Origin of the sequence: Dactylosporangium darangshiense (assembly GCF_039537565.1) — a bacterium.
Taxonomy (GTDB): domain Bacteria; phylum Actinomycetota; class Actinomycetes; order Mycobacteriales; family Micromonosporaceae; genus Dactylosporangium; species Dactylosporangium darangshiense.
This window is the reverse complement of sequence record NZ_BAABAT010000039.1, coordinates 1-56664: the sequence shown is the minus strand read 5'-3', so window position 1 is coordinate 56664 and position 56664 is coordinate 1. Positions and strand designations below refer to the sequence as shown.

Here is a 56664-nt window from a genome sequence, read left to right as displayed (position 1 = left end):
TCGGGGTCGACGTCGGCGAGGATGCGCAGCATCTGGACCGGGTCGCCGACGGTGATGTCGGCCACGGAGGCCAGCATCCGGTACGGCAGGGGGCGCGGCGTCACCGGCAGCGGCCCGGCGGCCGTGCCGATCGCGCGGTGGTAGGCGGCGGCGTCGGCCGGCGGCGCGGTGCCCTCGCCGACCTTGCGGCCCAGCGTGTCCCACTCGTCGTAGAGGCGCTGGTTCTCGTCGTCGAACGCGATCTTGAACGACTGGTTCGGCCGGCGGCGGCTGTAGAGCCAGCGCAGCAGCGGCGCCTCCATGATCTGCAGCGCGTCGGCCGGGGTCGGCACGCCGCCCCTGGAGCTGCTCATCTTGGCCATGCCGGCGATGCCGACGAACGCGTACATCGGGCCGATCGGCGGGCGCGAGCCGAAGACCTCGGCGACGAGCTGGCTGCCCACGACGTAGGACGAGCCGGGCGAGGAGTGGTCGACGCCGGAGGGCTCGAAGTGCACGCCCTCGAAGGCCCAGCGCATCGGCCAGTCGACCTTCCACACCAGCTTGCCGTCGCGGTGCTCGGACAGCAGCACGGTCCCGCCGTGGCCGTAGGAGCACGTGTAGGTCAGCTCGGTGGTGTCGTCGTCGTATGCGGTGACGGTGGTGGTGTCGCGGCCGCAGACGGAGCAGTAGGGCCGGTACGGGAAGTAGCCGGTCGCGCTGTCGCCGTCCTCGTCGTTCTCCTCGGGGGCGATCTTCGTGCGGTACTTCGCGAGCACCGAGTCGATGTGCTGCCGTTCGCGCATCGCGTGCAGGATCTGCTCGGTGTACGCCCCGGAGCGGTACATCTCGGTCTGGCTGATCCCGCGGTACTGCACGCCGAGCTGCTCCAGCGACTCCGCCATGGCGGCCTTGAAGTGCTCGGCCCAGCTGCCGTAGGGGCTGCCGGGCGGCGCGGGCACGGCGGTCAGCGGGCGGCCGATGTGCTCGCTCCACGACTCGTCGACGCCCGGCACGCCGGCCGGCACCTTGCGGAAGCGGTCGAAGTCGTCCCACGACAGGATGTGCACGACGTCCTCGCCCCGGCGGCGGATCTCGTCGGCGACGAGGTGCGGGGTCATGACCTCACGCAGGTTGCCCAGGTGGATCGGCCCGGAGGGGCTCAGCCCGGACGCGCAGACGATCGGCCGGCCCGGCGCGCGGTCCTGCGCGGATGCGATGACCTCGTCGGCGAAACGGGCTACCCAGTCGTCCTCGATGCTGTGCGTCACCGGACTAATTCTGCCGGACGCTACGTGACCCGCCGAAGCCAGGGGTTGGCCGTGATGAGCTCGCGCACCGGTGCGAGGCGGTCGTTCAGCTGCGGGGTGAGCACCACCATCGACAGCTCGACCCGGTCGCCGCCGCTGAGCTCGTAGACGCCGTTGGCCGGGTCCTGCATCAACGGGTCGGCGACGTCCTGCACCCGTTCCAGGTCGCGCTGCTGGTCGGCGAGGCTCTTGGCGCCAGGGCTGACGACGATGCAGATGTTGCCGGTGTAGCGCGAGCGCACCGCCCGCTCGGCCGCGTCGTGGTCGGCGGTGACGATCTCGACGACGAACACGGTCCGTGGCTGCGGCCCGTCGGTGCTGCTGCCCGGCTCGCCGTCGGGGTAGGTGACGCGCAGGTCGCGGTACCACTCCGGGTGCTCGTCGTAGACCAGCTCGTGCAGGCCGTTGTCGTCGGGGCGGTCGCCGTTCTTCCAGCCGCCGGCCGGCGCCGGGCAGGGCACCTGCCAGTCGAAGGTCGGCACCGGCTCGGGGCGGGCCGGACCCTGCGCGCTCACGTGCAGCACGCCGCCGCGCAGGGTGCCGCGCAGCAGCGCCCTGCCGTCCGGGCCGAGCTTCCGGGCGTCGAACCCGTCGAGGTCGACGCCCATGTCGCAGCGCTTGGGCGGCCCGCCGATGGTGCCCTCCAGGGTCGTGGGCGCCGGCGCACAGAACCGGGTCGGGCGCCCCGGCACGATCACGACCCGCCCGGACGCCTCGACCGTGTCGCCGTCGCGCACCACGAGGTCGCCGGCTTCGGCGGACCCGGCCGGCGAAGCAGACGAAGCCGACGAGGGTGAGGCGGGAGCCTCCGGCCGAGCCGGCGCGTCCGCGCACGCGGCGAGGGGGAATGCCGCGAGGGCGAGGGCGAGCACGATCGGCCGGAGGCGTCCCATGCCCACTAGGATGCGGCAGGCGGCCCGGCGGTTCCCGGCCGCTCCAGCAGTGTCTCGATCCGCGACATCAGCTCGCTCGGCTCGAACGGCTTGACCAGGCAGTCGTCGGCGCCGGCGGCGAAGCCGGTGCTCACGTCGAGCCATTGGCCGTGCGAGGTCAGCATGAGCACCGGCATGGGCCTGGTGTCGGCGGTCCCGCGCAGCGCCCGGCACACCTCGATGCCGTCGATGCCGGGCATGTTCACGTCGAGGATGGCCAGGTCGGGGTGCTCGCGTCGCGCCGTGGCCAGCGCGCTGCCGCCGTCGGCGCAGGCCAGGACGTGGTGGCCGGACGTATCGAGCAGGAACGTCAGCAGATCGCGGATCGCAAGATCGTCCTCGGCGATCAGAACCGTCGACATCGCGGCCTCCAATCCCCTCGCACCCAGTATACGTACAAATCGGGTCAAACATGGTCGAGACGTGTCCTGCGGGGTGCGAACCATAACGCGACATGAAGGAAGTTTTAGGGGGCTTGACATCGAGGTCATCCGATCCGAATATCTGTCAGGCAAGTTGCCTAACAGTTAAACTTTGGAGGCGCCTCGTGAACCACCCCCTCAGGCTGGCCGGCCTGGGCGCCGCGGCCATGCTCGTCACCGGCACCGTGACGACCGTCCTGGTCATGCACGGCGCGGACGCGGCCACGGAGACCCTGTTGTCGCAGGGCAAGCCGGCCACCTCGTCGTCGGTTGAGTCGTCGTCCCTCGGCGCCGCACTGGCGTTCGACGGCAACACCAGCACGCGGTGGGCCAGCGCGGAAGGGTCGGACCCGCAGTGGATCCGCGTCGACCTCGGCGCGACCCGCACCATCACGCACGTGAACCTCAAGTGGGAGGCCGCATACGGCAAGGCGTACCGGATCGAGACGTCCGCCGACGGCGCAACGTGGAGCAGCATCTACAGCACGAGCAGCGGCGACGGCGGCACCGACGACCTGACCGGGCTGTCGGGCTCCGGGCGCTACGTGCGGCTGTACGGCACGGCCCGCGGCACGCAGTGGGGCTACTCGCTGTACGAGTTCAAGGTGTACGGCAACGGCACCGACTCGACGCCGACCGCCAGCCCCTCGGCGTCGCGCACCGCCTCGCCGTCCGCGTCGGCCTCCCCGTCGCGCAGCGCGTCCGCCAGCGCCTCGCCGACGAAGAGCCCGACGTCCTCGCCCTCGGGCAAGGACCTGTTCGACCCCCGGAAGAAGGACATCGCGATGCAGCTGGTGTCCTCGGCGGAGAACTCCTCGCTGGACTGGAAGGCCCAGTACAAGTACATCGAGGACATCGGCGACGGCCGCGGCTACACCGCCGGCATCATCGGCTTCTGCTCCGGCACCGGCGACATGCTCGACCTCGTCGAGCTCTACACCCAGCGGGTGCCCGGCAACGTCCTGGCGAAGTACCTGCCGGCGCTGCGCAACGTCAACGGCAGCGACTCGCACTCCGGGCTCGACCCGAACTTCACCAGGGACTGGAAGACGGCGGCGGCCGACACGCAGTTCCAGAAGGCGCAGGACGACGAGCGGGACCGGGTGTACTTCAACCCCGCCGTCAACCAGGCCAAGGCCGACGGCCTGCGGGCCCTGGGCCAGTTCATCTACTACGACGCCATCGTCATGCACGGCCCCGGCACCGACCCGGTCAGCTTCGGCGGCATCCGCAAGGCCGCCATGGCCAAGGCGAAGACGCCGGCGCAGGGCGGCGACGAGGCGACGTACCTCAACGCCTTCCTCGACGCGCGCGTCGCGGCGATGAAGACCGAGGAGGCGCACAGCGACACCAGCCGGGTCGACACCGAGCAGCGGGTGTTCCTCAACAACCGCAACTTCGACCTCGACCCGCCGCTGAGCTGGAAGGTGTACGGCGACCCGTACAACATCCCGGCCTAGCGCCACACGCTCGACCCGGGCGCCGCCTCGTAGTGATCTTTCGAGGCGGCGCCCGGCCGCTCCCAGGTGTCTATGAGGTTCGGTGGGCACACTACGGGTCGGGGATCAATCGGGCATACTGCGTGGAGAGGTCGTTGTGCGCACTTTTCGCGTCCCGTCTCGGCTCGTGTTCTGGCGCTCGCCCGAGGCCCAGCCGGGGTGGGCCCGCCCCGCGCTGCTGGCCGTGGCCGCCGTCGCCGCCGTCCTCTACGCCTGGCGCATCCGCGACAGCGGCTTCGCGTTGTTCTACTCGGTCGCGGCCAAGAGCATGTCGGTGAGCTGGAAGGCGTTCTTCTACGGCGCGCTCGACCCGGGCGCGACGATCACCATCGACAAGCTGGCCGGCTCGTTCGCGCCCCAGGCGATCGCCGCGCGCGTGTTCGGCTACCACGCCTGGTCGCTGACCCTGCCACAGGTGGTCGAGGGGGTCGTGGCGGTGCTCGTGATGTACCGCATCGGGCGCCGCTTCGCCGGCCCGGCCGCCGGGCTGCTCGGGGCCGGGCTGTTCGGGCTCACCCCCGTCGTCGCCTCGATGTTCGGCCATCCGATGGAGGACGGGCTGCTCACCATGTGCCTGGTCCTGGCGGCCGACGCCTTCCAGCGGGCGATGCTCGAGGGGCGGCTGCGTTCGCTGATGCTCGCCGGGGTGTGGGTCGGCGTCGGCTTCCAGGCCAAGATGCTGCAGGCGTGGATGGTGCTGCCGGCGATGGCGGTGACCTACCTCGTGGCCGCACCCGGCCCGTGGCGGCGCCGGCTGGGACACCTGGGCGCCGCGGGCGCGGTGATGCTCGCGGTGTCGCTGTCCTGGGTCGCGCTGTACGAGCTCACCCCGGACGCCGACCGCCCGTACGTGGACGGCAGCACGAACAACAGCGCGATCGCGATGGTGTTCGGGTACAACGGCCTCGACCGCTTCGGCGTCCACGTCCCCGGCGCCGTGGAGTCGATGTTCACCGGCGGCCCGGCTCGCATCGAGGCGCCGGTGGGTGTGCCGGCCGGGCCGGCAGCGGGCGCGGACCTGCCCGGCGGTGCCCGTGTCGGCGGCGGTTCCGGCGGCGAGGGCGCGGCGAAGCTGGTCGGGCCCCGCTACGGCTCGCAGGTCGGGTGGCTGTATCCGGTCGCCCTGCTGGGCCTGCTCTTCGGCATGGCCGCGCGGGGCCGGGCGCCGCGCACCGACCCGGTGCGGGCCAACCACCTGTTCTGGGGCTTGTGGCTGGTGACCGTGGCCGTGGTGTTCAGCGCCATCAGGATCCCGCACACGGCCTACCTCGCCTCGCTCGCGCCGCCGGTCGCCGCACTGTCCGCCGCGGCCGTGGTGCAGGCGTGGCGCGGCCTGCGCGACCGCGACGCGCCGTGGCTGCTGCCCGCGCTCGTCGTGGCCGAGGCGGCGTGGACGGTGTACCTCGCCCGGCAGTTCCCCGCCTTCCTGCCCTGGCTGCCGTGGGCGGCGGCGGCCGCCGCGCTCGTCGCGCTGCCGGTGCTGGTCGCCGCCGCCCTGCCGCGCGCGCCCGAGCCGCGCCGGGCCGTGCTGCGCTCGGCGATGGGGCTCGCCGTCGCGGCCATGGTGGCGGCGCCGAGCGCCTGGGCCGGGTCGGTGCTGCATTCGCGGTACGGCGGCAGCGCCTTCGACGCCTCGGCCGGCCCGACGGCGATGGAAGGCCCCGGCGGCGGCCGCTTCCCGGCACAGGGCGGATTCCTGCCCCCGGGCGGTCAGTTCCCGGCCCGTCAGTTCCCGGGTGGTCAGGCGCCGGGCGGCCCGGGTGGCGGGGCGCCGGTGCCCATGGCGCAGCAGTTCGGCGGGCCCGGCGGCGGCCCGTTCGCCGAGGCGACCGGCACGCTCACCGCCGAGCGGCGCCGGATCGATGACTACCTGGTCGCGCACCGCGGCAGCGCCCGGTTCGTGGCCGCGACGACCTCGTGGAGCACCGCAGCGCCGTACATCATGGCGACCGGCCGGCCGTACCTGCCGATGGGCGGGTTCAGCGGCGACGTGCCGCAGCCCACGCTCGCCGCCGTGCGGGGCCTGGTCGCGCGCGGTGAGCTGCGCTACTTCCTGCTGCCCGTCTCCGGCGCCGGGCCCGACCGGACGTCCGGCCGCCCGGGTGGCACGGCGGCCGTGACCGAGATCGCCGACTGGGTGCGCGCCTCCTGCGCCGAGACCGGCGTGGGTGCGGCAACCGAGTCCGTGTACCGCTGCGGGGGGTGAGGGCGCTACGGTTCCCGGGACAGCCGGGGGCCGTTCGTGCCCTCCTCGATGCGCAGGCCGATGGAGCGCGTGTGCGCGTTGTCGGTGAACAGCGCGACGGTGAGCACGTGCCGCTGGTCGGCCGGTAGGCGGATCGGGAAGCCCGGTTCGAAGTCGTCGTCGTCGAAGGTGTCGATGACCCAGTGCCCGCCGGACGGGCGGTAGGCGACGTTGAGGTACTCCCGCTGGCCGGGCCGGATGTCGACCGGCTCGAACGACCGGGACCTCGGCACGCCGGCCCACCGCAGCTGCACAGGGTCGATGTCCGAGCGCAGCGCTTCGTCGGTGTTCAGCCCGACCAGCCGCCCGATGCACCCGTACGCGGGGCTCTTGCCGTGGTTCTCCACCGCGATGCGCACCCAGAGCGCGTCCGGCACGCCCGTATCGCCGTCGTGGCGCCCGACGCGCCGGCACCAGGGCTGCTCCGGCTCGAAGGTCAGGCTCAGGATCGGCTGCCGCCGGCGCGCGAACCACCCCATGCCGCCCAGCAGAGCGACGATCACGGCCAGGGACGAGATCAGCGCGCCCACCCACACCGCCACCGGACCCCACTCGACGTGCGCCGCGGCTGCCGGCCTCATGCGATCAACGATGTGGGCGGGCGGGTGACCGCGCGTTCACCCGGACCGGGCGAACGGCTCACCCACTGCCGGTCGCCAGGGGCTCAGTGGTGGGCGCCGGCGCCGTGGTCTCCTGCGCCGGCGGGGTGTCGGTCGGTTGCGGTCCGGTCGTCTGCGTTGCGCCGCCACCGCCCGGTGGGGTGGCGCCGCCGCCGTTCCCGGTGGTCGCCTGCCCGGAGCCGCCAGGCTGCCCGGACGATCCGGGCGTGGCGGGACGCCCGGTGTTGTTGCCGCCGCCGGCCGGTGCGGTGCCGACGCCGGTGTCGCCCGTGACGTCGGCGGTGGGCGTTGGCGTGGTATCCGGCCCGCGGAAGATGGTCCCCGACGCGAGGGTGATAGCGACGGCGAGCGCCGCGAGCGCGAGCAGGCCGAGCACCCAGAGCAGCACCGTCCGGCGCGGCGCACGGCGCGGCGGCTCGTCGCCGAACCCGGCGGCGGTGCGGGCGTCCAACTGCGCGGTTGCCGCAGTTGGACGCCCGCCCGCGGCCCGGGAGGCGATACCAATCGGCGCGGCGGCCCCGGGAGTGGCGACCCCGCGAGCGGCGGTTCCGGGAGCGGCGGTTCCGGGAGCGGCGGTTCCGGGAGCAGCGACCGTCGCGGCCTCCGTGGAGGCGAGGGCGGCGGCCGTTGCGGACCCGGCGGCACTGGCTGCCGCGGCCTCGGCGGCGATCGCGAAGGCGGCGGCCGACGGGTAGCGGCGCGACGGCTGCTTGTCCATGGCCGTGGTGATGACGTCCCGGACCGGCGCGGGCACGTCGGCGGGCAGCGGCGGGGGCTCGTCGTTGAGGTGGTGCACCGCGATCGCGACCGGGTTGTCGCCCATGAACGGCGGGTGGCCGGCCACGCAGTGGTAGGCGACGGCGCCGAGGGCGTAGACGTCGGTCGCCGGGCCGGTCGGGCGCTTGGAGACCTGCTCGGGCGCGATGTACAGGGCGGTGCCGACCACGTCGTTGGTGGCGGTGACGGAGGCCAGGGCCGCGTAGCGGGCCACGCCGAAGTCGACCAGCACGACGGTGCCGTCGGGCTGGACGATCAGGTTGCCGGGCTTCACGTCGCGGTGGACGATCCCGGCCTCGTGCGCGGCCTCCAGCGCCCGGGCGGCCTGCGCCACGACCGACATCGTCGTCGGCGCGTCCAGGCGGCCCTCCTCGGCGATGCGACGGTCGAGCGCGACGCCGTCGATGAAGGCCATGACGATGAAGGCGCCGGAGCCGTCGCCGCCGTAGTCGTAGACGGCGGCGATGCCGGGGTGGCGCAGCGCTGCCATCGAGCGGGCCTCGTGGTGGAAGCGGGTCTGGAACTCCCGCTCGCCGGACCGATCGTCGTGCAGCAGCTTCACCGCCACCGACCGGCCCAGCAGTGTGTCCGTGGCGCGCCACACCTCGCCCATGCCGCCGGCGGCGATGCGGGCGTCCAGGCGGTAGCGCTCGTTGATCAGGTCACCTTCGCTGGGCACGTCGGTTGCAGTACCCATCCGGGACCGTCACTAAGCGCCGACCACGTCGACCTCGCCGGTGCGGCGCAGCTTCTGCCAGCGCAGGCGCCGGCCGGTGACCGCGGTGATCGCCGAGTGCAACAGCACCAGATACATCACCTGGCGGTACACCAGCTGCTGCAACGGCAGTGTCCACAGGGGACGCAGCGGCTCGCGGTCCAGGCGGAAGGCCAGGATCGCCGTCACCGTGTGCACGACCAGCATCGCCGCCCAGCCGATCGCGGTCTCGGTGCGGTCGAGGGTCGGTGTCCTCGGCGATCGTGTCGACGGTGAGCCCGCCGGCGTCGGTCAGGGCCTGGCGCCGGAACGCGCCGAGCGCGCCCGGGATGGTGGGAATGCAGCCGAAGGTGTCGTAGAGGCGGCGGTCGAGGTTGAAGCCCATGACGTACTCGATGTGCTGCCACCGGCCGAGCAGCCCGCGGCGGTTGCCGACCTTGACGTTGCCGGCCACGGCGCCGACGGACGGGTCGGCGAACGGCTGCACCAGGCGGTGCACCGCGTCGGGCTCGACGACGGTGTCGGCGTCGACCATGACGATCAGGTCGTTGCGCGACAGGGCCACGCCGGTGTTGAGGGCGGTCGCCTTCCCGCCGGGCGGCACCCGCACGACGCGCACGTTGCCCAGGCCGAGCGCCTCCACCGCGTCGGCGGTGCCGTCGGACGAGGCGTCGTCGACCAGGATGACCTCGACGCCGGGGTGCGCCGACAGTGCCAGGGAGCGCACCGCCGGCTCGATCGTGGTCCGCTCGTTGTAGGCGGGCACGACGATGGTCACCGGTTCGGTGACCGGTGGGCCCCACGACCAGGTGACCGAGCGGCGCCGGCGGGAGTGGCGCACCGCGAAGAGGAACAGCAGCAGCGCCCGGGCCATGGTCAGCGCGCCGACGGCGATGAGCAGGCCCCACAGCACCCACCAGGTGATGTCGGCGATGTTGATCGCCCAGGCCAGGCCCCGGCCGCGCCAGACGTCCGCGGCGCGGGCGGGCGGGTTGGCCGGGCCGAGCGCGCCGCCCATGGCGTCGGCGACGGTCGTGAAGCGGTACCCGCGCTGCTGCAGCCGCGGTATGAGCCGGTCCAGCGCGGCGACGGTCTGCGCGCGGTCGCCGCCGGCGTCGTGGAAGAGCACGATCGCGCCGTTCTGGCCCTCCGGGGTCGCGTTGCGCACGATCGCGTCCACGCCCGGCCGCGCCCAGTCCCGGCTGTCGAGGTCGTTGAGGACGGTCACGTAGCCCTGGCCCGCGGCCTCGCGCACCGTCGCCCACTCGGGGTCGCGCAGCGCGTCGGGGAACGACGAGTACGGCGGGCGCAGCATCGACGTGGAGCGGCCGGTGGCGTACGCGATGAGCATCTGCGTCTGCGAGTACTCCAGCGTGCGCCGCCACGCCGGCAGCTCGGGCAGCTGCGGATGGCTGAACGTGTGCGTGCCGACCTGGTGTCCCTCGGCGACGAGCCGGCGGGTCAGGTCCGGGTGGCGGGCGACCTCCGAGCCGATGACGAAGAACGTGGCGTGCACGCCGTAGCGGCGCAGGACCTCCAGCACCTTCGGCGTCCAGGTGGGGTCGGGCCCGTCGTCGAAGGTCAGCGCGACGGTGCGCTCCGGCACCCCGTGCGAGACCATCCGCCCGCGGGTCGCGTCGATCACCGGCCCGCCGTCCCGGACCGCGGCGGGCACGGCGGCGTCGGGCTGTGGCGCCTTGCCCTCGTGGTCCGGGGCGAAGCCGCTGTTGGTGTACGCCTCGACGAGCAGCAGGTTGGCCAGCAGCGCGAGGGCGAGCAGGGCCAGCAGCACCCGCAGCGTCGTGCGCCGGCGCCGGACGGCCGGCAGGTGGCTGGAGGAGGCCGGGTCGGCGCCGATCGGGCCGGCGCGGTAGACGGCCATCAGGCGACGGGCGGGCGCGCGGCCCCGAGGAACTGGCTCAGCCACAGGCCGAGCAGGGCGAGCAGAAGCAGGACGCCGACGAGGTACACCTTCCGGCGGATCCGGCGGCGCCGCGCGCCGCTGGGGTCGACGAACACCGGCGTCGGGTCCTGCCGGCCGTTGCGGATCACGGCGGTGGCCGCCCGTTCGGGCGTCTGCGCCTTGCCGACGGCCCGGCCGATCCGGGCACGACCGATCGGACGGTTTGGCTCGGGTTGCTCGGTCACGTCCTCGAACATAGAAGGGTCGCCGGGGTCCCGCATGATCCACTGGCGCGGCGGGTAAGGAGAGAGTCGATGCGACGTGCGGGAATGTGGCTGGCGGTGCTCGCGCTGGCGGCGACGGCAGCCGCGTGCGGCGGCGAGCCGTGGCCGGAGGCGGGGCACGGGCCGTCGGCGGTCGAGCTGAGCGAGCCGCAGCGCCGGGTGGCCGATCGCCTGGTCTCCGTCTTCGAGCACGGCGACCCGGGGCCGCACTACGAGGCGGTCGAGGCGCTCGGCGACGGGCGCGGGTACACCTGCGGCACGATCGGCTTCACGACGAGCAGCACCGAGGTCCGCACGATTGTGGAGGACTACGCCGCCGAGGTCCCCGACGCCCGGCTGGCCCGGTATCTGCCCCGGCTGCGCGAGCTGGCCGACGGCGGCAGCGGCGACACCGCGGGCCTGCCCGGCTTCGCCGATGACTGGGCCGCGGCGGCCGCCGACCCGCGCTTCCGGGCCCAGCAGGACGCCCTCGCCGACCGGCTCGCGTTCACCCCGGGCCGGCAGGCCGCGCGCCGGCTGGGCATCCGCACGCCGCTCGGCGTCGCCGTGCTCTACGACACCGCGGTGCAGCACGGCACCGGCGACGACCCCGACGGCCTGCCCGCGCTGGTGGAGCGGGCGACGGCCAAGGCCGGCGGGGACCCGGCCGGCGGGGTGGACGAGCGGGACTGGCTGGAGGCGTTCCTCGACGTGCGGGAGGCGGACCTGCGCCACCCGCACGACGAGGACACCCGCGCCGTGTGGTCCGAGTCGGCGGACCGCGTCGACGCGCTGCGCGAGCTCGTCGACGACGACCGGTACCGGCTGGATCCGCCGGTGCGGGTCACCGTCGACGGCGACGACTTCGAGCTTCGATGAGCCGTCAGTTGAACAGCTTGTAGACCGAGTCCGGTGCGGCGACCGCGTTGGTCGGCGCGGTGACCGGCGGGATCGCGCCGAAGCCGGAGAAGGTCAGCTCCATCGCCAGGTCGGCGGCGATCGAGCCGCCGTCGATGACGAACTTCGTCAGCCGGCCCTCCTCGTCGACGGTCGCGGTGAACGGCACGGCCTTGGCGCGGGCGCCGGCCTTCGTCACCACGTCGTCGGACGGCGCGAGCACGCTGTTGGCGACGGTCACGTCGACGGTGCCGGTGAAGTGGGTGGCGTCGGTGCGCTGCACCTCGCCGAGGCCGTCCTTGAACAGCTCGGTGACGCCCAGCTCCGGCGCGCCGGAGTCGTCGACGGGCAGGGCGGCGGTGGAGTCGACCTTCGACTTGTCCACGAGCAGCCACGTCGTCGGGTCGAGCCCCCATTCCTTGTTGAGATCGTCGCCGAAGTCGGCCTTGATCCACAGGTCGGGCGCGATGATGGTGTAGGCGACCGAGATGTGCAGGCTCGTCGAGACGTCGCCGCCCATTTGCATCATCGCCTTCTTGGAGGCGCGGTCGATGCGCCCGCCGCCGGTCAGTTCGCCCTGCTTGATCGCGAAGGTGTACGCGGTGTTGTCGAGTTCCTGGACGGCCTTCTTGAGCGCGTCGGCGGGCGGCAGCGCGCTCTTGCTGGGCTTGGCCGAGGCCGAGGACGAGGTGGACAGGGCCCGGCCCGCCGCCGGCGTGCCGCTGGTCGAGAACTCGGTCTCGCAGCCGGACAGGCCGACGACGGTGCCCGTGGCCAGGGCGATGGTGAGCAGAACCTTTATGTGCTTCATGAGTGATGTCCTCCGAATGAAAATGCTGTTCGGAGGGTAGGGGCGCGCCGGCGCCGAAACTGTCGGCCACCGGGCGCCCACGGTGTGGTGGGACACACGTGTCGGGGATCAGCGCGCCGGCGCGACTCCCGTCGATTCGCGCACGACCAGGCGACCCGGCTGGCGTACGACGCCGGAGTGCTGCTCGCCGTCGAGGACCGCGAACAGGTGCTGCACCGCCGTGGCGCCCAGCTGCTCGAGGTTGAGGTCGACCGTGGTCAGCGGCGGGCGGCACTCGGTCGCGAAGACCTCCCAGTTGTCGTAGCCGACCAGCGCCACGTCGTCGGGGACCGAACGGCCGAGCTCGCGCAGTGCCTCGGCGGCACCGGAAGCGATCTGGTCGTTGCCGCAGAAGATGGCGTCGACGTCGGGGTGCGCGGCCAGCAGCCGGGCCGTGGCGTGCCGGCCCCAGCGCTGCGACCACTGGCCGAACAGCGGATCGCCGGCCAGGGGCAGGCCCGCGGCGTCGAGGACCTCGCGCAGCGCCGCGGCGCGGTCGCGGGCGGCGCGGTAGCCGGGGTCGCCGGTGATGTGTGCGATGCGCCGCCGGCCCAGCGACACCAGGTGCTCGGCGGCCAGCCGGGCGCCGCCGGCGTCGTCGGCGATGACCGACAGGTCGGAGGGGTCGTCGGACTCGCAGTAGGCGTAGACGACCGGCACCGGGATGTCGCGGGTCAGCGACGGGCGCAGGTCGTTGGCGTCGCCGAGGATGATGAAGCCGTCGACCTGGCGGGCCAGCAGGGTGCGGATGTAGTGGCGGCGGCGGATCGCGTCGCCGCGCGCGTCGCACAGCAGCACGCTCATCTGCTCGTTGCCCAGCGCGTTCTCGGCGCCGAGCAGCACCGGGATGGCGAACCGGGCCGCGGACAGCTCGTCGGTGAGCAGCCCGATCGTGCGCGTGTTGCCGGAGATCAGGCCGCGGGCCAGTACGTTGGGCTGGAACGACAGCTCCTCCGCGGCCTGCTGCACGCGCCGGCGGGTCGCCGGGGCCACCTCGTCACGCGAGTTGAGCGCCTTCGACGCCGTCGCGATCGAGACCCCGGCCCGCTTGGCGACATCGGTCAGGGTGACCTGTGCGCGCTTTCTTCCCACGTCAGACGGTCCTCTCGAAAACTTTTCGGAGAGCATAGTACACGCGCGTCAATCGTCACAACTGTCACACGGTTCGGAGGAGCGGAAATAGACCGTTGACACGACCGTAACCTGCTGCCACCATTCCCGAAAAGGTTTTCGAAGGTCCAACGACTTGTCGATGTAGGTAATTGGAAAGGTGGTGGCCGCGTGACGGCCAACCCGGGACCTGTCGCGCCCTCGCGCGGGGCGCTGCGGCCCGTCGGACTGCACCAGGTGCAGCTCACCGGCGGGTTCTGGGGACAGCGCCAGGCGGTCAACGGCACCGCCACCATCGAGCACTGCCGCGAGTGGCTGGACCGGCTCGGCTGGACGGGCAACTTCCGCGACCCGGACGCCGCACTGCGCCGCCGCGGCCGCGAGTTCTCCGACTCCGAGGTGTACAAGCTGACCGAGGCCGCCTGCTGGGAGACGGCACGGCCCGGCGGGCACCCGCACGGCGAGCTGCTGGCCGAGTTCACCGCCCTCGCCGCCAGCGCACAGGCCGCGGACGGCTACCTGCACACCGGCTACGGCCGGGCCGGCCAGCCGGCCCGCTACAGCGACCTCAACTTCGGGCACGAGCTCTACTGCGCCGGCCACTTGCTGCAGGCGTCGGTCGCGGCGGCCCGCACCGGCGCGGCGCCCGGCCTGCTCGACGTCGCCCGCCGCGCCGCCGATCACGCCTGCACCCAGTTCGCGCAGAGCGGCTTCTGCGGCCACCCGGAGATCGAGCCGGGCCTGGTCGAGCTCTACCGCGTGACCGGCGAGGAGCGTTACCTCGCCCAGGCGGCGGCGTTCATCGAGCGCCGCGGCCACCGCAGCCTGCCCGAGCACGAGTTCGGCTGGCGGTACTTCCAGGACGAGACCCCGCTGCGCACGGCCGACGTCTTCGGCGGCCACGCGGTGCGCGCCCTCTACCTCGCCAACGGCGCCGTCGACGTCGCCGTTGAGACCGGCGACGAGGACCTGCTCGCCGCCGTGATCCGCCAGTTCGACCGCACCCTGGCCCGGCGCACCTACATCACCGGCGGCGTCGGCTCCCGCCACCTCGACGAGGCCTTCGGCGACGACTTCGCGCTCCCGCCGGACCGGGCCTACTCCGAGACCTGCGCCGGCGTCGCCACGATCATGCTCGCCCACCGGCTGCTGCTGGCCACCGGCGACACCCGCTACGGCGACGTCGTCGACCGCGTGCTGCACAACGTCATCGCCGCCGCGGTCGCCGACGACGGCCGCTCCTTCTTCTACGCGCACACCCTGCACCAGCGCACCCCCGCCGAGGTGCCGCCGGCCGAGCACGAGCAGCTGCGCTTCGGCGGCGGCCAGCGCGCACCCTGGTTCGAGGTCTCCTGCTGCCTGACCAACGTCTCGCGGCTGCTGGCCTCGCTCGGCACCTACCTGGCCACCGAGGACGACAACGGCGTGCAGATCCACCAGTACGCCCCGATGCGCATCGAGGCCGCCGGGATGAGCCTGGAGGTCGCCACCGCCTACCCCGACGCCGGCGACGTCACCGTCACCGTCCTTGCCGCACCCGCCGACGAGCGCACGCTGACCCTGCGGGTGCCGCAGTGGGCCGGCGGCGGCACCCACGTCGAGCGGCGCGTCTTCACTCCCGGCGAGCAGGTGCGCCTCGACCTGGCCATGCGCCCTCGCTGGACCTTCCCCGACCCCCGCGTCGACGCGGTGCGCGGCTGCGCCGCCGTCGAGGTGGGCCCGATCGTCATGTGCGCCGAGTCCATCGACCAGGAGGACGGCGTACGCCTCGACGAGCTCCAGGTCGACACCGCCGTCGCCCCGGAGGTCAACGCGGTGAAGGGCCGATCGATCCGGCCGGTCGACGAGCCCTGGCCGTACCGCAACGACCGCACCACCGCCGAGGGGCCCGAACCGATCGTCGTGCCGCTCGTGGCGTACCACCGCTGGGCCCGCCGTGGCCCGTCCACCATGCGCGTCTGGCTGCCCACCACCACGTCCTGAATGGAGGTGACGCGATGCCACACCCCCGCTGGAAGTCCAGGCTGGCAATCGCGTTGACGACCGCCCTGACCGCTTCTGTCGCCGCCGTGGCGACGTCCGCCAGCCCCGCCGCGGCCGCACAGACCATCGGCTACCCGACGTTCACCGGCCCGGCGATCCCGGCCGCTCCCGTCGGCTACACCACCGGCAACATGATGCAGACCATCTACAACGCGGAGAGCGGCGGCACCGACTTCTGGATCGACCGGCTGCTCGCCCGCAGCGGCGGCAGCGACCCGGCCGACGCCGACGGTGCGATCCTCATGACCCGCGGCCGCGCGCTGTTCATGAAGACGTACGACCCGTCCGTGCTCGGCTTCGCCGGCCACGTGGCGTACTGGGAGAGCATCAGCGACGCCAACGCCTACTCGATCGCGGCCAGCCCGGGCACCTTCACCGAGCAGACCTCGCAGCGCCTGCAGACGCCGAGCTACGCCAAGAGCGTCTTCAACAGCGGCTCGGTCTCCATCACGCAGCAGAAGTTCATCACCAACAACAACGTTGCCGTCACCAACCTGTCGATCACCAACAACGGCTCCGCCTCGACCACGCTGACGCTGCGGGCCACCTCGCCCTACGCGACCAGCGGCAGCGGCAGCGAGCTGACCGGCTCGACCGGCGTCAAGAACAGCCTCACGACGCTCACCACCCGGCTCACCGGCGACGGGTTCGCCGTCTCCTCCGGCGGGCTGAACCGTTCGATCACCATCGCGGCCGGGGCCACCGCCACGGCGAAGGTCGTGATGGGCTTCATCGCCAGCGAGATCCCCGAGTCCTCGACCGAGTACACGGCGTACGCCGGATACTCCAACGCCACCGCGTTCGCCACGCACGTGCGGGCCTACAACAAGTGGTGGGCGGACAACATCCCGTTCTTCGACTCGCCCGAGCCGGCGCTGACCAAGAACTACTACTATCGCTGGTGGTTGATGCGCTTCAACAACCTCGACGCGAACATCCCGGGGCAGACCTACCAGTTCCCGACCTCCGTCGAGGGCGCGCTGGGCTACAACAACGCCATCGCGCTCACCCAGCCCATGCACATCGACGACCTCAAGTACCTGCGCACGCCGTTGTACGCGTACGGCGACTGGCTCTCCGTCGGGCAGGTGTCGAAGAACGGCCGGTTCGTCGACAACCCCGGCGACCCCGAGAACTGGTCCAACAGCTACACCCAGTACATCGCCGAGGCGGCGTGGAAGAGCTACCAGATCCACGGCGGACAGCCGGCGATCGCGGCCAACCTCGCCAAGTACGCCGAGGGCGACGTCAAGGGGCAGCTGGCCACCTACGACAGCAACAACAACAAGCTCATCGAGTACGACTGGGGCGCGCTCACCGGCAACGACGCCGACGCCGTGTCGTTCAACTGGCGCGCCGGCAAGATGGACCGCGGCGAGTCCGCGTACCAGTACAGCGGCGCCCGCGCGGCGGCACAGGCCTACGCGGCCGTCGGCAACACCGCCAAGGCGAACGAGATGAACACCCTGGCCGACCAGATCGGCGCGGCGATCGTCAACGTGCTGTGGAACCCGTCGCACAACCTGTTCGAGAACCGGATGGCCTCCGACGGGGCGTTCAACCCCTGGAAAGAGATCAACATCTACTACCCGTTCGCGGTCGGGGCCGTGCCGAACACCACGCAGTACAAGCAGGCGCTGCGCCTGTTCGACGACCCGGCGCAGTACCCGATCTTCCCGTTCTACACCGCCAACCAGGCGGACAAGGCGGCCTCGGGCACCGGCAGCAACAACTTCTCGACCATCAACTCCACCGTGCAGTTCCGGCTGCTGAGCTCGGCGCTGCGCAACTACCCGACCACCTACCTCACCAACGACTGGTACAAGAAGCTGCTGTACTGGAACGCCTGGGCGCAGTACGTGGGCGGCAACACCGCCTACCCCGACGCCAACGAGTTCTGGGCGAACTGGAACGGCTCCTCGATCACCTACCGCTCGTGGATCCACCACAACATCCTCGGCAGCAGCAACTGGACCGTCATCGAGGACGTCGCCGGCCTGCGGCCGCGCAACGACGCCAAGGTCGAGCTGTCGCCGATCAACATCGGGTGGGACCACTTCACCGTCAACAACCTGCGGTACCGCAACGCCGACCTGACCATCGTGTGGGACGACCCCGCCGACGGCGTGACCCGCTACCCGGGCGTGCCGCAGGGGTACTCCATCTTCATCAACGGCACCCGCGTGGCCACCGTCGGCTCGCTCGTGCCCTTCACCTGGGACCCGGCCACCGGCACGGTCACCACGACCGGCTCGGTCACCTACAGCCAGGCCTACTCCGGGCTGCAGGCGCCCACCGACGTCGTGCAGACCGACTCCCGGGTGCTCGACATCCTGGCCAAGGCCGGCGTCGACACCAGCACCCCGGCGCTGACCAACCTCGCCAGCGGCGCGACGGTCTCCGCCTCCTACACCGGCTCGGGCACCTCCACCGGCGGCGCCGTGGACGGCTTCCCGACCAACGAGCCCTACTGGGGCGCCGGCGGCTCGCCGAACAGCCAGGACTGGTACGAGGTCAACTTCGGACAGGCCCGCACGTTCAACGAGGTCCGGCTGTACTTCAAGGACAGCCGCCCGGCCTCGGCCACCTACCGGCCGCCGTCGTCGTACGACATCCAGTACTACAACGGCAGCGCGTGGGTGAGCGTCGGCAGCCAGGCCAAGAACCCGAGCGCGCCGCGTGGCAACTACAACCTGGTCACCTTCCCGGCGGTCAGCGCGCAGCGGGTGCGGGTCCTGGCGACCAACGCCTCCGGCGCGAAGACCGGCCTCACCGAGGTCAAGATCTACAACCGGGGCGGCACCCAGCCCCCGCCGGTGACCAACCTCGCGCTGTCGGCGACCGCCGCCTGCTCCTACACGTCCGCGTGGGAGAGCTGCGCCGCGATCAACAACGGCGACGAGCCCGCCAGCTCGAACATCGGCGCCGCGAACGACGGCACCCGGTGGGGCACCTGGCCGCAGACCGGCACCCAGTGGGCCGAGCTGCAGTGGTCCTCGGCGCAGTCGGTGAGCAAGGCCCAGGTGTACTTCTTCGACGACGAGGGCGGCATCGACATGCCGTCGGCGTGGAAGCTGCAGTACTGGAACGGCTCGGCGTACGTCGACGTGCCGGGGGCCAGCGCGTACACCCTCACCAAGAACGCCTACAACACCGTCACCTTCACCGCGACCTCGACGACCCGGCTGCGCGTGCAGCTGACCGCGACCGGCACCTCCTCGCTGGGGCTGCTCGAGGTCAAGGCGTACAGCTGATCATGCAACACGTGCGGAGACCGCCGGCGATGCGGGACGTCGCCCACCTCGCCGGGGTCTCCCACCAGACCGTCTCGCGGGTGGTCAACGACCATCCGAACGTCCGGTCGGAGACGCGGGCCAGGGTGCTGGCGGCGATGCGGGCGCTGGACTACCAGCCCAACGTCGCCGCCCGGACCCTCGCCACGAACCGCTCGCAGACGGTCGGCCTCGTCACGTTCGACACGACCCTCTTCGGGCCCTCGTTCATGGTCCACGCCATCGAACGAGCGGCCCGGGAGGCCGGCTACTTCGTCAGCATCGCCAGCGCCCGGGAGCCCGACGTGCCACAGGTCCGCGACGCCGTACGGCGCCTGCGCGAGCAGGCCGTCGAAGGCATCGTCACGCTCGCCCCGGTCGCCGCGGCCTGGACGGCGCTGCGCCAGGAGCCGCTGGACATACCGATCGTGGTGCTGGGCATCGGCGCCGGCGCAGGGGAGGAGGCGGAGGTGCCGATGGTCTCCGTCGACAACTACGCCGGCGCGGCCCTGGCGACCCGGCACCTGCTGGAGCTCGGCCACCGCACCGTGCACCACGTCGCCGGCCCGGTCAACTGGCCCGAGGCCCGCGAGCGGCTCGCCGGGTGGCGGGCCGCGCTCGAGGAGGCCGGGGCGGTCGCGCCGGCGCCGTTGCCGGGCGACTGGAGCGCCGCGGCCGGCTACGACGCGGGCCGCGACCTCGCCGGCCGTGCGGAGGTGACCGCCGTGTTCTGCGCCAACGACCAGATGGCGATGGGTGCGCTGCGGGCGCTGCACGAGGCCGGCCGCCGGGTGCCCCGCGACGTCAGCGTCGTCGGCTTCGACGACGTGCCCGAGGCGCCGTACCTGCTGCCGCCGCTCACCACGGTCCGGCAGGACTTCGCCGAGCTGGGCCGGCACAGCCTGGACCTGCTCGTCGACCAGATCTCGACGGGCGCGCGCCGCAGCGGCCATTTCCGCACGGAGCCGCGCCTGATCGTTCGCAATTCCACGTCTGGCCACTTTTCAAAATGAGAACGCTCACAACAATGGAAGGAATGACCGTGAGACGCTGGATGTGCAGCACCGTCGCTGCCGCGTTACTGCTCGGAGCCGCCGCGTGCGGTGACGACAAAGCACCCGCCACGCCGGCGAACGCCGACAGCGGGGCAACGCTCACATTGTGGACGCGCGCCGCGACCGAGTCGGTGTCGAAGGCGTACGCGGCCGCCTACAACGCCACGCACAAGAACCAGGTCCAGGTCACGGCGTACCCGAACGAGGAGTACCCGGCGAAGCTCGCCTCGGCGGCCGGCGCCAAGGCGCTGCCCGACCTGTTCGCCTCCGACGTCGTGTTCGCGCCGCAGTACGCCTCCCAGGGCCTGTGGCTCGACATCACCGACAAGTTCAACGCCCTCGCGGTCAAGGACAAGGTCGCACCGGCCCACGTGCGCAACGGCCAGTGGAACAAGAAGAACTACGCGGTGCCGCACACGATCGACATGTCGGTCATGCTGTACAACAAGGACCTCTTCACCAAGGCGGGCCTCGACCCGGAGAAGCCGCCGACGACGCTGCAGCAGTTCGCCGACGACGCCCGCGCCGTCAACAAGCTCGGCGGCGACATCCACGGCACCTACTTCGGCGGCAACTGCGGCGGTTGCAACGTCTTCACGCTGTGGCCGTCGGTGTGGGCCGGCGGCGGCGACGTGATGAACGCCGAGGGCACCGAGAGCACCATCAACGGCAAGGAGATGTCCGACGTCTTCGCGCTGTACCGCAAGCTCTACGACGAGGGCGTCGCCGCGCCCGCGTCGAAGGACGAGGCCGGCCCGACCTGGCTCGGCGCCCTGCAGAGCGGCAAGATCGGCATCGCGCCCGCCCCGTCGGCGTGGCTGGGCCTGATCGAGGAGAAGGCGACCTTCAAGCTCGGCGTGGCCCCGATCAGCGGTATGAACGGCGGCGAGTCCACGTTCGTCGGCGGCGACTCGATCGGCATCGGCGCCACCACCAAGCACGCCACCGAGGCGTGGGACTTCCTGGCCTGGACCCTCGGCGACGAGGCGCAGGTCGAGGTCGTGGCCAAGGGCAAGGGCGTGCCGGTGCGCACCGACCTGGCCTCGAACAAGTACTCCTCGGCCGACCCGCGCGTCGTCACCATCAACAACCTCATGGGCAAGGGCAAGACGCCCTACGCGAAGAACTTCAACGCCACCTACAACGACCCGCAGAGCCCGTGGGTGACCGCCTTCCGCGGCGCACTCTTCGGCGACGCGAAGAAGTCCCTCGACGACGGCGCCACCGCGCTGACCGCCTCCTTGAAGAAGTAAGGAACCATGACAGTGCTCGTCACCGCGCGGCCGGCGGAGGCTCCGCCGGCCGCCCGGCCCCGGCGCCGCCGTGCACGGCGGTGGGCCGGCGCCCTGTACGCCGCGCCCACCGCGTTCATGGTCGGCATGTTCTTCCTCGTACCGCTCGGCCTGGTGGCGTGGATGTCGCTGCACCACTGGCCGCTGCTCGGGGCCCCCGAGCTCAACGCGCCGGAGAACTACGCCGGCATGGCCGATGACGAGCTGCTGAGCACGGCGGTGTGGTTCACGCTGAAGTACACCGTCATCGTCACCATCCTGCTGTTCGCACTGTCGTTCGGCCTGGCGCTGCTGGTGCAGCATCCGGGCCGGGGTATAGGCCTGCTGCGTACGGCGTACTTCATCCCCGCCGCGGTCGGCTTCGCCAGCGCCTCCCTGCTGTTCCTGGGCATGCTCAGCGACGAGATCGGCCCGGTGAACCGGATACTGGAGTCACTGGGCCTGCTGCACGGCTACGTGTCGTGGACCAGCGGCAGCTCGACCAGCGCGCTGAGCTCCGCCGTCGGGCTGGTGCTGTGGCGCTTCGCGGGCTTCAACATGCTCATCCTGCTCACCGGGCTGCAGGCGATCCCGGTGGAGGTGTACGAGGCGGCCCGCCTCGACGGCGCATCGCGCTGGCAGCTCTTCCGCCGCATCACGGTACCGCTGATGCGCCCCACGATCGCCCTCGTCCTCACGCTCATGGTCACCGGCTCGCTGCTGGCCTTCGACCAGTTCTGGATCCTCACCCGCGGCGGCCCGGACAACAGCACCACCTCGCTGGTGATGGTCATCTACCGCAAGGCGTTCATCGAGCTCGACCTCGGCTCCGCCGCGGCGATCTCGGTGGTGCTCCTCGGCGTCCTGGTCGTCTTCAACGTCGTGCAGCTCGCCGTGCTGCGCAGAAGGGGCTGACATGCGACGGCTGACCGGCGCGGCGCTCGCCATCCTGTTCCTGTTCCCGCTGGCGTGGAGCGCCTTCGCCTCCGTGCGCACCCCGAAGGGCTTCGGCCTGGAGAACTACGCCCGCCTGTTCACCTCCGACAACGGCATCCGCTTCGAGCACGTGTTCAACTCCGTCTCGGTCAGCCTGCTCACCGTCGGGGGCACCCTGCTGGTGAGCACGCTGGGCGGCTACGCGTTCGGCCGGTTCTCCTTCCCCGGCAAGGACGCGCTGTTCCTGCTGACGCTGGCGATCCTCATGGTGCCGTACGCGACCATCCTCATCGCCCTCTACGTGCTGCTCGGCTGGATCGGCCTGCAGGACTCCCTCATCGGCCTGAGCCTCGTGCTCATCATGTTCCAGCTGCCGTTCTCGATCTTCATGATGCGCAACTCGTTCGAGGCGGTGCCCAAGGAGCTGGAGGAGTCCGCGCTCATCGACGGCTGCACGTCCTTCGGCGCGCTGGTGCGGGTCATGCTGCCCGCCGTGCGGCCCGGCCTGATCACCGTCGGCCTCTTCGCCTTCCTCACCTCGTGGAGCGAGTTCTTCGCCCCGCTGATCCTGCTCAACTCGACCGACAAGTTCACCATGATGCTCGCCGTGGTGAACATGCGCACCGCCAGTTTCGGCGCCATCGACTACGCCGCGTTGGAGGCCGGCGTGACGTTCATGGCGGTGCCTTGTCTGGTGCTGTTCCTCGTCCTGCAGCGCAGCTACGTCCGGGGCTTCATGTCCGGAGCACTGCGCGGCTGACCCCCTGGTTCTGGAGGAACCATGCCCACCCGTCGCACCCTGCTCGCGGCCGGGGCGGCCGCCACCGCCGCCGCCGCCACGACCCTGGTATCCGAAAGGGCGGCGGCCGCCACCGCCGCCCGCCCCGACACCGGCGTGTCCGCCTACGCCTTCCCGCTCACCGCCGTCCAGCTGCTGTCCAGCCCGTTCACCGCCAACACCGGGCGCACGCAGTCCTACCTGCTGTTCCTCGACAACGACCGAATGCTGCACACCTTCCGGCTCAACGTCGGGCTGTCGTCCTCGGCCACCGCGTGCGGCGGCTGGGAGTCGCCGACCACAGAGCTGCGCGGGCACTCCACCGGGCACCTGCTCAGCGCCCTGGCCCAGGCCTACGCGAGCAGCGGCAACACCGCCTTCAAGACCAAGGGCGACGCGATGGTCACCGTGCTCGCCCAGTGCCAGTCCCGCGCCGCCACCGCGGGCTACAACACCGGCTACCTCAGCGCCTTCCCGGAGAGCTTCATCGACCGGGTCGAGGCGCGGCAGTCGGTGTGGGCGCCGTACTACACCCTGCACAAGATCATGGCCGGCCTGCTCGACATGCACCTGCTCGCCGGCAACGCCCAGGCCCTCACCGTGCTCACCGGGATGGCGTCCTGGGTCAAGTTCCGCAACGACCGGCTCACCCAGACCCAGCGCCAGAACATGCTCGACACCGAGTTCGGCGGCATGAACGAGGTGCTGACCAACCTCTACCAGCTCACCGGCGACGCCAACCACCTCGCCGCGGCGCAGCAGTTCGACCACGCCGAGATCTTCGACCCGCTCGCCTCCAATGTGGACAGCCTGAACAACTACCACGCCAACACCCAGATCCCGAAGATCGTCGGGGCGATCCGGGAGTACCACGCCACCGGTACGACCCGCTACCGCGACATCGCCGTGAACTTCTGGGACATCGTCACGAAGCACCACACGTACGCGATCGGTGGCAACTCCAACGGCGAGTACTTCAAGGCACCCGACCGCATCGCCAGCGAGCTGTCGGACAGCACCGCCGAGTGCTGCAACGTCTACAACATGCTCAAGCTCACCCGGCAGCTGTTCCTGACCAACCCGTCGCGCGCCGACTACATGGACTACTACGAGAAGGCGGTGTACAACCAGACGCTCGCCTCGCAGGACCCGAACTCGACGCACGGGTTCCAGTGCTACTACGTGCCGCTGCGGGCCGGGGGCATCAAGACGTACAGCAACGACTACAACAGCTTCGTGTGCTGTCACGGCACCGGCATGGAGAGCAACACCAAGTACGGCGACTCGATCTACTTCCACGACGGCGGCAGCACCCTCTACGTCAACCTGTTCATCCCGTCCGTGCTCACCTGGTCGGCCCGCGGCGTGACGATCCGCCAGGACACCACGTTCCCCGATGCCGGCGCCACGAAGCTCACCGTCACCGGCTCGGGCGCGTTCACCGTCAAGGTGCGCATCCCGGCGTGGGCGACCGGCGCCGCGCTGAAGGTCAACGGCGTCGCGCAGGCCGCGCCGCAGCCCGGCACCTACGCCACCATCAACCGCACCTGGGCCTCCGGCGACGTCGTCGACCTGACCCTGCCGATGGCCCTGACCCGCGAGGCCACCAACGACAACAGCACCGTGCAGGCCGTCAAGGTCGGCCCGATCGTGCTCGGCGGCCTGTTCGGCACCAGCAACCTCTCGGCCCTGCCGGTCCTCGACCCGGCCACGCTCACGGCGACGAGCACGCCGCTGCAGTACACCGCGAACGGCGTCACCCTCCAGCCGTTCTACAAGGTCCACGGCCAGCGGTACTCCGTCTACTGGTCCGTCACCGGCGGCCAGACGCTGCCCGCGTTCGTGGCACACTACCCGTTCGACAACAGCGCCACCGACGCGTCCGGCAACGGCAAGACCGCGACGCTGGTCAACGCCGCCTACACCACCGGCCGCACCGGCAGCGCCGTCAACCTCAACGGCAGCAACGGCTACGTCTCGCTGCCGGCCGGCATCCTCAACGGCGCCACGAACTTCTCGATCGCCCTGTGGGTGCGCATCACCACCGTCGTGGCCTGGTCGCGGGTGTTCGACTTCGGCACCGGCACCGGCGTCAACATGTTCCTGACCCCGCGCTCGAGCACCGGCACCGCGCGCTTCGCCATCACCACCGGCGGCTCCGGCGGCGAGCAGCGCATCGAGGCCCCGGCCGCCCTGCCCGCGGGCGCCTGGACGCACGTCGCGGTGACCCGCAGCGGCAACGTCGGCATCCTGTACGTCAACGGCGCCGAGGTCGCCCGCAACAGCGCCATGACGCTCAGCCCGAGCAGCCTGGGCAACACCACGCAGAACTGGCTCGGCCGCTCGCAGTACGCCGACCCGTACCTCACCGGCGCCATCGACAGTGTGCGGCTCTACAGCCGCGCCCTGACGGCTTCGGAGGTCTCCGGCTTCTACTCGGCCGGCAACTGACTGTTTCCTTAGCTCGCTGCGCTCGCGGTGGGGGAGCTCCGCTCCACCCACACCCCCTCACGACCTGCAGCGGGTGCACGGATCCCACAGCGCTGCAAGGGTTGCCCGACAATTGGCACTTCAACGGGGAACACGCCAATTGTCGGGCACTCCCAACCCGATGCCCGCGGGAACCGGTAGGGGAGAAGGGCCGCAGCGACCCGGCTCCCCCGCCGATCAGTACGGGCGAAGCGACGTGAAGAACTGTCTCAGTTCACCGGCGAGCAGGTCCGGTTCTTCGAGCGGCATGAAGTGTCCGCCTCTACCCGGTTCGCTCCAGTGCCGGATATTGGTGCAGGCGCGTTCGGCGATCTCGCGGGGGAAGTTGGCCTGCGAGGGTTCGGTGCTCAGGGTGAACGCGGCGGGAACGGTGATGGCGGGTCGTGGGCTGTTGTGGACGAAGTCGTAGTACTGCCGGAACGAGGAGCCGATGGCGCCGCTCGCCCAGTACAGGGTGATGGTCGTGAGCAGGGTGTCCCGGTCGAAACGGCTTTCCAGGTCCCCGTGGTTGTCGCTCCAGTCTCGGTACTTGTCGATGAGCCAGGCAGCCAGTCCGGCCGGCGAGTCGGCCAGGGCCGCGGCAATGGTGTCCGGCCGGGTGCCCATGATGGCGCTGTAGCCGCCATCTGTCTGGTCGTACGCCGCTTCGGCATCGAGATACGCCTGCTCGGCGGGTGACAGTGGGTGGGAGTCGAAGCTGGCCGGGAACGGTGGGTGGATCATGTGGATGCCGGCTACCTGCTCGGGGTACAGGGCACCCAGCCAGCCGGTGACCACGCCGCCGATGTCGCCGCCGAAGGCGCCGTAGCGTTCGTAGCCGAGGACATCGGTCATCAGCAGGTGCAGGGCCTGCGCCATCGCAGCGCGGGTGAGCGGGCCATTCGGCAGCTCCGAGTAGAGAAAGCCTGGCAGGGAGGGCACCACCACGTCGAACGCGTCGGCGGGGTTGCCTCCGTACCGGGCGGGGTTGGTCAGGCGATCGACCAGTGGCAGCATCTCCACGAAGCTGCTGGGCCAGCCGTGGCTCAGGATCAGCGGCAGCGGTGCTGGTGCGTCCGCCGGGCGCGTCCCGGGTATGTGGAGGAAATGCATGCGCCGGCCGCTGATCTGGGCCAGGTAGTGCGGGAGCGCGTTGAGTTCGGCCTCGCGAGCGCGCCAGTCGAACCCGTCGATCCAGTAGGACACCAGGTGCCGCAGGTAGTCGGGGTCGGTGCCGGCCCGCCATGGCCGATCGCCACTGGGTACGGTGAAGCGGGTACGCGCAAGTCGGGAACCTAAGTCGTCGAGTATCTCGTCGGATACGTCGATGCGGAACGGGGAGAAGGTCATTGTTCCTCCGGGTTGGAGGGCGCTCCCCGGCGCGAAATCAGCGGACAGGGATGGCCGGGTGGAGCGCCCAGACGTGACGTTGGGTGTTCACCGGGCTCACCTCCCCTCATCGCTGACGGGGGTCACTCTACACATCCCCATGCCGAGCAGGGCGTAGGGTATGCCCTCGCCGAAGAGGAGGTCGTGGCCCTCGGCGCCTTCGGCGGCGGCCTCGGTACTGCGGGGGAACATGGCCCGCTCGTACTCGGTGACGGCGGTTTCGACATCGTCGGGGTGGGCGGCGATGGCCTTGGCGAGCTCCGACGTTGATCGCCCGGCTGCGCGTGTTCGAGCACGAGATCGAGGCGGCGCTGGCCGAGGAGCTCGAATCCGACGAGCGCTTCTCGGGGGACAGCGCGCTCCTCGCCGCGCTCGTTGTCGCCGCGTACCGCATCGTCGTCGTCGCGACCGTCCGACGCCGGCTCGCCGGCGACGACCTCGCCGACATCACGACGGACCATCAACGGCGCTTGAACCAGGCGTTCGACGTGATCGAGCATGGCATCTCGGCCGTATCCGGACTCCCGGTTCGGCCGCGACACCGTCGACCACCACGGACGTGAGCGATACCACCGGACCGCGCCGGACCGGTTGCGCAGGGTGCCGCGGCTCGTCCGTGCCCGGCAGAATGCAGCCATGTTCACCGTCGCCCCGGACCTGTCGATGGTGCCCCGGTTCGGCGTCGCCGGGTGGACGATCGTGCTGGTCGCCATCGGATACCTGGTGGTGCTGACGCTGCGGGGCCGCCGGGCCTTGCTGATGCTGCAGGCCGCCCGGCCTGCGGACCCCGCCGCGCTGGTCACGTTCTACCGCCGCAACGTGACCCGGAAGATCGGCTTGCTGCCGCCGGTCGCGCTGCTGCTCCTGGTGGTGCCCGGACTGCGGCCCGCGCACCTGGGGTTGGCCTGGCCGCACGGGCCATCCGCGGGTGCCACACTCGGCCACTTCGCCTATTTCGTCGTGGTCATCCTGATCACCGGCCTGTGGTGGCGGCGCAGCGCCCGCCGTGGTGAGCCGGTGCCGCGCCCGCGACGCCTGGAGATCCTGGTACCCGCTACCGGCGCCGAACGCCGATGGGCGTGGGCGGTCTCGATCAGCGCCGGAATTTGCGAGGAGCTGGTGTTCCGGGGCCTGCTGATCACGGCCGGGATCGCGGCGGGATGGCCGCCGATCGTCGCGGCGCTGGCCAGCAGCGTCCTGTTCGGCATGGCGCACCTGTACCAGGGCTGGCTCGGGATGCTGCTCACCGGCGCGTTGGGCATGGCGATGGCCTATTTCTACCTGCCCACCGGCAGCCTGCTGATCCCTATCGTGCTGCACACCCTGATCGACCTGCGAGGGCTGGTCATGGTACCGGCCGTGGCGACCCCACCCGAACCCGTCCAACGCGACTCGGTCAACTGAGCCGGGGCGGCTCAGCGGTGGACGACCACCTTGCCGACGGTCCGGCCGGTCTCGACCAGTTCGTGGGCGCGGCGCAGGCCGGCCGCGCTGAAGTCGCCGATGGCCTCGGTCATGGTGTGCCGCAGCGCTCCGTTGTCCAGCAACTCGGTCGCCTCGTCCAGCAGCCGGCCCTGCCGTTGCAGATCGACCGCACGGTGCATCGAACGGGCGAACATGAACTCCCAGTGCCAGCTGATGCTCTTCGATTTCAACGGATACAGGTCCGACCGCGCGTCGTCGATGGCGACGATCTCCCCGAACGGCCGCATGATGTCGGCGTACACCTCGATCTGGTCCTTCGAGTAGGCCGTGAACAGGTAGTCCACGCCGCCCGGCACGAGCTGCCCGGCCGCCGCGGCCAGCTCCCGGTGGCTGACGACGTCGTGCGCGCCCATCGCCCGCACCCAGTCGGCCGACTCGGGGCGCGACGCGGTACCGATGATCCGAAGCCCGGTCATCGCCCGCGCCAACTGCACCAGGATCGAGCCGACCCCGCCGGCGGCCCCGACCACGACGAGCGAGCCGGTCGTCTCCGGCGTCGCGCGGAGATGGTCGAACAGCGACTCCCATGCCGTGATCGTCGTCAGCGGCAGCGCCGCCGCCTCGGCGAAGGACAGGGAGGCCGGCTTGCGCCCGACGATGCGCTCGTCCACCGCCTGGAACTGGGCGTTGGAGCCGGGCCGGGTGATGTCGCCGGCGTAGTACACCTCGTCGCCGACGCTGAACCGGGTCGCGTCGCGGCCCGTCGCCACGACCGTGCCGGCCGCGTCGAACCCCAGGATCCGCCGGGCGCCGCCACCCGCGCGGACCTTGGTGTCGACCGGGTTCACCGAAACGGCCCGCACCTCGACCACGACGTCGTGCGAACCCGGCTGCGGAACGTCGACCACGTCGTCGACGAGCTCGCCGCCCACCGCGACGATCGCCGACATGCCACCTCGTACAAGCTGCGTCATGACCGCGACGCTATCCGTCGGGATATAGTTACCGTCAAGGGAGATTACTATCCTTTGGATACTGTCGAGATGAGGATTCGATGACGCTCGCGTGCCGCACGGGTGCACACGACGACCATGACGTCTACGGCCGGCTGTGCCCGTGCCGCGACGTGCTGGACCTCATCGCCAACAAGTGGTCGACACTGGTGATCGGCGCGCTCGAGGACGGGCCCCAGCGCTTCGGCGCCATCCAGCGCCGCCTGGAGGGCGTCACGCCCAAGGTCCTGACCGCGACCCTCAAGCGCCTCGAGAGCAGCGGCCTCATCGACCGCACGGTGTATCCGGCGGTGCCGCCGCACGTGGAGTACTCGCTGACCGCTCTCGGCGAGACACTGGTCGCCCCGCTCGCGGCGCTGCGCGCGTGGGCGGAGGCACACCTCGACGACGTCGAACCGTCGCCCGCGGCGTCGTGACCGACGCACCGGTCTGTTGTAAAAAGCTCAGATGACAACCAACACCGCCGCTGGGAAGGTCAGTCTCGTGACCGGGGCCAACAAGGGCATCGGGTTGGAGATCGCGCGACAGCTGTCCAGGCTCGGCCATACGGCACTGATCGGAGCGCGCGACGCCACGCGCGGCCAAGCGGCGGTGCGGCAACTTCAGGCGGAGGGACTCGATGCCGTGTTCCTACCGCTGGATGTCACTGACCAGCCGAGCATCGACGCGGCGGCGCACGCCGTCGAGGAGCGGTTCGGCCGGCTCGACGTGCTGGTCAACAACGCTGCCGTCGCCATGGACGATGCGCCGCCCAGCGGCCTGGACGTCGCCATCCTGCGTCGTACCTACGAGACCAACGTGTTCGGTGTCTTCGCGGTCATCCGGGCGATGCTGCCGTTGCTGTACAAGGCGGACGCCGGCCGGATCGTGAACATGTCCTCTGGCGCGGGGTCGCTCACGCTGGTCAGCGGCCCGGACTGGCGACCGGAATGGAACACGCTGGCGTACAACTCGTCGAAATCGGCGGTCAACGCCATCACGGTACATTTCGCCGCGGAGCTGCGGTCCACTCCGATCAAGGTCAACGCGGTCAATCCCGGCTACGTCCGCACCGACATGTCCCCGGAAGGCGACCGCACCGTGGAGCAAGGAGCGATTGCCCCGGTTCGGCTCGCCACCCTGCCGGCCGACGGCCCGACCGGCGGCTTCTTCGACGAAAACGGCATCGTTGCCTGGTGAGAGCCTACGAACTGGTTGGCGAGGGTTTGCGCGACGGTGACTGCCGGCCCGGAGCGTACCCAGATGAACGCGGACGGATTCTGGGACCTCATCGAGCGCTCTGCCGTGGCCGGGCCGTACGTGTGGCAGCGCGGCGACTGGCTCGAGGAGCGCATGCATGAGCTCAGCGACATCGAGCTGCACCATTTCCAGGACCTCGCCGACCACTACCGAGGCCTTGCCGATGACGAGCGCGTCTACCACGCCGCGGTGATCCTCGGTGGCGGCGCGTGCGGCGACTCCGGCTTCGACGGGTTCCGTGGCTGGCTGGTCAGCCTCGGCCGCGAGCGGTTCGGATGGGTCCTCGAGGACCCGGATCGCCTGGCCGACCTGCCCGAGATCGCCCGGCTGGCCGGCCGCGACCCACGGCACTGGGACGAGGACGAGCCGCATTGGGAGGAGATCGAGTACCTCGGGCTCCAAGAGATGGAGGATCGGCCCGGCGAATGCGGCCACGACGGCAGCGAGCCCGAGTACCCCGATGACATCCCCCAGCGCCACCGTGACTACGGACAACTGCCGCGGCTGACCGCGATGTTCGCCTACCTGCAGGCTCGTCCATGATGGTCGCATCAGGGCCGTCAGCCCGCTTGACGAGCCGGAACGGGTGGATATGACGAAGCGGCCGCGGTCGGAGAGGTCAGTGGGTGAGCGTGCTGACGAGCCTGCTGGCGATCACGGCGGTCGATTCGTCGGGCCCTGCCGCTAACGCGGGCTTGACACGCACGTGCATGGGCTCATCCCCGACGGTCGGGGCGACGCCCTCAGATCGCCTGGGCGCGTCATTGGACCAACAGACGGCTTTCACGCGGATCGTGCAAGATGAGGATGTTCAGTCCGCGCACCGGTCACGCGAACTTGCGAGCTCGCCGCGGCGACGCCATGGGATAACCGCCGCCGTGACCTTCTAGGGTCTGTCGCCGCCCTGGCCCGCAGCGTCGTGTATCGCACCAGCTCTGTGATCGCGGCGAGAGCGGCAACGTGATCAACCGGGAACGGGTTGAGCGTCACACCTCGGGGAAGGGACCCTGGGAAAGGAGGCCGACACCGTGGATGCGGACCAGCGGACCATTGCCGCGATCGAGGAGCACTGGCGAGCGTCGGAGGCGGGCGAAGTCGAGGCGGAGCACGCGATGTACGCCGAGGACGCGGTCCTGGACTACCCCCAATCGGGTGAACGGTTCCGTGGCCGCGCCACGATCGCCGCCCAGCGCGGCGCCCACCCCGCTGACCGACACTTCACCGTGCTGCGCATCAGCGGCGGCGGCGACGTGTGGGTGAGCGAGTGCGTCATCACCTACGACGGCACGCCCACCTACTCGGTGAGCATCATGGAGCTCACCGGCGGCCGAATCGCGCACGAGACCCAGTACTTCGCGGCTCTCTTCCCGGCGCCGCATTCCCGCGCGGGGCTCGCGGAGCAGATCCCGGGCTGGTCGCCCAGCGGTCAAGCCAGTCCGTCAGGGGCATGAGCGCGCAGCCGGCCTTGGTCCGGCCGGATCTACGCCTGCGGACAACGGCCGGTGTGCCGCCGGCGGACCATTCGTCCATAGCAGCGCCATCGATGGACTGCCGCCACCGCCGCAGACCTGGATCGCGTACCGCCGCGTAGGCCGCTGCGCGGCGTTGCGGGCGGGTCAAGGGCTGCTGAGGCGGCGGGCGCGGTAGGAGGCGGCCTTCACGCGGTTGCCGCACTCGTCCATGCCGCACCACGTGCGGTTGCCGGCCCGTGAGCGGTCCACGAACAGGCGCGTGCACGCCTCGCCGGCGCACTCGCGGATCGACGGCGCCGACTCCAGCAGGCCGATCGCGGCGGCGGCGATCGCCGAGGCCAGGGCGGTCGCGTCGCCGGTGCGCCGAACGCCGTCGGCGGTGAGCGCCGGGCGCGGGCCGGGCCGCGCCGCCGCGCCGTTGACCAGCCGCACGTCCGCCGGGCGCCGGGTGCCGTCCGGGTCCGGGCGCAGCATGCGGTACACCGCCTCGCGCAACGCCAGCAGCCCGCCGAGCTCCTCGCCGCTGACCCGCGGCGGGCGCGACAGCACGCCGGCGGCCACCGCCCAGCGGGCGACGTCGTCCGATGTGGACAGCAGCTCCTCGGGCGCGCCGCTGCGCCGCCACTTCAGCGTCGCCGCGAAGTCGAGCGCGAGGTCGCCGCTCACGAACACGAAGCTCACGTCACCACCTTGACAGGTGACGGGCGCTCGGCGCAAGGTAGCCGCGTCACCGGACAAGACGGTGACGCGGAGGAGGAGCGCCGGGCAATGATCACCGTCGAGGAGTACCTGGAGGCGACCGGGCGGGCCCTCGCGGGCATGGCCGGGATCGTGGGCGGGCTCGGCGACGAGCTGGCCAACACGCGGCCGCCCGTGCAGGGCGCCAGCTCGCCGTACGCGCTGCTGACCCACTGCCTGGGCGTGGTCGAGTACTGGGCCGGTGGCCTCGTCGCCGGGCGCGCCGTGGAGCGGGACCGCGACGCGGAGTTCACCAGCAGCGGGCCGGTGGCGCCGCTGCTCGAACGGGTCGCGCAGGCCCGCGAGCGGCTCGCCGCCGACGCCCGCGGCGCCGACTTCGCCGGCCCCCTGCAAAGCCCGCCGGACGCGGCGTTCCTGGGCCCGGCCGGCGTCGCGACGCAGGGTGCGGCGCTGCTGCACGTCTACGAGGAGCTGGCGCAGCACCACGGGCAGATGGAGATCCTGCGCGACCTGCTGCGGCCCCAGCGGCCCGTCGACACCGACCGGCTGCGTTCCGGCACGGGCGTGAAGTGGGGCTCGCTCGCGCCGGACACGCTCGGCGCGTGGGTCGCCGACATGGACCTCGGCATCGCGCCGGCGATCCGCCACGCGCTGCTCGACAGCGTCGACCGGGAGGACTTCGGCTACCCGCACTGGCCCGGCGGCGACCCGGTGCCGGCCGCGTTCGAGGCGTGGATGGCCCGCCGGCACGGCTGGACGCCCAGCGGCGGGCACACCCGCGTGTTCACCGACGTGCTGCAGATCCTGCAGGTCGTCGTCGAGCACGCCACCCGGCCCGGCGACGGGGTGGCGATCCACGTGCCCGCCTATCCTCCGTTCCTGGCCAGCATCGCCCGGGCCGGGCGGCGCATCGTGCCGCTGCGCGAGGACGGGCTCGGCCTGGACGACGGGGTCCGGCTGATGGTGCTCGTCAACCCGCAGAACCCGACGGGGCGGGTGTTCCGGCGCGAGGAGCTCGAGGGGTTGCTGGAGCTGGCCGAACGGCACGACCTGACGGTGCTCGCCGACGAGATCCACGCCGACCTGGTGTACGCGCCGCACCGCCACCTGCCGTTCGCATCGCTGGGCGAGGGCGCGGCCCGGCGTACCGTGACGACCACCTCCGCGACGAAGGCCTTCAACCTCGCCGGTTTGCGCTGCGCGGTGGCCCATGTCGGCCCGCCCGCGTTGCGCGCCGCGTTGGACGCCATGCCGCTGGATTTCTTCGGTACCCCGAGCACGCTGGGCCACCTCGCCACCGCGGCCGCGTGGCGGACCGGCGACGCCTGGCTGGCCGGCCTGCAGCAGACCCTGGCGGCGAACCGGGACACGGTGGCGCAATGGGCGGCGGGCCTGCCGATCGAGCACCGCAGGCCGGAGGGCACGTATCTGGCCTGGCTCGGCGGCGTGGCGGGCCCGCGCCCGGCGGAGCGCCTGGAGCGCACGGCCCGCGTGCGGCTGAGCGAGGGCGCGGAGTTCTCGGCGGGTACCGACGTCGACACCGACGCCTACGTCCGGCTCAACTTCGCCACGAGCCCGGCGGTCCTCGCCGAGATCCTCGAGCGCCTGACGCCGTCGATCGCGGGCTGAACACCGGGGCGCCCGGGCCGGTGCCGTGGCCCGGGCGCGCCCTCACGTGACACTGTACGGTTCGGACGCCGTCGCGAGGCGGTTGACCGGTCGCGGATGTTGCAACTGCGGCGATCGCTCAATCGGAAACCGGCACCGCCGCCGCCGAGCCGAGGGGTCGGCTCATCCAGATCGATGTCTCGGTGTCGAACCCGTGCCGGGCGTAGAAGCCGCGGACCCGCTCGTTGTGCGCCTCGGTCTCCAGGAACATCGCCGCCGCGCCCGCCTCGGCCGCCGCGGTGAGGACCCGGGCGAGCAGCGCGCTGCCGTGTCCGCCGCCGCGCTCGCGGACGTAGATCTCGTCGAGCAGCGCCTCGCGCCCGCCCGACTCGAGGCTCCAGCCCCAGGTGACCACCGCGTAACCGCCCCGGTCGCCCAGCAGCCACACCTGGCCGTGCTCGTCGGACTCCAGCAGCGGCCGCAGTGCCCGGGTGACCCGCGCCGCGTCGAACTCGTGCCGGTCGGCGTCGCAGAACTCGCGCACGAGCGGCAGCAGCCCGTCGAGGTCGGCCGGGCCGCCGCGGTACACCAGGGGTTCTCCCACCCGCGCCAATGTACCCGTGGGACACTGACGGGGTGCCCGCCCCGCTCGTCGTTGCCGCGCTCGTCGCGCTGGCCTACGCGGCGCTGATCGGCGCGCACGCCCGGGTGATCCGCCGCCACCGGGTGCGCGGCGCCTACGAGCCGCGCGCAGCCCTCTGGCTGGCGTCCCGCTTCGGCCCCTTGCCCGCGCCCGCCGACGCCGGCGAGCGCCTCGCCAGCACCGAGCGGCGCGCCACCGACGCGTTGCTGACCGGAGCGCTCGACCCGGCCGAGTACCGCGCCCGCATGACCGCGCTGGCGGCGCAGGAGGCCCGCGAGCGACCGCTGCGCGTCTCCCGCTAGGACTTTGCGGACGCCAGGGTCCGGCTCACCCAGTCGCGCAGCGCGGACGCCGGCGCCGCACCCGCCTGCCGCCCCACCACCTCGCCGTCCTTGAGGATCATCAATGTCGGTACGGCACGGACGTCGAACCGCAGCGACAGCCCCGGCGCCTCGTCGACGTTGACCTTCACCAGCTTGATCGTGCCGGCGAGGTCCCCGGCGACCTGCTCGAGCGCCGGCCCGACCGCCCGGCACGGCCCGCACCACGGCGCCCACATGTCCACGAGCACCGGCGTCGAGGAGCGCTCCGCCACGTCGCCGAAGGTCGCGTCGTCGGCGTCGACGATCCACGGCACCGCCTCCCGGCACTTGCCGCACACCGGCTTGCCGGCGGCGGCGCCGGGCACCCGGTTGCGCTGCCCGCACCGGACACAGGCCACGATCCGCGAAGTCATGCCGGATACGACAATCCGCTCCCGCGGCGCATTCCCGTCCAGGACCCCGCCCGTGCCTGGGACGCCACGTGCCTGGGATGCCGCGGCGCATGGCATGGCCGGTGCCTAGGATGCGGCGGTGCACACCACCCCGCCGCCGCCGTTCGATGTTGCCGCCGCGCTGCCGCCCGTCGCGCCGTACGCCCGCACCACCGTGCGCCTGCATCCCCGGCCCGGCGCGCCCACCGCGGCGCAGAGCTCCATGGGCGGACCGCTGCTGTGGCCGGCCGAGGAGCCCTGGCCGGCCTGCGACGGCCCGGCGGGCGCCGAGCACCTGGACGGCACCGACGTGGTGCCCGTCGTGCCGGTGCTGCAGTTGTACGCCGCCGACGTGCCCGAGCTGCCCTTCCCCGACGGCGCCGACGTGCTGCAGGTGCTGTGGTGCCCGAGCGACCACGACCCGTGGACGAGCCCGCTGCCCCGGCTGTTCTGGCGCGACAGCGCCGCGGTGACCGGACCGCTCGCCACCGCGCCGGCCTCGGACCCCGAGGCGGACGGCGAGCGCCGCCCGGACACGTGCGTGCTCGACCCGGAGCGGGTGCTCGAGTACCCGGACTGGGACCTGCCGGACGCGGCCCGCGACGAGATCCGCGACGCCATCCGTGCGCTGGCCCGCGATACCGGGTGGGAGTACGACCACGACCTGGCCACCGCGAGCGGCACGAAGGTGGGCGGCTACCCGGGCTGGACCCAGCTGCCGGACTGGCCGGAGTGCGCGTGCGGGCGTCGGATGGAGCACCTGCTGACCGTGGCGAGCTGGGAGTTCTCCAACGGCTACGAGCGGCGCTGGATCACCGTCGAGGACCGGCCGGCGATGGCCGGCTGGGGCTTCGACGCCGCCCCGGACCACCCGTGGCGGCGGTTGCAGAACCCCGCCGGCATCATGCTCGGCGACGCCGGCGGCATCTACCTGTTCGTGTGCCTGGCCTGCCCGGGCCGGCCGTACGAGTACCGCTTCGACTGCGGCTGACCGCGGTCAGAGCCTCGCCGGGTCGACGCCGAGGGCGACCGAGCGGCGGGCGATCGCGGCGGTCAGGGCGCCGGCGATCCCCGGAGGCTGGCCGATCGAGCGCAAGCGGGTCAGCTCGCGCACCGCCGGCACGGTGGTGAAGCGCTCCAGGGCGTAGACGCACGCGTGCGCCACCATCTGGCTGCGCGGGCCGTGCCCGGGCACCTTCTCGGCGGCGTGCTGTGCGAGCCGGCCGACCGCGGCGACGTCGTCCGGGTGATGCGGGGTGACGGCCAGCAGGTACACCAGGCCGCGCAGCGCCCGGGCGTTGTACGGGTCCGGGACCGTGTTGGGGTCGGCGAGCCTGGGGGCGGGGTCGCGCAGCGGGATCGTGCGCGGGCGGGGCACCAGGGCCAGCCAGCCGCGGATGAGCGCCCGGACCGGTTCGACGCCGAGCTCGGCGACGAGGTCCGCGCCGCGGCGGGCCCAGCGGGGCGCGGGGCGGGCGCCGGCGGCGGTCAGGGCGTGCACGAGCAGCTCGCGCGACGGCGCCTGCGCGTTGACCGCCTCGGCCCAGGCCTCGCCGACGCTGAGGACGCCGGCGGCCGGCTCCAGCCACGGGCGCAGCCGCGGCCACGCCTCGAGGGGCCGGTCCTTGGTGTAGCGGTGCGCGGTGCGCCGCATCACGGCCAGCAGCGGGGGCGGCACGGCGCCGGTCTCGCGCTCGGTGACCTCGGCGACGACGGCGAGCACGCCGGGGTCGACCGCCTCGGCCGCGGCGGCGCCTTCGCCCAGGCGCCGGGCGGCGCGCCAGGACAGGGTGTCCGGGCCGATGCCGGCGGCCACGGCGACGAGCAGCGCGTCGATGCCGACCGGCGGCGCCTCGGAGCCGGCCCGGTCGACCAGGCGCAGGATGAGCGCGTGGCGGCGCGCCGCGGGCAGGTCCTCGAGCGCCCGGCGCACCTGGGCGCCGTCGTACCGCCAGACGTCGCCGGTGGCGGCGGCGAGGTCCACGAGCTCCGCTGCGAGCTTGTCGTCGTCGGCCGCCGCGATGAGCCGGCGGACGAGGTCGAGGCGTTCGGGGTACTGGTCCCGCGACCACGGCCGGTCGAGCATGGCGGTCAGCATACGGCGCCGCGGGGTGCGATGGACCGGGCCGAATGTCCCACCACCGGGTCATTTCTCCGGCCGATTCGTACATCTGATCGAACCGCTGCGGTATCGTGCTCCCATGACGAGTCCGCGGCAGCAGAGCATCCTGGCGGTCATCCGCGAGTCGAACGAGCGGCGCGGCTATCCGCCGACGGTGCGGGAGATCGGCGCGGCGATCGGGCTCGGCTCGCCGTCGTCGGTGGCCCATCACCTCAAGGCAATGGAGCGGCAGGGGCTGCTGCGCCGCGACTCGCACGGGCCGCGCGCGGTGGACATCCGCGGGCCGTATGACGGTGTGGGCGCCGGCGCCGACCCGGGCCGGTCGGTGCCGCTGGTCGGCACGATCGCCGCCGGTGGGCCGATCCTCGCCGAGCAGGTGCCCGACGACGAGCTGACGCTGCCCACGACGCTGGTCGGGCACGGCACGCTCTTCGCGCTGCACGTCAAGGGCGACTCGATGATCGAGGCGGCGATCTGCGACGGCGACATCGTCGTGGTGCGCCAGCAGAAGGTCGCGGAGAACGGCGACATCGTGGCCGCCATGCTCGACGGGGAGGCGACCGTGAAGGCCTACCGGGTGCGCGACGGGCACGTCGAGCTCGTCCCGCGCAACCCGCACTACCAGGTCATCCCCGGCGACGACGCGGAGATCCTCGGCAAGGTGGTCTGCGTCCTGCGCCGCATGTAGCGGGGCGCCGGACGCAGACCACGGGGCGGACCTCAGCGCGGGCAGGCGGCGCCGAAGTTGGGGCGGTCGGAGCTGGTGTAGCGGCAGCCGAAGCGCGGGTCGGCGACGGCCCGCGGGTCCAGGATCGCGTCGCCGGACGCGTGCCGGCCGGTGCGCACCCAGGTCACCAGGTCGTCGAAGCCGCGCTGCAGCTCCGGCAGGGTGAACTCGCAGTGCCCGAGTGCCCGCACGGCCCGCGAGACGAACAGCGAGGACCGGCCGTTGAGCAGCGCCCTCTTGGCGTACACCTGCTCCATCGAGATCGGCACGAACAGGTCGCCGACCGTGTGCATCGACAGGGTCGGCACCGGCGGGCGGCCCGCGACGCGCGGGATGCCGGTCAGGTCGCGGCTGGGCCGGTCGGTCGCGTCGACCCGCAGCACGTCCCGGTTGAGCTGCCGCTCGTCGCGGCTGAGCCGGGGGTTCGCGTCCTGCTGGTAGATCGTGAACCGGTTCGAGGTCACGTTGCCCTCGGCGATGCCGGCGGTGCCGCCGGTCAGGCCCGGGTACAGCCCGAACAGGAACGGCACCGTGGTCAGCGGCGGGATCGACGGGATCGCGTTCCAGAACGCGAACGCGTTGTCGAACCCGGGCCGGGTGCCGCCGCTGCGCTGCTCGACCACGTCCGACCAGCGCTGCCCGAGCGGGGTGAGCGCGCCGCCGACGCCGAGCGCCGGCAGCTCCTGCGCCACCTGCGCCGGGAAGGCCGCCGGGTCGGCCGGGAACGGGACCGCGACGCCGGTCAGCGCGGCCGCGGTCAGGTTGGCGTCGAGGAAGTAGTCGAACAGCTCCGCGTCGCCGAGCACGCCGCAGATCGGCATGGCCCCGACGAAAGCGCGCGGGTAGTGCTCGATCGCCACCGCCGTGACGTGCCCGCCCATCGACGCGCCCGTCATGTACACGTCGCGGGCGCGGGTGCCGGTGCGGGCGCGGAAGGTGTCGATGAGCGCGTAGGAGTCGCGCACGCCCTGGCCGACGTCGTAGCCGTTGGTCTGGTAGCTGGAGGCGGCCCAGGCGAAGCCGCGGGCCAGGTAGTGCGCCCGCAGCGAGGGGTTGTCGACGAACACGGTCGTGCCGGTGCCCCGGTAGCCGTGCGCGTAGAGGACGAGCTCGCCGTTCCAGGCGGCGGGCTTCTCGAGGCGATAGGCGGCGCCGTCGAGGATGCCGGTGTAGACCGCAGAGCCGGCGATCGGCACGAACGGGGTGCCGTCGACGTCGCAGTCGGGGTCGGCGACGGTGTACCCGGGCTGGGTGGTGCTGGCCACGGGCGGCCCGCAGACCGGCGGGTCGGCGTGCGCCGGCGCGGGTAAGGCGACCGGCGCGACGAGGAGGCCGAGCAGAACGGCCATGATGGCAACGCTGCGCATCCATCCATGGAACGTCCGCGAATTGATCGATGTCAAAGGGAGATTGTCGGCCACCCGACGTAAACCGCCCGGCACCCCCGCGCGTCATTGGTGCACCTCGAGTTGAAAGGAGCACCCCGATGCGTCGTTCCCTGCTCGCCGCGGCGGCCTGCGCCATGTTGCTGCTGGTCCTCCCGGCCACCGCCAACGCCGCCGACCTGCCCGCCCCGACGAGCACCGCACCCGTCGCCGGCAACGCCTCCGGCACCGGCCGTCCCGTCCTGACCGGCGTGCGCACCGGCCGGCATGTCGGCTGGGACCGCGCCGTCTTCGACTTCACCGGCGGCACCCCGTCCTACACCGTCGCCTACGGCGCCCTGATCGAGCAGGGCCGCGGCAACGCCGTCCCGGTCGCCGGCGCCTCCACCCTGGTGGTCACGTTCAGCGGCATGGACTACCCGACGCTCAACCTGAACCAGGTCTGGGACCCGCAGCTGCCGGCGTTACGCCAGATCCGCTCGGCCGGCTACTTCGAGGGCCGCGCCAACTTCGGCCTGGGCCTCAACGTCCACGGCGGCTTCCGCGTCCTGGTCCTGCACGGCCCGGACCGCATCGCCATCGACGTGGCCCAGCAGGGCGCACCCGGCTGCGGCTGACCCGAGCCGGCAACTCGCACGGCGGCCGCCGCCTCCGTCGGTGAACATCGGCGCTCCGTGCCGAGCCGACGGAGGCGGCGGCCGAGGGCCGAGGAGAGCGCGGGCGCTGAATACCAGAAGCCTCGCCGGCTGGACCGAGTTGGCCGAATTCCGCCAGCATCGGCCCGCGGGTCGCCTGAACCATGGACGCGTGATCGACAAGAGCGAGTCTCCGCTGAGCAACCCCGCGTTCCGCCGGGTGTGGATCGGGGCCACCGTGTCGGCGGCCGGGGACGCGGCGAGTTGGGTCGCATTGGTCGCGTACGCGTTGGGTTTGGCGCACGGCAGCGTGGCGAGCCTGGCCGTGCTCTACACGGCACCGGTGGCGGTCGGCGGGCTGGTCGTCGGCTGGGCCCTCGACAAGTACGACCGCCGGTGGCTGCTCATCGGGGACAGCCTGCTGCGAGCGGCGGTGTTCGGCACGATCCTGCTGACCGCGGCGTGGGGCGGGTTGACGGCCGTCCAGCTTTACCTGGTCGCCGCGGTGTACGGGCTGTTGAAGATGACCAGCCTTGCCGGGTTTCCCGCGCTGATTCCTCAGTTGGTACCGCCCGGGCAGCTGGTGGCCGCCAACGCCCTGGAGTCGATGAGCTTCGGCATCGCCGGTCTGGCCGGCGCGGTGGGCGCCGGCATCGCGGTGGCGACGGCCGGGCCCGGGTACGTGGTGGCGTTCGACGTGCTGAGTTACGTGATCTTCGCGCTGTGCCTGCTCGGGACGCGAATCGGCGTGCGGCCAGCGCGGCCGGTCGCGCAGCCGGCGGCAGTGCGCCGGCGTGGCGGTGGGCTCGGCCCTGTGCTGCGGCTGATGGTCCGCGAGCCGGTGCTGCGCGACACCACGGTCATGTTCGCGCTGTTCAACATCGGCGAGGGTGCCCTGTTGGTGCTGCTGCCGCAGCGTGCGGGCGAATACGCGCTCGGCGCCGGCGGGTATGGCTTCCTGGTGGCCGCCGTCACGGGGGGCGAACTGCTTGCCGGGCTGGTTCTGCTGCGCCGGTCCTGGCGGTCGTCGCTGACTCGGTCGGTGGTGCTGGCGTCGCTGGTAGCCGCGGTGGCCGTACTGACCGTGCTGACTCCGTACCCGTGGGTGGCCGTCGTCGGCCTGGTCGGGTTGGGTGGCTGCGCGGCGGCGATGACCACCTGGGCGCAGACGCTCCGGATGGCTGCCGCTCCGCACGACGTGCACGGCCGGTTGTTCGCGCTGCTGCGGACCCTGATGCAGGCCACTGCGCCGCTGGGCGCGGGGCTCGCCGCGCTGACCCTGCGCGACGGGGTTACCGCCACGGTGCTGGCAATCTGCGCGCTGATGGCCGTACCCGCCCTCGCCTTCGCCCGGGACCTGACCGCCGCCGGCGCGCGGTTCGGTGCCGGCGACAGGACACTCCAACCCGACAGGGCCGTCACCAGCGGTCCGGCATGATCGCAGTAATGGACCTCGACTTCGACCGGTGCTACCAGGCCACCCGCAGCCGCGATCCGCGCTTCGACGGCTGGTTCATCGTCGGCGTGCGCAGCACCGGGATCTACTGCCGGCCGAGCTGCCCCTCGCCGGTCTGCCCTAAGCCGGCCAACGTCACGTTCTACCGGACCGCCGCGGCCGCTCAACTCGCCGGGCTGCGCGCCTGCAAGCGCTGCCGCCCGGACGCGGTGCCCGGATCCCCGGAGTGGAACACCCGCGCCGACATCGTCGGGCGCGCGATGCGGCTGATCGCGGACGGCGTCGTGGATCGCGACGGCGTGCCCGGGCTGGCCCGGCAACTCGCGCTCAGCGTTCGACATCTGCATCGGCTGCTGGTGGAGGCGGTCGGTGCCCCGCCTCTTGCCTTGGCGCGCTCGCAACGGGCGTACCAGGCACGGCTGCTCGTCGAGACAACCGGGATGCCGTTCGGCGAGGTCGCCTTCGCCGCCGGCTTCGCCAGCATCCGGCAGTTCAACGACACGCTGCGCGAGATCTTCGACGCCACACCGTCGCAGCTACGCGCCGCAGTGCCCCGGCGCGGCGGCTCGCCCCCGGGCGGCGGACTCACGCTGCGGCTGGCTCTCCGGCAGCCGTACGACCCGGGTGGCGTGGTCGGGTGGCTGGCGACCCGTGCGCTGCCGGGCGTCGAGGAGTACTCCGACGGCACGTACCGCCGGGTCCTGCGGCTACCCGGTGGACCCGGGACCGTGACGCTGCGGCCGGCACCCGATCACGTGCATGCGACGTTCCGCCTGGCTACCGTGGCCGACCTGGGCGCCGCCGTGGCGCGCTGCCGGCGTCTGCTGGACCTGGACGCCGACCCGGGCGGCTACCTTCCCGTGCTGGCCGCCGACCCGGCCCTCGCGCCGCTGACCGATGCGGTGCCCGGGCTGCGGCTACCCGGCACGGTGGACGGTGCGGAGACGGCGCTTCGTACCGTGCTCGGCAGGCACGCGGGGAACCTGGTCGCGACGCTCGCCGATCCGCTGCCCAGCCCCGACGGCAGGCTGACCCACATGTTCCCGTCCTCCGCGGCCATCGCCGCCGCCGACCTCGCTCTGCCGGCGGCCCCGGCGAGCACGGTCCGGGATCTGGCACAGCGGCTGGCCACCGGACAGTTACGCCTGGACGAGGGCGCCGACCGGGCGGCCCGCCGCGGGCTGCTCGCCGTACCCGGTCTCGGACCCGGCCGGGTCGAGGACCTCATGCTGCATGCGCTCAGCGATCCAGACGCCTTCCCCGCCGCCGACCGCCGGTTGCGCTCGGCGGCCAAGGCGTACGGGCTGCCCGCCGACACGGCCGGCCTCACACGACATGCCGAGCGATGGCGGCCGTGGCGAGGGTACGGCGCCCACCTGCTGTGGCGGGCGCGGTCGGCATCCTTCAAGACCGCAGGGTGAGCCGGATCGCGTCGAGCCGCTCGGCCGGGGTGTCGGACCAGGCGGCGCCGCGCAGCTGCTCGGGTGTGGTGATGCCGGCCAGCGCCAGCGCGTTGCCGACCCGCCCGACGAGGTCGGCGACGGTGTCGGCCCCCGGGGCCGCACCAGTGGGTCGCCGGGGCGACTTCACGCCGATGTCCGGCGCGGTCATCGCCGGCCGGCTGCGCGCGCCGGCTTGCGCAGCGCGGCGAGTTCGGAGCCGCGGGTGATGACCGCGACCCGGATGATGGGCAGCACGCAGACGGCCTGCATGAGGGCGTACCAGGGCGGGCAGACGCCCGGGATCAGGTCGACGGCGATGATCGCGATCGGCATGATGACGGCGAGGGCGCTCACGCGGTCGAAGGCCCGTCGCGATCCCCGGGCGGCGGCGGCGATCATCCGGACGAGCACCACGGCGACGACCGGCAACAGGGCGGCCCGCACCCACATGAACGTGTTGACCGTATGACCGCTGCCCGCCACCGCGACGACCGCCATGAGCGCGACGATGCTGAGCGCGCCGTACACCTTGATGCTGGTCTTCGCCTTGCCGAACGCGGCCTGCGTGTTGGTTTCCATGCACAGGACGCTATGCAGCAGCGGGCCGCGGCAATATCCGTCTGGACGCACGGCCGGGTGGGCCTGGACCCACGAGGTGAACCTTCGCGGCCGGGCCTGCTACTCACACAGCTGAAGGGGGTGGAGCGGATGGCGGACGGCGACGACGAGCTGCTGCGCGCGGTCGCGACCGGCGACGCGTCCGCGCTCGCCCGGCTCTACGAGCGGCACGCCGGGTCGCTGTTCGGCTATCTGCACCGCCTCGCCGGCGACCGGATGATCGCCGAGGAGATCCTGCAGGACACGATGCTCGCGGTGTGGCGGTCGGCCGGCGCCTTCGAAGGGCGGGCGAAGGTGACGACGTGGCTGTTCGGGGTCGCCCGCCGCCAGGCGCACAACCGCCTGCGCGGCCGGTCCGGGGCCGAGCCCGCCGGCGCGGAGCTGCCCGACCGGCCGGACCAGGGCGCCGGGCCGGAGGAGCTCGCCATCGCGGCGGCCGGTGGCACGCCGGTGGCCGCGGCCATCGACCGGCTGCCGGAGCACCACCGCGACGTCATCGCGCTGGTGTTCGTGGCCGGGCTGCCGCTCGCCGAGGTCGCCGAGGTGCTCGGCATCCCCGTCGGCACGGTGAAGAGCCGGCTGTACCACGCCCGAGCCGCCGTAGCCGCGGCGCTCACCGCCCAGGAGGTCCTCGAATGAGGGACTGGCTGCCCGCGTACGCCGCCGGATCGCTGCGCGGCGAGGAGCGCGACCGCGCCCGCGCGCACCTGGAGGGCTGCGCCCGCTGCCGTGCGGACCTCGCCGCCTGGGAGGCCATCGCGGACGCCGCGGCACCGGACGAGGCTTTGGTCGTACCGAATGCGGCACAACTGGTGCGGGCAACGCTGACCCGCAGCGTGCTCGACGAGCCCACCGGCCTGCCGAGCGACGGCCGCCCGCAGCGGCGCCTGCGCCACCTCGCCGCCCTGACGATGGCCGAGGCGCGGCTGATCCGGCTCGCCGTGCCCGTCGCCTCCGCGCTGGTGATGGCGCTCGGCGTGGCGTTCGTGCTGCTGCAGAGCGCGACCGGCGCCGATCTGGTGCTCGCCCTGATCGCGCCCATCGTCGCCGCGGCGGGGGTCGCCGGCACCTACCGCTCCCGGCACGACCCGGCCGCCGAGCTGCTCGCCGCCACCCCGACGTCGGGGCGGCTGCTGCTGCTCGTGCGCATCGCGCTCGTGTTCGGCTACGACCTGGCGCTCGCCCTTGCGGCCTCCGCCGCGCTGGCCGTCGCCGGTGCGGCGCAGACGGCCAGCCTGAACGCGCTCGTCGGCGCCTGGCTCGGGCCGATGGTGCTGCTGTCCTCGCTCAGCCTGCTGATCGCCGTGCGGTTCGGGCCCGACGTGGCGCTCGGCGCGGCCGCCGGGCTGTGGGCGGTGCGGGTGCTGGCGGCCGGCATGCTCGCCGGCGGGGCGCTGCACCGCGACGCGTGGCCGGCGCGGTACATCGTGGCCGCCTGGTCGACGAACGCGCCCGTGCTCACCGTCGGCGCCGCCGTCGCCGTCGCCGCGGTGGTCATGGCCGGGCGGGTCGCGCCGTTGCGCGGTGAACCGAACGACGGGTGGCGTGCAACTCATCCGATGTGAGACCACTGACCCTCTGGCGGTACGAGGCGCGCCGGGCCGGCTGGGTGGCGCTGCTGGGCCCGCCGATCGCCGTCGCGCTGGGCATCGCGGCGGCGCTCGCGAACCCGCTGCCCGGCGACCGGAACACGGCACGCATCCTGCTCGGCGCCCTGGAGATGGCGGTCCCGCTGGCCGCCGGCGTCGCCTGCGCCTCGCTCGTCGGACGGGACGCGGCGGTGGAGCTGCAGCTGACGGCGCCCACGCGGTACCGCACAACGTTGCTCCGCCGCATGTGCGTGACGCTGGCGTGGACGGCGGCGGTGGCTGTGCTGATGGCGGTGGTGCTCATCGCGACCGGGTGGTGGGGCCGCTGGCCCGCCAACCACGGCGCGTTCGTCGGCCAGCTCACGTGGGCCGCGCCGACGCTCGGCCTCAGCGGGCTCGGCTTCGCCTCGGCCGCGGTGTTCCGCAGCCCCGCGGCGGCCGGCGCGCTCGTCACCACCCTGTGGGCGATCCAGCAGTTCTTCGGCGACTTCGCGCAGCAGCACCGCGCGGGCCGCCTGCTCTACCTGTTCGCGACGACCCGGGGCTCCGTGCCAGGCGACTGGACCGCCAACCGGCTGGCGCTGCTCGGCGCCGGCGCCGCGCTCACCGCGCTCGCCCTGGTCGTGCTGGGCCGCTCGGAACGCCTCATCGGCCAGGAGGACGAATGAACCTGAGCACCCTCGGCGCGAGCCTGCGGTACGAGTTCCGCATGCAGGTCCGCAAGCGCTCGGTGTGGATCGTGCCCGCGCTCAGTGTCGTGCTGTTCCTGCTGATCGGCGGCAGCCTCCTGCGCGACCTGTTCGACCCCGACGAGCGCTCCGCCGAGGCGCGGGTCGCCGTCCTCGGCCTCGCGCTGCAGATCCATGCGCTGCTGTCGATCGGCTTCGGCTGCCTGCTTGCCGACCGGCTCGTCCGCGACGACCGGCTGCGGGTGGCGCCGATCCTGGACGCCACGGCGTCCTCGCCGTTCGCCCGGCTGCTGGGCAAGTACCTGGGCGCGGCCGCCGCGACGGCGGTGCCCATTGTCGTGGTGTACCTCGGATTCACCGTCGCCTACGCGATCGACACCGGCTCGGTGGCGGCGCTCGGCTGGGCCCTCGCGGCCTGTGGCGTGGTGATCGTGCCGGGCCTGTTGTTCGTCGCCGCTTTTGCCTTGGCGGTACCCCTGGTCATGCCCGCCCCGCTGTTCCGCGTGCTCTTCGTCGGCTACTGGCTGTGGGGCAACCTCGCCGGCCCCGACCTGATGCCGACGCTCGCGCGCACCCTCGTCAACCCGCTCGGCGGCTACGCCTTCGAGGCGCTGCTCGACTTTCACGGCATCGACGGCGACCAGGCTTTCGCGGGCCCGGTCCCCGGCGCCGCCCTGAACTTCCTGCGCCCCGCGCCGACCCCGGCCACCGCGTGGCTGTCCATCGCCGTGTTGCTCGCCCTCGCCGCCGCCGTGCTCGCGGGCGGCCACGCGCTGCGCGCCCGCCGCACCCGATGACAACCCGACAGAACAAGAGGACCTCGATGCGGATCGAAATCTCCGGCCTGACCAAGCGCTACCGCGGCGGGGTCGCCGCCCTCGACGGCCTCGACCTCGTCGTGCCCACCGGCATGTTCGGCCTGCTGGGCGCCAACGGCGCCGGCAAGACCACGCTGATGCGCATCCTCGCCGGCATCGTGCACCCGACGTCGGGCCGCGTCGCGGTGGGTGAGCACGACCTCGCCACCGCCGCGGGCCGCACCGCCGTCCAGCGCGACCTCGGCTACCTGCCGCAGGACCTCGGCGTCTACCCCGACCTCACCGCCCGCCAGTTCCTCGACTACGTGGCGCTGCTCAAGGGCATGGACGATCGCACGGTACGCCGGCGCAGGGTCGGCGAGCTGCTCGAGGTCGTCGCCCTGACCGAGCACGCCGACCGCCGCCTGCGCGGCTTCTCCGGCGGCATGCGCCAGCGGGTCGGCATCGCGCAGGCGCTGCTCGCCGACCCGCAGCTGCTGATCGTCGACGAGCCGACCGCGGGCCTGGACCCGCAAGAGCGGATCCGCTTCCGCACCCTGCTGTCGCAGTTCGCCGGCCGCCGCACCGTCCTGCTGAGCACGCACATCGTCGACGACATCGCGCAGACCTGTCGCGAGGTGGCGGTCCTGGCCAAGGGCCGGCTGATCTTCCGCGGCACCGTCGCGGAGCTCACCGGCCGCGCCGAGGGCAAGGTGTGGTCGGTCGTCACCGACGGCCCGCCGCCGGCCGAGGGCACGGTGGTGTCCGCCCTGCCGCACGAGGACGGGATGCGGTACCGCATCGTGTCCGCGACGTCACCGGCAGCGCAGGCCCGCCCGGTCGAGCCGGGCCTGGAGGATGGCTACCTGGCCGTTTTGTAGTATCAGTCCCGATCGATCACGGCCTGACGCGACGACGGGGTGGACGGCATGGACGACGACGACCTGGACAGCACACCTGCGGCGCCGGAGGCCGCGCCGGAGCCGGCCCAGGGCGAGCCCGCCCAGGGCGAGGCCGCGCCGGCCGCCGGCAAGCCACGACGCCGGCTCCGGAAGGTCCTGCTCAGGTCGCTGGTGGCGCTCGTCGTGCTGGCCGGGCTCGGCCTGGCCGCGGGCACCTACTACTACGATCAGGTCCCGCTGCCCGACGACATCCACCTCGAGCAGGCGACGACGATCTACTACGCCGACGGGGTGACGCCGCTGGCGCGGATCGGGGAGAATCGCACGCTGGTCCCGATCGAGCAGATCCCGGTCGACGTGCAGCACGCGGTCGTCGCGGCCGAGGACGAGACGTTCTACAGCAACGGCGGCATTGACTACGGCGACGTGGCCGGCGCAGCGTGGAACCACATCTTCGGCGACGGTCGCAAGGGCGACGCGACGATCAGCCAGCAGTACGCGCGGATGTGGGCCGACCTCGAGGGCGTGTCGTACTCGCGCAAGGCGCGAGAGTCGGTCATCGCGACGAAGCTCAACAAGCAGTACAGCAAGCAAGAGATCCTGGCGATGTATCTCAACACCGTCTACTTCGGGCGCGGCGCCTACGGGATCGACGCGGCGGCGCAGGCGTACTTCGGCAAGCCGGCGAAGGACCTGACGCTGGCCGAGGGCATGGTCCTCGCCGGGCTGATCGACAGCCCGGAGGGCGAGACCGGCAAGGGCAGCCCGTTCGACCCGACGGTGGACGCGACGCGGGCCCGGGAGCGGTTCGCCGACATCAAGGACCGGCTGGTCGCGCTCGGGTTCGTGGCGCCTTCGGAGGTCGAGCAGAAGACGGCCTACCCGTCCGGTGTGCTCACGGCGGCGCAGGCCCGCGCCAACGCGCTGAGCCTGGAGGGCGGCATGGACAAGCCCGGCGGGCTGGTCGTCCACCACGTGCTCGGCGAGGTCGCGGCGCTGACCGACCCGCTGACCGGGAAGCTGCTGTACGAGGACACGGCGCCCGGCGGCGCGAAGAACTTCGACAAGATCCGCAACGGCGGGCTGAAGATCGTCACCACGATCGACCGGACTGTGCAGCAGATCGCGGTCCGCGAGGCGAGCCGCAACGCCGAGTCCAACCTGGACGGGCAGCCGGTCAACCTGCAGGCCGCCCTCGTGGCGGTCGAGCCGGGCACCGGCGCGGTCAAGGCCTACTACGGCGGCGACAGCGGCAACGGCAGCGACTACGCCGGCTTCTACAACGATCCGGTGCTCGGCAACGGCGAGGACAGTTGCTGCGGCGGCCACCCGGCGGGCGCGAGCTTCAACATGTACACGCTGGCGACCGGCCTGATGAACGGCTACACGACCGACTCGCGCTGGAACGGCGAGTCGCCCCAGGCCTTCCCGAAGAGCGGCCGCACGGTCAGCAACGCCGGCGAGGCCGGCGCGGGCGCGCCGCAGTGCGGGAAGTGGTGCACCCTGGACGAGGCCACCGTGCTGTCGCTCAACGTCCCGTTCTTCGCGCTCGCCGAGACCGTCGGCCCCGACCGGGTGATCGACACCGCGCGCGCCGCGGGGATCACCGAGATGTGGGCGACCGCCGACGGCGTGTCGCGCAAGGTCGACCTGCTGTCCAACGACGGCAGGGCGGTCTACCCGAAGTACTTCGGCACCGAGGTCGCCCTCGGCCAGTATCCGGTGACCGTGCTGGCGCACGCCGGCGGCGCCGCCACCTTCGCCGCGCGCGGCGTCGCCGCCCGGACGCACTTCCTCAAGGAGGTGTGGACGGACGGCAAGCAGACCTACGGCACGCCGGTCCGCCCGACCCGGATCCCGGGCTTCACCGAGGCGATGGCCGACGACCTCAACGCCGTCCTGCAGGGCGTGCCGCAGCGCTACGGCCTGCAGATGCACGACGGCCGGGCGGTCGCCGGCGCGGCCGGGTCGTGGCAGCTGGGATCGACGAGCGACAACACCGACGCGTGGATGGCCGGCTACAGCGCCAACGGGTCGGCCGGCCTCGCGGTGGCGGTGTGGGTCGGCAACAAGGCCCAGCAGCAGAAGATCGTCGACAAGACCGGCGCCCGCATCGTCGGCGGCGGCCTGCCCGGCCTGATCTGGCGCGACTTCCTCGACGGCGCGCTCACCGCGCTGAACACGCCGAAGGTCGCCTTCCCGCCGAAGCAGGGCACCGGCGACAAGACGGTCGGCACGGGGGTCCCGCCGGGCCGATGAGTCGCCGGGAACGGGAGCGTCCCGTTCGGTAATCGCGGCGAAACCAGTCGGGGGCAGCATGTTGGTGTGGTCAACATCGGCAGTCCTCGCAACGGATGGACGGTCGGGGCCGACGGCGGCGTGGACCTGCGGCGGGCCCCGGCCGAGCCCCGGGTCGTCACCGTCGCGGCCCGGCCGCAGACGGTCACCCTCGACCTGACGCGCTGCGCGCTCGTCGTCGTCGACATGCAGAACGACTTCTGCCACCCCGACGGCTGGCTCGCCTCGATCGGCGTCGACATCGCGCCGGCCCGCGCGCCGATCGAGCCGCTGCGCCGGGCGGTGCCGTGGCTGCGGGCCGCCGGCACCCCGGTCGTCTGGCTCAACTGGGGCAACCGGCCGGACCGGGCCAACCTGCCGCCGGGCGTGCTGCACGTGTACGACCCGCAGGGCCGGGGCGCCGGGATCGGCGCGCCGGCCGGGCCGCGCGGCACGCCGACGCTGCAGCAGGGCAGCTGGTCGGCGGCGATCGTCGACGAGCTCGCGCCCGCACCCGAGGACATCCTCGTCGACAAGTACCGCATGAGCGGCTTCTTCGACACGCCGCTGGACTCGGTGCTGCGCAACCTGGCCGTCACCACGCTGCTGTTCGCCGGGGTCAACTCGGACCAGTGCGTGCTGTCGACGCTGTCGGACGCGGCCTGCCTCGGCTACGACGTGGTGCTGCTGGAGGACTGCGCCGCCACCACGTCCCCGGCGTACTGCCACGAGGCGGCGCTGTACAACATCGCCCAGTGCTTCGGCTTCGTGACCGACTCCAAACTCCTGATCGGAGGCTGAGATGCGACCGATCCTCATCGGCGCCGAGGCGCTGGAGTTCCATCACATCACGCCCGGCGACACCGTGCGGCTGGCCGTGCTCGCCGGACCGGAGGCGTCGCCGGTGACGGTGGTCCTCGAGGCCTGGGACCCGGGCGGCGCGCAGCCGCCGAACACCCATCCTGGTGCGGTGGAGACGTTCGTGTTCCTGCGCGGCCGGGGGCGCGCGGTCTGCGACGGGCACGAGGTGGCCGTCGCGGCCGGTGACACGATCGTGCTGCCGGCCGGGACCGTGCACCACATCCACAACGAGGGCGAGGGCAGGATGTACAGCCTCACGCTCATGTGCCCCGACGACGGCTTCGCCGACCTCGTCCGGCGCGGCCCGGTGGCCCCGGTCGACGACGAGGACCGGGCCGTCCTGCGCGCGCTGCCGGCATGAGCGACTGGTTCGCAGTCGAGCAGGTCGGCCCGGGCGCCTGGCTCGTCGCCGAGCCGGGGCACGTGAACTGCTTCCTCGTCGCCGGCACCGACCGCGCCGTGCTGGTCGACACCGGCCTCGGCATCGCGGACATCGGCGCCGTCGTGCGGCGCCTGACGGACCGGCCGGTGCTCGCCGTGAACACCCACGGGCACAGCGACCACCGCGGCGGCAACCGGTTCTTCGCCGACGTCGCAGCGCACCCGGCCGCGGCGGCCGCCCTGACCAGCGCCGTGCCGGCGCAGGCGCTGGCCGAGTACCTCGCGGTCGCCCGCGAGCAGCTCGCCGCGTACGAGCGCATCCGGGCCGTCGACGACCGCTTCTTCCACCTGTTCGGCGCCGCGACCCGGCCGCGGCCGCTGCCGCCCGGCGCGGACGCGTGGACGGTCCCGGCCGGCCCGGCCCCGGCCGCCCTCGCCGCCGGGGAACGGATCGACCTCGGCGGCCGGGCGCTGACCGTCCTGTTCACGCCGGGCCACTCGCCGGACTCGATCTGCCTGCTGGACGAGGCGCACGGGCTGCTCTTCGCCGGCGATACCCTCATCACCGGTGACTTCTGGGCGCACACGCCCGACACCGACATCGAGCGGTTCGCCGCGACGCTGCGGTGGCTGGACGAGGAGGTTGGTGGTTCGGTGTCGACGATCTTCCCCGCGCACACGCTGCGCTATGCGGTGGGCCCGTCGTTCCTGCGCCGGGCCGCAGCCGCGTTCGCCAATGTGGCCGCCGGCCGCAGCGCCGGCGTCCCGGGCGCCGACCTGCTGCGCCGCCCCGCGCTGCGCCACGACTTCGGCGACTTCACGATTCTGCGACCGATGCCCGGCGCGCACCGGGCGAGCCGTTGAGCGCTGACGAGCTGCTGCGGCAGCTGGGTGGCGCGATCCGGGCCCGGCGGCGCGGCCTGGGGCTGACGCTGGTTGACGTCGCGACCCGGGCCGGGCTCAGCCACCCGTTCCTCAGCCAGGTCGAGCGGGGCATCGCCCGGCCCAGCATGCGCTCGCTGACCGCCGTCGCCGCCGCGCTGGACACCACCGCCCAGGCGCTGCTCGCGCTGCCCGGCGCCGAGCCCGTCTCCGTCGTGCCCGGCCACGATTCGCTGCCCACCCTGGACTCCGGCGACGGGACGGTGCGCTCGCTCGTGCACGGCGAGCGGGCGATGCTGCCGCTGGAGTTCACCGGTGCGCCGGACGCCTTCGAGGAGTACTACGTCCACCCGGGCGACGAGTTCCTGTACGTCGCCGAGGGCGGCATCGAGGTCGACGTCGACGGCGCGCTGACCGTCCTGCGCGAGCGCGGCAGCCTGTACTACGCGGGCGGCATCCCGCACCGGTGGCGCCGCGCCGCCCCCGGCCCCGTCCGCGTCATCCTGGTGCAGCACAACGTCGCCGCCCGGGGATGAGTTTTCGCCGCCGAAACGGGGCGCTGACCGCCACGACACCTGGCGGCAGCATCGTGGCCAATGTTGATTCCATCAACATTGGGCGGTGCGCATGCGGGTCGGTGTCTTCCTCTTCGGCGGCGTCGAGATGCCCGACGCGGGCGCGTCCGGACCGGACCCGCTGGAGCGCCGCTACGACCAGCAGGCCGTGCTGCACGCCCACCGGGAGCTGCTGGAATGCGGCGTGCTGGCCGAGCGGCTCGGCTTCGACAGCTTCTGGCTGACCGAGCACCACTTCCAGCACGAGGGCTACGAGGTGGTGCCCAACGGGCTGCTGTTCTCGGCGTTCCTCGCCGCCCGGACCACCCGGCTGCGGATCGGCACCATGTTCAACGTCGTCGGGCAGTGGCACCCGCTGCGGCTGGCCGAGGACTTCGCCCTGGTGCACAACCTCAGCGGCGGGCGCGGCATCCTCGGCGTCGGGCGCGGCACGGTGCCGCGCGAGATGCTGCCCCTGACCGCCGGCCGGATCTCCGTCGGCAGCCACGACAACCCCGACGCCGCCGAGGCCGACCGCCGCAACCGGGAGCTCACCGGCGAGGCCCTCGACGTCATCGAGGCCGCCTTCGGCGCCGAGACGTTCGCCTACCAGGGCAAGCACTTCAGCCTCCCGCCGCCCGGCATCCCGGACCGCGGCGGCGAGGTGTCCACGCTGACCCTGGTGCCCCGCCCGGTGTACCCGTTCGAGACCTGGCAGGCGGTCACCAGCCCGCCGACGCTGCAGGAGGTGCCGCGCCGCGGCTACGGCGGCGTGTTCTGGCTCAAGGAGCGCGAGCGGCTGCGGCGCGACTGGGACGAGTTCGGCGCGCTCTTCGCCCGCCACCACGGCCGCGCACTTGGCCCGGGGGAGCGGCGCCTGCTCGTGCTCAACGTCGCCGTCGCCGACAGCGCGGCCCGGGCCGTCGAGGAGGCGCGCCCCGGCCACGACGAGTTCTGGAAGTTCCTCGGCCCCTACGGCTGGGGCCGCGGCTACCGCGGACCGGACGGCGGCCCCGCGCCCGCCGGCCACCGGCCCACCCTCGAGGAGTCGATGGAGCAGGGCGTGTGGGCCGTCGGCAGCCCGCGGGACGTCGCGTCGGCGATCCGGCGGTACGGCGACGAGCTCGGCCTGCAGGACCTGGTCCTGTTCCCGGGCATGCCGGGCGACCCCTACACCCGGGTCCGCGACCAGCTGACCCGCCTCGCCACCGAGGTCCTGCCGCTGCTGGACCGGCCGTGACGCACGTGCCGTCCACGGTGGACACCCTGCGCTGGGGCCGGCTCCCGTCGGCCCGCGCCGAGCCGGTCGCCACCGTCGCCTCCGGCGCCGTGCTGACCATGGATACCCTCAGTCACGAGGGCGCCCTGCCCGACCAGGGGCGGGACCCGCTGGCGTTCTTCGCCCGGCACGGCGTGGAGCCGCTGCCCGACCTGCTCGACGTGGTACCCCGGCTGCACCGCGCTCCCGACGACGGGCCGCACTTCGTCACCGGCCCGGTCCGGGTCGAGGGCGCCGAGCCCGGCGACCTGCTCCAGGTCGACGTCCTGGCGCTGGACCGACGCGCCGACTACGGCGTCATCACCGACCGGCACGCCAAGGACGTCTTCGGCGCCGACCGCCCGGCCGGCTTCACCGATCCGGTGGTGAGCACCTTCTGCCGGGTCGCCGCCGGGCGCGCCCACCTCGACGGCGACCCGCGCCTGAGCGTCCCGGTCGCGCCGTTCCTCGGCATCATGGGCGTCGCGGCGGGCGGCGACGAGCCGCACTCCGGCCCGCCCGGGCCGTTCGGCGGCAACCTCGACCTCAAGCACCTCGTCGCCGGCACCACGCTGTTCCTGCCCGTGCTCGCGCCGGGCGCGCTGTTCTACGCCGGCGACCCGCACTTCGCCCAGGGCAACGGCGAGCTCGCCTCGACCGCCCTGGAGGCGCCGCTGCGGGCCACGCTGCGCCTGACCGTCCACACGGGACGGTTCGACCTGGACGCCCCGGTCGCCCGGACGCCGGCGTCGTGGATCGTCTGCGGGCTCGACCGCGACCTCGGCCGGGCCGTGCGCGCCGCGTCCGCCGCCGCCGTGCGGCTGCTCGGCAACGACGGCATCGCGCCCGACCTCGCGCTGGCCTGGCTCAGCGTCGCCGGCGACGTCGAGGTCACCCAGGTCGTCGACGGCGTGCTCGGCGCGCACGTCGTGCTGCCCCGCTCCGTCGACCTTCTGGGGGTCCCATGAGCGGTTCCGGAGCGAAGCGGAGGAGGCTGCTCATCATGGGCACAGGTTCAGTTCATGCCGCTGCCGGAGCGAAGCGGAGGTGACGGCATGAACACACGCCGGCTCGCGGAGCTCACGTCGCCGGCCGTCGCCGCGCTGCCCGCGCACGGGATCGCGGTCCTGCCGGTCGGGGCGATCGAGCAGCACGGACCGCACCTGCCGCTCGTCACCGACCTGCTCGTCGCCGAGACCCTGGCCGCCGACGCCGTCGCGGCACACGGCGACGAGCACGAGCTGTGGCTGCTGCCGTCCCTGGCCTGCACCAAGTCGAACGAGCACGCCTGGGCGGCCGGCACGCTGTGGCTGGGCGCCGCGACCCTGATGGCCGTCGTGCACGACCTCGGCCGCAGCGTCGCGAACACCCCGCTGCGCAAGCTGGTGTTCCTCAACGGCCACGGCGGCAACAGCGCGCTGCTCAACGTCTGCGCCCGCGAACTGCGGCTGGACTTCGGCCTGGCCACGTTCGTCATGCACCCGTCGCTGCCGCCGGACCAGGGCGGCGCCTCGCCGGCGGAGGAGCTCGGCACCGGCATCCACGGCGGCAAGGACGAGACGTCGCTGGTGCTGCACCTGCGCCCCGACCTGGTGCGGATGGACCTCGCCACCCGCAATGTGCCGGAGCAGTTGGCCGGCTTCGAGCACGTCCGCTTCGGCGGGCCGGTGTCGTTCGGCTGGTCCAGCGACGACTTCGGCACCGACGGCACGCTCGGCGACCCGACCCTGGCCACCGCCGAGCACGGCGCCGCGCTCTACGCCGGCATGCTCCGCCAGGCCGGGCAGGCGTTCGCCGAGATCGCGCGGTTCGCCCATGGCCGCTGACGTCATCGTCGTCGGCGCCGGGCACAACGGGCTCACCTGCGCGGCCTACCTGGTCCGGGCCGGGCTCGAGGTGACCGTGGTCGAGTCCCGCGGTACCGTCGGCGGCTGCGCATCCACCGTGGACGCCATCGGCGCCCGGGTCAACATCTGCAACTGCGACCACACCATGGTCCTGGCCTCCGGCATCGTCGAGGAGCTCGGCCTGGCCGCGCACGGGCTGCGCTATCTCGACGTCGACCCCGTCGAGGTGGCGATCGGCTGGGGCGACGAGCCGGCGTTCGTGCAGTACCGGTCGGTGGAGCGGACCGTGGCCGGCCTGCCGCCGGCGGCCGGCGCGGCGTACCGGCGCTACGTCGACGCGACGCTGCCCCTCGCCCGGCTGGTGCTCGCCTCGGCCGCCGGGCCGCCGTCGTTCGGCCGGCTGCTGCGCCTCGCGAAGCCGCGCGCCGCGGCCATGCTGCTGGCCTGGCGGCGGCGCAGCCTCCTCGACGTCCTCGCCTCCTTCGGGCTGCCGCCGTGGATCCGGTCCGCGTTCGCGGCCACCGGGCCCGGCGTGTGGGGCGTGTCGCCGGCCGCGCCCGGCACCGAAGCCGGCGCCGTCGGCGCCGTGCTGCGCCGCCGCGACGCCGTCGACCGGCCCGCCGGCGGCCGCGGCGCCCTGCCCGCGGCGCTGGC

55 protein-coding genes (1 of these 55 only partly in view) are annotated in these 56664 nt (G+C 72.6%); 37 read left to right on the top strand and 18 right to left on the bottom strand.

Annotation, left to right across the window (positions count from 1 at the left end; genetic code table 11):
• The 3 genes in view from lysS to ABD901_RS43870 are tightly spaced (at most 20 nt apart) and all read right to left on the bottom strand, a layout consistent with a single transcriptional unit that may run on beyond the window.
• Window positions 1–1250: the 5' portion of a lysine--tRNA ligase gene (gene lysS / locus ABD901_RS43880; protein ID WP_345137129.1), read on the bottom strand. Its footprint begins 409 nt before the window's first position; only the first 1250 of its 1659 coding nucleotides appear in the window; its start codon is at window positions 1248–1250; its stop codon lies beyond the left edge, outside the window.
• A gap of 20 nt (window positions 1251–1270) precedes the next feature.
• Window positions 1271–2182, bottom strand: coding sequence for a hypothetical protein (locus tag ABD901_RS43875; RefSeq protein WP_345137127.1), 912 nt, complete (start codon window positions 2180–2182; stop codon window positions 1271–1273).
• 5 nt (window positions 2183–2187) lie between these two features.
• The gene (locus ABD901_RS43870) at window positions 2188–2583 is read right to left on the bottom strand and encodes a response regulator transcription factor (RefSeq protein ID WP_345137125.1); all 396 of its coding nucleotides are present in this window, start codon (window positions 2581–2583) and stop codon (window positions 2188–2190) included.
• Between the two features lie 185 nt (window positions 2584–2768).
• Here ABD901_RS43870 and ABD901_RS43865 point away from each other — a divergent pair, with 185 nt between their 5' ends.
• On the top strand, window positions 2769–4103 hold the full coding sequence (locus ABD901_RS43865) for a chitosanase (protein WP_345137123.1): 1335 nt from the start codon (window positions 2769–2771) through the stop codon (window positions 4101–4103).
• Between the two features lie 136 nt (window positions 4104–4239).
• Window positions 4240–6348: a mannosyltransferase YkcB-related protein gene (locus ABD901_RS43860; RefSeq protein ID WP_345137121.1), complete on the top strand. Its 2109-nt coding sequence runs from the start codon at window positions 4240–4242 to the stop codon at window positions 6346–6348.
• 5 nt (window positions 6349–6353) lie between these two features.
• Here ABD901_RS43860 and ABD901_RS43855 read toward each other — a convergent pair whose 3' ends face one another.
• From ABD901_RS43855 to ABD901_RS43840, 4 genes are read right to left on the bottom strand one after another with little or no spacing between them, the layout of a single operon-like run.
• Window positions 6354–6968: a hypothetical protein gene (locus ABD901_RS43855; protein ID WP_345137119.1), complete on the bottom strand. Its 615-nt coding sequence runs from the start codon at window positions 6966–6968 to the stop codon at window positions 6354–6356.
• Between the two features lie 58 nt (window positions 6969–7026).
• Window positions 7027–8463, bottom strand: a complete 1437-nt coding sequence (locus tag ABD901_RS43850) for a protein kinase domain-containing protein (RefSeq protein WP_345137117.1) — start codon at window positions 8461–8463, stop codon at window positions 7027–7029.
• Window positions 8447–10381: a polysaccharide deacetylase family protein gene (locus ABD901_RS43845; protein ID WP_345137115.1), complete on the bottom strand. Its 1935-nt coding sequence runs from the start codon at window positions 10379–10381 to the stop codon at window positions 8447–8449. Before ABD901_RS43845 ends, ABD901_RS43850 begins: the two co-directional genes overlap by 17 nt.
• Window positions 10381–10647 carry a hypothetical protein gene (locus ABD901_RS43840; RefSeq protein WP_345137113.1) on the bottom strand — a complete coding sequence of 89 codons (267 nt, stop codon included), beginning with the start codon at window positions 10645–10647 and terminating at the stop codon, window positions 10381–10383. The genes ABD901_RS43845 and ABD901_RS43840 overlap by 1 nt, the downstream gene beginning before the upstream one ends.
• A gap of 69 nt (window positions 10648–10716) precedes the next feature.
• On the opposite strand from ABD901_RS43840, the gene ABD901_RS43835 reads away from it, so the two are divergent.
• The gene (locus ABD901_RS43835; protein ID WP_345137111.1) at window positions 10717–11544 is read left to right on the top strand and encodes a chitosanase; all 828 of its coding nucleotides are present in this window, start codon (window positions 10717–10719) and stop codon (window positions 11542–11544) included.
• Between the two features lie 4 nt (window positions 11545–11548).
• On the opposite strand, the gene ABD901_RS43830 is transcribed toward ABD901_RS43835, so the two are convergent.
• Window positions 11549–12373 (bottom strand): hypothetical protein, encoded by an 825-nt coding sequence (locus ABD901_RS43830; RefSeq protein WP_345137108.1) that lies wholly within the window; start codon window positions 12371–12373, stop codon window positions 11549–11551.
• Window positions 12374–12481: 108 nt separating this feature from the next.
• Window positions 12482–13504, bottom strand: a complete 1023-nt coding sequence (locus tag ABD901_RS43825; RefSeq protein WP_345137106.1) for a LacI family DNA-binding transcriptional regulator — start codon at window positions 13502–13504, stop codon at window positions 12482–12484.
• Between the two features lie 189 nt (window positions 13505–13693).
• Between ABD901_RS43825 and ABD901_RS43820 the strand changes: the two genes are divergently transcribed.
• The 7 genes from ABD901_RS43820 to ABD901_RS43790 are packed head-to-tail and all read left to right on the top strand — an operon-like array spanning window position 13694 to window position 25328.
• Window positions 13694–15505, top strand: coding sequence for a glycoside hydrolase family 127 protein (locus ABD901_RS43820; RefSeq protein ID WP_345137104.1), 1812 nt, complete (start codon window positions 13694–13696; stop codon window positions 15503–15505).
• Window positions 15506–15519: 14 nt separating this feature from the next.
• Complete coding sequence (locus ABD901_RS43815; protein WP_345137102.1) at window positions 15520–18819, top strand: discoidin domain-containing protein; 3300 nt, start codon at window positions 15520–15522, stop codon at window positions 18817–18819.
• A 2-nt stretch (window positions 18820–18821) separates the two neighbouring features.
• Entirely contained in the window at window positions 18822–19850 is a 1029-nt protein-coding gene (locus ABD901_RS43810) for a LacI family DNA-binding transcriptional regulator (protein WP_345137100.1), read from the top strand.
• 23 nt (window positions 19851–19873) lie between these two features.
• Window positions 19874–21145 carry an ABC transporter substrate-binding protein gene (locus ABD901_RS43805; RefSeq protein WP_345137098.1) on the top strand — a complete coding sequence of 424 codons (1272 nt, stop codon included), beginning with the start codon at window positions 19874–19876 and terminating at the stop codon, window positions 21143–21145.
• Window positions 21146–21151: 6 nt separating this feature from the next.
• The gene (locus ABD901_RS43800) at window positions 21152–22078 is read left to right on the top strand and encodes a carbohydrate ABC transporter permease (RefSeq protein ID WP_345137096.1); all 927 of its coding nucleotides are present in this window, start codon (window positions 21152–21154) and stop codon (window positions 22076–22078) included.
• 1 nt (window position 22079) lies between these two features.
• Window positions 22080–22859, top strand: coding sequence for a carbohydrate ABC transporter permease (locus ABD901_RS43795; RefSeq protein WP_345137094.1), 780 nt, complete (start codon window positions 22080–22082; stop codon window positions 22857–22859).
• A gap of 21 nt (window positions 22860–22880) precedes the next feature.
• On the top strand, window positions 22881–25328 hold the full coding sequence (locus ABD901_RS43790) for a glycoside hydrolase family 127 protein (protein WP_345137092.1): 2448 nt from the start codon (window positions 22881–22883) through the stop codon (window positions 25326–25328).
• Between the two features lie 216 nt (window positions 25329–25544).
• Here ABD901_RS43790 and ABD901_RS43785 read toward each other — a convergent pair whose 3' ends face one another.
• Complete coding sequence (locus ABD901_RS43785) at window positions 25545–26696, bottom strand: epoxide hydrolase family protein (protein WP_345137090.1); 1152 nt, start codon at window positions 26694–26696, stop codon at window positions 25545–25547.
• 305 nt (window positions 26697–27001) lie between these two features.
• On the opposite strand from ABD901_RS43785, the gene ABD901_RS43780 reads away from it, so the two are divergent.
• Together ABD901_RS43780 and ABD901_RS43775 are read left to right on the top strand one after the other, a co-directional pair.
• The gene (locus ABD901_RS43780) at window positions 27002–27298 is read left to right on the top strand and encodes a hypothetical protein (protein ID WP_345137088.1); all 297 of its coding nucleotides are present in this window, start codon (window positions 27002–27004) and stop codon (window positions 27296–27298) included.
• Between the two features lie 73 nt (window positions 27299–27371).
• Window positions 27372–28139 (top strand): CPBP family intramembrane glutamic endopeptidase, encoded by a 768-nt coding sequence (locus ABD901_RS43775; RefSeq protein WP_345137086.1) that lies wholly within the window; start codon window positions 27372–27374, stop codon window positions 28137–28139.
• 11 nt (window positions 28140–28150) lie between these two features.
• Here the strand turns inward: ABD901_RS43775 and ABD901_RS43770 are convergent, their stop codons facing one another.
• Window positions 28151–29134: a zinc-binding alcohol dehydrogenase family protein gene (locus ABD901_RS43770; protein ID WP_345137084.1), complete on the bottom strand. Its 984-nt coding sequence runs from the start codon at window positions 29132–29134 to the stop codon at window positions 28151–28153.
• Window positions 29135–29214: 80 nt separating this feature from the next.
• Between ABD901_RS43770 and ABD901_RS43765 the strand changes: the two genes are divergently transcribed.
• The 4 genes from ABD901_RS43765 to ABD901_RS43750 all read left to right on the top strand — a co-directional run bounded on the left by ABD901_RS43765 (window position 29215) and on the right by ABD901_RS43750 (window position 31863).
• Window positions 29215–29589, top strand: a complete 375-nt coding sequence (locus ABD901_RS43765) for a winged helix-turn-helix transcriptional regulator (protein ID WP_345137082.1) — start codon at window positions 29215–29217, stop codon at window positions 29587–29589.
• Window positions 29590–29620: 31 nt separating this feature from the next.
• Complete coding sequence (locus tag ABD901_RS43760) at window positions 29621–30352, top strand: SDR family oxidoreductase (protein WP_345137080.1); 732 nt, start codon at window positions 29621–29623, stop codon at window positions 30350–30352.
• Between the two features lie 63 nt (window positions 30353–30415).
• Window positions 30416–30955, top strand: coding sequence for a DUF4240 domain-containing protein (locus ABD901_RS43755; RefSeq protein ID WP_345137078.1), 540 nt, complete (start codon window positions 30416–30418; stop codon window positions 30953–30955).
• Between the two features lie 485 nt (window positions 30956–31440).
• Window positions 31441–31863, top strand: a complete 423-nt coding sequence (locus tag ABD901_RS43750) for a nuclear transport factor 2 family protein (protein WP_345137076.1) — start codon at window positions 31441–31443, stop codon at window positions 31861–31863.
• A gap of 165 nt (window positions 31864–32028) precedes the next feature.
• On the opposite strand, the gene ABD901_RS43745 is transcribed toward ABD901_RS43750, so the two are convergent.
• Entirely contained in the window at window positions 32029–32565 is a 537-nt protein-coding gene (locus ABD901_RS43745; RefSeq protein WP_345137074.1) for a CGNR zinc finger domain-containing protein, read from the bottom strand.
• An 87-nt stretch (window positions 32566–32652) separates the two neighbouring features.
• Here ABD901_RS43745 and ABD901_RS43740 point away from each other — a divergent pair, with 87 nt between their 5' ends.
• Window positions 32653–34212: an aminotransferase class I/II-fold pyridoxal phosphate-dependent enzyme gene (locus ABD901_RS43740; protein ID WP_345137072.1), complete on the top strand. Its 1560-nt coding sequence runs from the start codon at window positions 32653–32655 to the stop codon at window positions 34210–34212.
• A 118-nt stretch (window positions 34213–34330) separates the two neighbouring features.
• Here ABD901_RS43740 and ABD901_RS43735 read toward each other — a convergent pair whose 3' ends face one another.
• Entirely contained in the window at window positions 34331–34795 is a 465-nt protein-coding gene (locus ABD901_RS43735) for a GNAT family N-acetyltransferase (RefSeq protein ID WP_345137071.1), read from the bottom strand.
• 32 nt (window positions 34796–34827) lie between these two features.
• Between ABD901_RS43735 and ABD901_RS43730 the strand changes: the two genes are divergently transcribed.
• A complete protein-coding gene (locus tag ABD901_RS43730; protein WP_345137070.1) occupies window positions 34828–35136 on the top strand; it encodes a hypothetical protein in 309 nt (102 codons plus the stop codon).
• Here ABD901_RS43730 and trxA read toward each other — a convergent pair.
• A complete protein-coding gene (trxA, locus tag ABD901_RS43725; protein ID WP_345137069.1) occupies window positions 35133–35570 on the bottom strand; it encodes a thioredoxin in 438 nt (145 codons plus the stop codon). The two genes, ABD901_RS43730 and trxA, sit on opposite strands and share 4 nt — an antisense overlap.
• Before the next feature lie 118 nt (window positions 35571–35688).
• Here trxA and ABD901_RS43720 point away from each other — a divergent pair, with 118 nt between their 5' ends.
• Window positions 35689–36579, top strand: a complete 891-nt coding sequence (locus tag ABD901_RS43720; protein WP_345137067.1) for a hypothetical protein — start codon at window positions 35689–35691, stop codon at window positions 36577–36579.
• Between the two features lie 6 nt (window positions 36580–36585).
• On the opposite strand, the gene ABD901_RS43715 is transcribed toward ABD901_RS43720, so the two are convergent.
• Window positions 36586–37674 (bottom strand): hypothetical protein, encoded by a 1089-nt coding sequence (locus tag ABD901_RS43715; RefSeq protein WP_345137065.1) that lies wholly within the window; start codon window positions 37672–37674, stop codon window positions 36586–36588.
• Between the two features lie 115 nt (window positions 37675–37789).
• Here ABD901_RS43715 and lexA point away from each other — a divergent pair, with 115 nt between their 5' ends.
• Window positions 37790–38398 carry a transcriptional repressor LexA gene (lexA, locus tag ABD901_RS43710; protein ID WP_345137063.1) on the top strand — a complete coding sequence of 203 codons (609 nt, stop codon included), beginning with the start codon at window positions 37790–37792 and terminating at the stop codon, window positions 38396–38398.
• Window positions 38399–38430: 32 nt separating this feature from the next.
• Here the strand turns inward: lexA and ABD901_RS43705 are convergent, their stop codons facing one another.
• Complete coding sequence (locus ABD901_RS43705) at window positions 38431–39786, bottom strand: alpha/beta hydrolase family protein (RefSeq protein ID WP_345137061.1); 1356 nt, start codon at window positions 39784–39786, stop codon at window positions 38431–38433.
• Window positions 39787–39923: 137 nt separating this feature from the next.
• Here ABD901_RS43705 and ABD901_RS43700 point away from each other — a divergent pair, with 137 nt between their 5' ends.
• The 3 genes from ABD901_RS43700 (at window position 39924) to ABD901_RS43690 (ending at window position 43334) form a co-directional block, all read left to right on the top strand.
• Entirely contained in the window at window positions 39924–40439 is a 516-nt protein-coding gene (locus ABD901_RS43700) for an AMIN-like domain-containing (lipo)protein (protein ID WP_345137059.1), read from the top strand.
• Window positions 40440–40629: 190 nt separating this feature from the next.
• Entirely contained in the window at window positions 40630–41895 is a 1266-nt protein-coding gene (locus tag ABD901_RS43695) for an MFS transporter (RefSeq protein ID WP_345137057.1), read from the top strand.
• Between the two features lie 8 nt (window positions 41896–41903).
• Complete coding sequence (locus ABD901_RS43690) at window positions 41904–43334, top strand: DNA-3-methyladenine glycosylase 2 family protein (protein WP_345137054.1); 1431 nt, start codon at window positions 41904–41906, stop codon at window positions 43332–43334.
• Here the strand turns inward: ABD901_RS43690 and ABD901_RS43685 are convergent.
• Together ABD901_RS43685 and ABD901_RS43680 are read right to left on the bottom strand one after the other, a co-directional pair.
• Complete coding sequence (locus ABD901_RS43685; RefSeq protein ID WP_345137052.1) at window positions 43318–43524, bottom strand: hypothetical protein; 207 nt, start codon at window positions 43522–43524, stop codon at window positions 43318–43320. The two genes, ABD901_RS43690 and ABD901_RS43685, sit on opposite strands and share 17 nt — an antisense overlap.
• Window positions 43521–43934 carry a hypothetical protein gene (locus tag ABD901_RS43680; RefSeq protein ID WP_345137050.1) on the bottom strand — a complete coding sequence of 138 codons (414 nt, stop codon included), beginning with the start codon at window positions 43932–43934 and terminating at the stop codon, window positions 43521–43523. Before ABD901_RS43680 ends, ABD901_RS43685 begins: the two co-directional genes overlap by 4 nt.
• A gap of 129 nt (window positions 43935–44063) precedes the next feature.
• On the opposite strand from ABD901_RS43680, the gene ABD901_RS43675 reads away from it, so the two are divergent.
• The 14 genes from ABD901_RS43675 to ABD901_RS43610 form a co-directional block, all read left to right on the top strand.
• A complete protein-coding gene (locus ABD901_RS43675; protein ID WP_345137047.1) occupies window positions 44064–44612 on the top strand; it encodes an RNA polymerase sigma factor in 549 nt (182 codons plus the stop codon).
• Window positions 44609–45538 carry a zf-HC2 domain-containing protein gene (locus ABD901_RS43670; protein ID WP_345137045.1) on the top strand — a complete coding sequence of 310 codons (930 nt, stop codon included), beginning with the start codon at window positions 44609–44611 and terminating at the stop codon, window positions 45536–45538. Before ABD901_RS43675 ends, ABD901_RS43670 begins: the two co-directional genes overlap by 4 nt.
• Entirely contained in the window at window positions 45535–46230 is a 696-nt protein-coding gene (locus ABD901_RS43665) for a hypothetical protein (protein ID WP_345137043.1), read from the top strand. The genes ABD901_RS43670 and ABD901_RS43665 overlap by 4 nt, the downstream gene beginning before the upstream one ends.
• On the top strand, window positions 46227–47048 hold the full coding sequence (locus tag ABD901_RS43660; RefSeq protein WP_345137041.1) for a hypothetical protein: 822 nt from the start codon (window positions 46227–46229) through the stop codon (window positions 47046–47048). Before ABD901_RS43665 ends, ABD901_RS43660 begins: the two co-directional genes overlap by 4 nt.
• A 26-nt stretch (window positions 47049–47074) precedes the next feature.
• Window positions 47075–47929 (top strand): ATP-binding cassette domain-containing protein, encoded by an 855-nt coding sequence (locus ABD901_RS43655; RefSeq protein WP_345137039.1) that lies wholly within the window; start codon window positions 47075–47077, stop codon window positions 47927–47929.
• Between the two features lie 48 nt (window positions 47930–47977).
• Window positions 47978–50209 carry a transglycosylase domain-containing protein gene (locus ABD901_RS43650; RefSeq protein ID WP_345137036.1) on the top strand — a complete coding sequence of 744 codons (2232 nt, stop codon included), beginning with the start codon at window positions 47978–47980 and terminating at the stop codon, window positions 50207–50209.
• Between the two features lie 66 nt (window positions 50210–50275).
• Window positions 50276–51028: a cysteine hydrolase family protein gene (locus ABD901_RS43645; RefSeq protein ID WP_345137035.1), complete on the top strand. Its 753-nt coding sequence runs from the start codon at window positions 50276–50278 to the stop codon at window positions 51026–51028.
• A gap of 1 nt (window position 51029) precedes the next feature.
• A complete protein-coding gene (locus tag ABD901_RS43640; RefSeq protein ID WP_345137033.1) occupies window positions 51030–51449 on the top strand; it encodes a cupin domain-containing protein in 420 nt (139 codons plus the stop codon).
• Window positions 51446–52333 carry an MBL fold metallo-hydrolase gene (locus ABD901_RS43635; RefSeq protein WP_345137031.1) on the top strand — a complete coding sequence of 296 codons (888 nt, stop codon included), beginning with the start codon at window positions 51446–51448 and terminating at the stop codon, window positions 52331–52333. The genes ABD901_RS43640 and ABD901_RS43635 overlap by 4 nt, the downstream gene beginning before the upstream one ends.
• Window positions 52330–52887, top strand: a complete 558-nt coding sequence (locus tag ABD901_RS43630) for a helix-turn-helix domain-containing protein (RefSeq protein ID WP_345137029.1) — start codon at window positions 52330–52332, stop codon at window positions 52885–52887. Before ABD901_RS43635 ends, ABD901_RS43630 begins: the two co-directional genes overlap by 4 nt.
• A gap of 91 nt (window positions 52888–52978) precedes the next feature.
• Window positions 52979–54145 (top strand): LLM class flavin-dependent oxidoreductase, encoded by a 1167-nt coding sequence (locus tag ABD901_RS43625; RefSeq protein WP_345137216.1) that lies wholly within the window; start codon window positions 52979–52981, stop codon window positions 54143–54145.
• Complete coding sequence (locus ABD901_RS43620; RefSeq protein WP_345137027.1) at window positions 54142–55131, top strand: acetamidase/formamidase family protein; 990 nt, start codon at window positions 54142–54144, stop codon at window positions 55129–55131. The genes ABD901_RS43625 and ABD901_RS43620 overlap by 4 nt, the downstream gene beginning before the upstream one ends.
• Window positions 55132–55218: 87 nt before the next feature.
• Complete coding sequence (locus tag ABD901_RS43615) at window positions 55219–55989, top strand: creatininase family protein (RefSeq protein WP_345137025.1); 771 nt, start codon at window positions 55219–55221, stop codon at window positions 55987–55989.
• A partial coding sequence (locus ABD901_RS43610; protein WP_345137023.1) for a phytoene desaturase family protein occupies window positions 55979–56664 on the top strand: 686 nt, incomplete at its 3' end. The genes ABD901_RS43615 and ABD901_RS43610, both read left to right, overlap by 11 nt.

Bases quoted from the DNA above. Each gene is read 5' to 3' on its own strand.
- ABD901_RS43875 (WP_345137127.1), bottom strand. From the start codon at position 2,182: ATGGGACGCCTCCGGCCGATCGTGCTCGCCCTCGCCCTCGCGGCATTC.
- ABD901_RS43870 (WP_345137125.1), bottom strand. From the start codon at position 2,583: ATGTCGACGGTTCTGATCGCCGAGGACGATCTTGCGATCCGCGATCTG.
- ABD901_RS43855 (WP_345137119.1), bottom strand. From the start codon at position 6,968: ATGAGGCCGGCAGCCGCGGCGCACGTCGAGTGGGGTCCGGTGGCGGTG.
- ABD901_RS43845 (WP_345137115.1), bottom strand. From the start codon at position 10,381: ATGGCCGTCTACCGCGCCGGCCCGATCGGCGCCGACCCGGCCTCCTCC.
- ABD901_RS43835 (WP_345137111.1), top strand. From the start codon at position 10,717: ATGCGACGTGCGGGAATGTGGCTGGCGGTGCTCGCGCTGGCGGCGACG.
- ABD901_RS43830 (WP_345137108.1), bottom strand. From the start codon at position 12,373: ATGAAGCACATAAAGGTTCTGCTCACCATCGCCCTGGCCACGGGCACC.
- ABD901_RS43815 (WP_345137102.1), top strand. From the start codon at position 15,520: ATGCCACACCCCCGCTGGAAGTCCAGGCTGGCAATCGCGTTGACGACC.
- ABD901_RS43810 (WP_345137100.1), top strand. From the start codon at position 18,822: ATGCAACACGTGCGGAGACCGCCGGCGATGCGGGACGTCGCCCACCTC.
- ABD901_RS43805 (WP_345137098.1), top strand. From the start codon at position 19,874: ATGACCGTGAGACGCTGGATGTGCAGCACCGTCGCTGCCGCGTTACTG.
- ABD901_RS43800 (WP_345137096.1), top strand. From the start codon at position 21,152: ATGACAGTGCTCGTCACCGCGCGGCCGGCGGAGGCTCCGCCGGCCGCC.
- ABD901_RS43795 (WP_345137094.1), top strand. From the start codon at position 22,080: ATGCGACGGCTGACCGGCGCGGCGCTCGCCATCCTGTTCCTGTTCCCG.
- ABD901_RS43790 (WP_345137092.1), top strand. From the start codon at position 22,881: ATGCCCACCCGTCGCACCCTGCTCGCGGCCGGGGCGGCCGCCACCGCC.
- ABD901_RS43785 (WP_345137090.1), bottom strand. From the start codon at position 26,696: ATGACCTTCTCCCCGTTCCGCATCGACGTATCCGACGAGATACTCGAC.
- ABD901_RS43775 (WP_345137086.1), top strand. From the start codon at position 27,372: ATGTTCACCGTCGCCCCGGACCTGTCGATGGTGCCCCGGTTCGGCGTC.
- ABD901_RS43770 (WP_345137084.1), bottom strand. From the start codon at position 29,134: ATGACGCAGCTTGTACGAGGTGGCATGTCGGCGATCGTCGCGGTGGGC.
- ABD901_RS43765 (WP_345137082.1), top strand. From the start codon at position 29,215: ATGACGCTCGCGTGCCGCACGGGTGCACACGACGACCATGACGTCTAC.
- ABD901_RS43760 (WP_345137080.1), top strand. From the start codon at position 29,621: ATGACAACCAACACCGCCGCTGGGAAGGTCAGTCTCGTGACCGGGGCC.
- ABD901_RS43755 (WP_345137078.1), top strand. From the start codon at position 30,416: ATGAACGCGGACGGATTCTGGGACCTCATCGAGCGCTCTGCCGTGGCC.
- ABD901_RS43740 (WP_345137072.1), top strand. From the start codon at position 32,653: ATGATCACCGTCGAGGAGTACCTGGAGGCGACCGGGCGGGCCCTCGCG.
- trxA (WP_345137069.1), bottom strand. From the start codon at position 35,570: ATGACTTCGCGGATCGTGGCCTGTGTCCGGTGCGGGCAGCGCAACCGG.
- ABD901_RS43715 (WP_345137065.1), bottom strand. From the start codon at position 37,674: ATGCTCGACCGGCCGTGGTCGCGGGACCAGTACCCCGAACGCCTCGAC.
- lexA (WP_345137063.1), top strand. From the start codon at position 37,790: ATGACGAGTCCGCGGCAGCAGAGCATCCTGGCGGTCATCCGCGAGTCG.
- ABD901_RS43705 (WP_345137061.1), bottom strand. From the start codon at position 39,786: ATGGCCGTTCTGCTCGGCCTCCTCGTCGCGCCGGTCGCCTTACCCGCG.
- ABD901_RS43700 (WP_345137059.1), top strand. From the start codon at position 39,924: ATGCGTCGTTCCCTGCTCGCCGCGGCGGCCTGCGCCATGTTGCTGCTG.
- ABD901_RS43690 (WP_345137054.1), top strand. From the start codon at position 41,904: ATGGACCTCGACTTCGACCGGTGCTACCAGGCCACCCGCAGCCGCGAT.
- ABD901_RS43685 (WP_345137052.1), bottom strand. From the start codon at position 43,524: ATGACCGCGCCGGACATCGGCGTGAAGTCGCCCCGGCGACCCACTGGT.
- ABD901_RS43680 (WP_345137050.1), bottom strand. From the start codon at position 43,934: ATGGAAACCAACACGCAGGCCGCGTTCGGCAAGGCGAAGACCAGCATC.
- ABD901_RS43675 (WP_345137047.1), top strand. From the start codon at position 44,064: ATGGCGGACGGCGACGACGAGCTGCTGCGCGCGGTCGCGACCGGCGAC.
- ABD901_RS43670 (WP_345137045.1), top strand. From the start codon at position 44,609: ATGAGGGACTGGCTGCCCGCGTACGCCGCCGGATCGCTGCGCGGCGAG.
- ABD901_RS43660 (WP_345137041.1), top strand. From the start codon at position 46,227: ATGAACCTGAGCACCCTCGGCGCGAGCCTGCGGTACGAGTTCCGCATG.
- ABD901_RS43655 (WP_345137039.1), top strand. From the start codon at position 47,075: ATGCGGATCGAAATCTCCGGCCTGACCAAGCGCTACCGCGGCGGGGTC.
- ABD901_RS43650 (WP_345137036.1), top strand. From the start codon at position 47,978: ATGGACGACGACGACCTGGACAGCACACCTGCGGCGCCGGAGGCCGCG.
- ABD901_RS43640 (WP_345137033.1), top strand. From the start codon at position 51,030: ATGCGACCGATCCTCATCGGCGCCGAGGCGCTGGAGTTCCATCACATC.
- ABD901_RS43635 (WP_345137031.1), top strand. From the start codon at position 51,446: ATGAGCGACTGGTTCGCAGTCGAGCAGGTCGGCCCGGGCGCCTGGCTC.
- ABD901_RS43625 (WP_345137216.1), top strand. From the start codon at position 52,979: ATGCGGGTCGGTGTCTTCCTCTTCGGCGGCGTCGAGATGCCCGACGCG.
- ABD901_RS43615 (WP_345137025.1), top strand. From the start codon at position 55,219: ATGAACACACGCCGGCTCGCGGAGCTCACGTCGCCGGCCGTCGCCGCG.